Raw genomic sequence first — 56457 nt, forward strand, 5'->3', positions numbered from 1 at the left:
AACACGGGGAGTTTCATCATGTCATAGATATTCATTGATCTGTACAGACCTCCTTTGTCATTTTAGTCATTTTCAACAAAAAACGAGCGAATTTATGACATTTATGCCGATGCTTATTTTTTATGTTACCAGTAAACTTGTATTTATATATAAAGTTGTAAAGAAATATAACAAGAAAAAAGAAAGGAAGTTTCTTTACATGACAATTGGCGAAATGAATATTCCGAAACGAACAATTATGACTCCCGGTCCTGTTGAGGTTCATCCGAGAGTGCTGAGGGCGCTTTCCTCACCTGTACTGGGACAATTCGACCCTGCATTTACAGACATGATGAACGACGTCATGGCGCTGCTCCGGCAGATTTTCCGAACGACAAATAAATGGGCATTTCCGATAGATGGGACATCGCGGGCCGGGCTTGAAGCCGTCCTTGCCAGTCTCATCAAACCGGGGGACCGGGTGCTCATTCCCATTTTCGGACGGTTCGGCTATCTGCTTGCCGAGATTTGCGAACGGTACCGGGCTGATGTTTATACAATGGAATGCCCATGGGGAGACGTTTTTGAACCGAAAGAGATCATCTCCGAAATCAAACGGACGAAACCGGAGATTGTTGCGGTAGTGCACGGTGAGACATCGACGGGATGCATTCAGCCGCTCGAAGAAATCGGCCGGGCCTGCCGGGAGCTTGATGTGCTTTGTGTAGTCGATGCGGTGGCTACAATCGGCGGCACGGATGTCAATACGGATGAATGGTGCCTTGACGCGGTCGTCGGAGGTACGCAAAAGTGTTTATCCGTTCCTTCCGGTATGGCGCCGATCACTTTTAACAGCCGGGTTGAAAAGCGCATCAATGAAAGGAAAAAGGTAGAACGGGGCATTGCCACAAGAGAAGATATCGAGCTTGAAACAGGACGCTTGCCGATTCCCAGCAATTATTTTGACCTCGGCATGCTGATGGATTATTGGAGCCCGAGGCGCCTCAATCATCATACAGAAGCGACTTCGATGCTGTACGGCTTGCGCGAAGGAGCGCGGGTCGTTCTTGAGGAGGGACTCAGTGAGCGATTCTCAAGACACCGGCTCCATGAAGCAGCGCTCATCAAGGGCATCAAAGCGATGGGACTCGAACTGTTTACGGAAGGCCGGAAAAAGCTGCCGACCGTCACTTGTGTGAAAGTGCCTGATCGGGTTGACGCGGATCTTGTCAGGAAGATGATGCTCGACGACTTCGGCGTCGAAATCGCCAGCTCTTTCGGGCCGTTGGCCGGAAAGATATGGAGAATCGGGACGATGGGGTACAGCTGCCGGAAAGAAAATGTTCTTTTTACATTGGCAGCTCTCGAAGCGGTTCTCATACGGACAGGTGCTTCTGTATCGCCGGGAAATGCGCTTCAGGCGGCTCTGGATTTCTATCATGAGTAGGCTAATCTCATGAAAACGTTTGACTTGCTTTTGAAAGGCGCTTCCGTCGTGTGACCGGAAGGCGTAAGGAAAACCGATATCGGCGTCAAAAACGGGATGATTGCTGAGCTAGGCGTGCATGATGCGGTGCGGCCGAAAATGTTTTTCAGGCCGAAGGTCAATACACTTTTCCGGGAACCGTCGAATGAAAGCTTGCCTCCAGATGTAAAAGAAACATACGAAATTGAAATTTTCAAAAGAAATGTTGAAGAAATGAAGAAAGAAATCCTTGAAAATCTCAAACAAGAGCATTAAATCAAGAAAAGCAGGCTGAGAAGCCTGCTTTTCCTTATTTGTGTGTGAAAAGTCTTCGGAGTTTGATAATCGGGCTCTCCTCTGGTGCAATGCGATTCATCTGTTCCTATTCCAACGATCTAAAATAACCCGCCAATACAGCATCGATCCTTTCGGCCGTCAGCCTTTCAGGGTTCATGATCAAATGAAGCGCCAGCCCGTCGACAAGGGCGTACAGGTGCTCGGTTTCCTTTAGAACATCGATCCCCGGCTTTGCACCAGTTTTCACCAGCATTTCAACAGCCGATTTGCAGGCTGAATAAATGCCTTCATTCATCTCCTTTCTCAACGGTTTGAGCTCCGGATCGCTGAGCGATTTGGCTGTAAATGCATACCATGCTTCCATTTCCAGTTTTCGCTCTTCATCAAGAGGCATAAGCTGAAAAAGAAGCTGTTTGACGTTTTCAGCCGGTGGACCGTTAAATGTCATGTTTTCAATACGCGTTTTGACCCGGTTTGCCACAAGCCTCATTGAATAAATGAAAAGCTCAGACTGATGAGGAAAATAATGGCGCATCGACCCGGCCGAAAGTCCGGCTTCCTTAGCGACATTTCTGACGGTGCATTGTTCAAGTCCATCTCTGTGAATCACATTCCACACCGCTTCTGCAATTTTTTCTTTTTGTTTTTCGTGATCAACAATTTTTGGCATACACACATTATAACACGGCTGTATTATTTAATACATCTGTGTTATAATTTTTTAGTACAAATGTGTTAAAAAAGAGAGGCGGAAAAAGGTGATTGGTTTATTGATTATAGCCTGTGAGATCGGTTTTTGGATTTTTATTATGCTTGGACTTATCTTTCGCTATATGGCAGGCTGGAAAAAGGCTGGCTTGATCATGTTTGCATGCACACCGGTTTTGGATTTGCTGCTTTTGGCTGCAACGGCGCTTGATCTGCACAATGGGGCACAAGCGGATGTTTTGCACGGCATCGCCGCCGTTTATATCGGCGTCAGCATCGCGTTCGGGAGCCGCATGATCAAATGGGCGGATGAAAGGTTCGCCTATCGCTTTGCCGGCGGTTCGAAGCCTGACAAAGGCCCGCAGTACGGCAGGGAACATGCCAAAAAAGAGCGTGAAGGCTGGTTGCGACATTTTATCGCATGGCTGATCGGAGCGGCGCTGTTGGCCGGGATGCATCTGTTCATCGGCGACCCGGATAGAACCGGGCCGTTAATCCGCATCGCTTCTTTATGGTCGATCATCCTTGTTATCGATTTTCTGTACAGTTTCAGCTTTACCCTTTTTCCGAAGAAAGCCCGTTAAAAGAAGCCGGATGTCCGGCTTCTTTTTCATGTTCAAGTATCCCGCCGCTGAAAAAGGAAATGCTACAAGCAGACCTGGATCAAGATTTTCGAAAAAAACCTGTGATAAACTAAAAGAAGAGGTGAGCTGCATTGATTTATATTGGATTAACAGGATGGGGGGATCATGACAGCCTGTATCCGCCCAAGACAAGCAGTCAAAACAAGCTGATCCACTATTCGGCGCATTTTCCGATCGTCGAGCTTGATGCGAGTTTTTACGCGATACAGCCCGAGCGGAACAATGAAAAATGGGTAAAGGAGACGCCGGAAACCTTTCAGTTTATCATTAAGGCATATCAGGGAATGACAGGGCATCAGCGCGGGGAAATCCCCTTTGAAACGAAAGACGATATGTTTGCTGCTTTTAAGCTTTCGTTAACGCCATACATAAAAGCGGGTAAGCTGGCGATGGTCCTCTTTCAGTTTCCGCCATGGTTTGATTGCAAAAAAGAAAACGTCAATTATTTAAGATGGGTAAAAGAGAAAATGGGAGATATACCGTGTGCGCTTGAATTCAGGCATCGGTCATGGTTTATGCCCCAGTTTTACGACAAAACGCTTGCTTTTATGGAGGAACAGCAATGGATTCACAGCATTTGCGATGAACCCCAGGCGGGCGAAGGCAGCATACCGACGGTTCTTCATGCGACTGACAGCCGGAAAACGCTCGTCCGTTTTCACGGCCGCAACAAGGAAGGCTGGTTAAGGCCGTCTTCCGGTCAAAATTGGCGTGAGGTCAGATATTTGTATTTATATAATGAACAAGAATTAAAAGACTGGAAGAACAACCTTGAGCTGCTTGAACAGCAGTCGAAAAATGTTTACGTGCTGTTTAATAACAATTCAGGCGGTGATGCGGCTCAAAACGGGAAGCAAATGATGGAGCTGCTCGACATTGAATACAAAGGGCTTACGCCAAGGCAGCTCGATTTATTCAGCTAGAAAAGAGGACTTATTTTATGGAATATCTTATCTTGATCATACTCGGATTTATCGCAGGAACCATCGGCAGTCTTGTCGGGCTCGGCGGAGGGATCGTCATCGTTCCCTCGCTCCTTTTTCTGGCGGGGCTGCCGATGCTGTTTGACCATGTGACACCGCAAATGGCGGTCGGCACATCGCTCGTCGTCATCATATTCACAGGGCTTTCTTCAACGCTTGCGTATATGAAGTATAAAACCGTAGATTATAAAAGCGGCCTTATTTTTTTCATCGGCTCGGGGCCGGGCAGCATCGCAGGTGCCCATGTATCGACATATTTCAGCTCAGACTCGTTTTCTCTATGGTTCGGGATTTTTATGATTCTCATTTCCCTTTCCTTAATGATAAAGAAAAAGGTGAAACCTGCCGAGAAAAAGCATACGGGCGTTATCAGAACGTTCACAGGAGATGAAGGACAGGAATATACGTATTCATATCATCCTTTAGCCGGAATCGCGATCGCCTTTTTCGTCGGCTTCCTCGGCGGGCTTTTCGGCATCGGGGGCGGCTCGCTGATGGTGCCGGCGATGATTCTTCTGTTTTTATTTCCGACAAGGGTCGCTGTTGCGACATCCATGTTTATCATTTTCCTTTCATCTGTCGCGGGCTCTGCCGGCCATGTCATCGCGGGCCATGTCAACTGGCTTTATGCGCTCGCATTGATCCCGGGCGCCTGGTTTGGCGGACAGCTCGGCGCCTACATTAACAAAAAGATGCAGACAAAGACGATCGTATTGATCATGAGGTTCGTATTGATCATCATTGGAATCAGATTAATCTATCAAGGCGTGTTTAGTTAAACGTTAGGGAGAGATTTGCATGACGGAAAAGCTCCATATTTACCATACGAACGATTTGCACAGCCATTTTGAAAACTGGCCGAAAATCGTCGATTATATTCAAACACAAAGACAACAACATGAAGAGCAGGGGGAAGAAGTGCTTTTATTCGACCTCGGCGATCATGTCGACAGATTCCATCCGATATCTGAGGCCACCTTCGGAAAAGCAAATGTGGAGCTGTTGAACCGTCTGCAGTATGATGCTGCAACGATCGGGAATAATGAAGGAATTACACTGCCGCACCAGGAGCTGGATACACTTTATGATAACGCTCAGTTTCCTGTCATTGTTTCCAATTTGTTTGACGGAGAAGGGAAGAGGCCCGGCTGGGCAGCGCCGTATTTGCTCAAAAAGGTGAAGAGCGGTGCAACTCTTGCCATTCTCGGTGTGACAGTCCCGTATTATCCGATCTATCGACAGCTTGGCTGGACGGTTACAGACGCATTTGAAAGCATCAGCGAGATGCTCAGTGAAATCAAAGGAAAAGCCGATACTGTCATCCTTCTTTCACACCTTGGTATTTTGGATGATCAGCGCGTCGCGGAGGCTTTTCCCGAAATCGACTTGATCCTCGGCTCCCACACCCATCATCTGCTTGAAGAAGGGATGATGAAAGACGGCGTTATGCTGGCCTGCGCGGAAAAGTACGGGAACTATGTCGGTCATATTGAACTGACGTATAACGGAACGCTTGAGAACATCACAGCAACCGTGATGAAGACGGCAGAATGGAACGTAGAATCAGAGGAGACGATTCGTTTTCTGAAGGAAAAAGAGAAAGAAGCCGGACAGCTCCTTGAAGAAGAAATTGCGACATTGGACAACACCCTTGAAACCGCCTGGTTCCGCAGAAGCGCCCTTCCGCAAATGCTGGCAGACGCCTTAAAGGAATGGTGTGAGGCAGAGATCGGAATGGTCAACTCAGGCATTGTGCTGGAATCTCTTTCACAAGGTCCGGTGACGAAAGCCGATGTTCACCGCATCTGTCCGCATCCGATTAATCCGGTCAAACTGAAGCTGACGGGACGTGAGCTGAAAGAGGTCATCCTTCATGCATCATCAGAACAAACCGAGAAGCTGCGCATTAAAGGGCTCGGTTTTCGCGGCGAAGTGATGGGGAAAATGCTGTATGCCGGCCTTGATCCGGAAAAGCTCTCCGTCAACGGAGCGGACATTGAAGATGATGTGTTCTACACGATCGCCACGATTGACATGTTTACACTCGGAATGCTGTTTCCGGTTATTCGCGATGCGGAAGATATTGACTACTTTATGCCTGAATTCCTGCGCGATCTGCTCGCCTGGAAGCTTAAAAAAGCAAACCGGTCCTAAACAGATCTCTAAGATTCGGGGCAAACCGGAACATGTCTCTCACTTTATCATACATTAATGGTAAAGGAGGGATAGCGATGGTAAATTTAACTCCGATTATGATAGAAGATCAGCCGTTTACGGCTGTAACGGTCAAACTGCCGAAAACGAACTTTATGGCGGTAACCAATGACCATGGATATATTATGTGCGGAGCGCTTGATGTCGCCCTGCTGAATGATAAATTAAAAGACCGGAAAATTGTCGCCGCCAGAGCCGTCGGTGTGCGGACGATCGATCAGCTTCTCGAAGCCCCGCTCGAATCTGTAACCGATGCGGCCAGAGAGCTCGGCATCCATCCCGGAATGAGCGGAAAAGATGCCCTTTTAAAAATGGTGAAATAAAGTTGTCTGATTGAATCGTATATCCCCTCTTACAAGCATACACTTGTGATGTAAGGGGGGATTTTGCTTGCGAAGACTTCGCGGCCCTCTGTCAAAAAGAGGACCTTTGCCTTTTCGATATGTCATGCTGCTTTCGTTTGTATTTTTTATTTTTTCAACGGCCATCAGCCTGTTGATTATCAACTCATCCATCAAACCGACGCTTCTGAACATCGCTGAAATGGAAACGAACCGGATTGCGACCCACGTCATCCAGGAAGCTGTCGAGGATTATATGAACCAAGATGAAAATGTGCAAAACATGGTCGAAATGAAGACAAATGAAAACGGGAAAGTGACAACGATCAATTTCAATTCCCATGTTGTTCGCGATATGCAAACCAAGATTACGAAACGGCTGCATGAAAACTTGAAAGTAACGGAAACAGAAGAATTTAATTCTTCTGCGAAAACGCCGGAAGACAAGAGTGACGGCGTGATTTATCAAATTCCTCTCGGCCAGACAACGGGAAATTCCCTGCTTGGAAACCTCGGGCCGAAAATCCCGGTGCGCTTTAATGTTGTAGGAGATGTTTTTACAGATTTCAAGAAAAGCGTGGAGCCGTACGGAATTAATAATGCATTAATTAATATCGGGATTCTTGTCGAAGTCAAGGTCCGTGTCGTCATACCGTTTGCGACAAAAACGGCGGTTGTCAAAAATACGATCCCGGCAACGATTCAAGCCGTGCACGGAGAAGTACCCGACTTCTACAGCGGCAGCGGCAGCCAGACGTCGCCATCGATTCAAATCCCTTCAAAGGATGAAAAAACAGAGCAAAAAAAGGAACAAAATGAGTAATGATTTCCAGGCGTTCTGCAAACATCAGGCAGAATGCTTTTTTTCATGGCCTAGAAACGGCATGCGTCTATTTTCTTAAAAAAATACTTTGACTTAGGCAAAAAGACTGTATATACTATTCAATAATAATAATTATTAGAAAATTCGCTGTTTTCAGATGTTTCGAAAAGGTAAAGGAGGAAGCTTATGGATAATCGTCCGCAATGGGGAACAAGAGCGGGTTTTATTTTAGCAGCTGTCGGTTCTGCGATCGGTTTGGGGAATATTTGGAGGTTCCCAGCTGTAGCTTATGAAAACGGAGGAGGCGCGTTCTTTCTGCCATATTTGTTCGCACTCTTGACAGCAGGAATTCCTCTTCTCATCATGGAATTTACAATCGGTCATAAATACAGAGGCTCAGCCCCGCTGTCCTATGCCCGGATGGGGAAAGGGAAGGAGTGGATCGGCTGGTGGCAGGTCGCCATCTCTTTTGTCATCTCGACGTATTATGCCGTTATCGTGGCATGGGCCATTTCTTACACTGTCTTTTCTTTCAATTTAGGATGGGGTAAAAATACAGAAAATTTCCTGATGAATGAATATTTAAACAGAATTGATATTGGAGGAGGAGCCATAGGCCAATTCGGCGGCTTCGTGCCGGGCGTCCTGATTCCGCTCGCGATTGTCTGGATTGTTTCCTTAGGCATTTTATTTGCCGGAGTCAAAAAAGGAATCGAAATTGCGAACCGTATTTTCATTCCGCTGCTCGTGGTCTTATTTTTAATCATCGTCATTTATTCGATTACACTTGATGGAGCTGCCCAAGGGCTGAATGCGTTTTTCACGCCTGATTGGAGCCAGATTACAAACGGAAAAGTTTGGGTTGCGGCATACGGTCAAATTTTCTTCAGTCTGTCGATTGCGTTTGCCATCATGATTACGTATTCCAGCTATTTGCCGAAAAAATCCGATATTACAAACAATGCGTTCATCACCGGCTTCGGGAACTCGTCGTTCGAACTGCTGGCCGGGATTGGGGTATTCAGTGCGCTGGGCTTTATGGCAGCGCAGCAAGGTGTTCCAGTCAAAGAAGTCGTCTCTTCCGGAATCGGTTTGGCGTTCGTCGTCTTTCCGAAGATCATCAATGAGTTTCCAGCGTTTAATGCGCTTTTCGGATTTTTATTCTTTGGCTCGCTTGTTTTGGCTGGTCTGTCGTCTCTCATTTCTATCTCTGAAACATATGTTGCCGCGATTCAGGATAAATTCAATGTTCCGCGGCGGAAAGCCGTCCTGGTCGGCGGAGGGGCTGCTGCATTGTGTTCGCTCGTATTTGCGACGAAAGGCGGGCTGTTCTTTCTCGATGCGGCCGATTACTTTATCAACAATTTCGGAGTGGCTCTTGCCGGATTGATCGAAGTCGTTGCGATTGCATGGTTTGCGAAAGAGCTGAAAGCTCTGCAGGCTCACGCCAATTCGGTTTCCGACATTCAGCTCGGCGCCTGGTGGAGAATCTGCCTGAGCGTCGTCACGCCGATTGTTCTGGGGTATATGATGTTTGATAATATCAAGACGAATATCACAACAGCCTACGGTGATCTGCCGGTAGAATTCCTCCTCAAATGGGGATGGTGCGTCGCTGTTGGAGCGATCGCAGCCGGATTTATCCTTTCGCTTTCAAAATGGAAGAACGGGCTGAAATATACGCCATTTCAACATGACAAGGAGGTTTCCTCATGAACGGCGCATCTATAGCAATGATGGTGATCGGCATCGTCATCATTTGGGGAGGCTTGGCCGCAAGCATCATCAATGCGGTTGTGAAAAGCAAGAAAAGCCAAGCCGGTTAACCTCTGAAAAAAAGACATCCCTATTCTTTTGAAATAGGGATGTCTTTTATTTTTTCTTTCGAAGTTCCTTCCGTTCCCATGCCCTTAAATGAGGATAAGGATCAAAAGACCACTCGGTTCTACCGTTGTCTTTATACATGCCGTAGTGAAGATGGGGCGGGAATTTTCCCGATGTTCCCGGCGGCCCGTATCCCGTCGCTCCGACCGAGCCGATCACCTGGCCGGGCTCGACGATTTCTCCTACTTTCAAGCCTTTTGTGAATCCGTTCAAATGGGCAAAATAATGGTACGTATTGTTGATGTCTCTGATTCCGATCCGCCATCCGCCGAAACGGTTCCAGCCTTTCATTTCAACAATACCGTAGCATGTCGACCGGACGGGGAGGCCGTAATGGGCGAACAAATCCGTCCCTTCATGAATGCGCCTGCCTCCGAATCCGCGGGCATCTCCCCATGTGCTTCTATAGCTGTAATCTGATCTTACGGGAAGAGGAAAGGCGTGCTTGCCCAAATCAATATGGCCGTATTTTTGAAAAAGCCTGATAAATCCTGATATGATGCCGACCGTCTGATCCCTTTCATAAAACTCCCACAGGCCGATGCGGATATTTTCAATGTCCCTTCCGTATGTCAACAAGTATTGTCCAAACGTATAAAGGACGTCTTCATCCTGATCCGATTCCGCCAATCCGTCTCCGTTTCCGTCCATTCCAATTCCGTCAAAAACCTTGATGCTGAGCGGCGATGTATCTTTTGGGTTGGGGTTTTCAGGTCCGCTCCACACGCTTTGTGGAATATATATCCCGATGTGCCCTTTTTGCTTCGGCAAGTCCTTGCGGTTTTTGCGGATATTGATTTCGTATTGGTCGACAGCCGCGAAAACATACCAAGGAATATGGGTTGCAGCTTCGGTTTTATGATAAAGGGCCATTCTCTTTTGCAGATCGGGCTCTTTTTTCTCCTTTGCAAGAGCGCACGGCTGCAATATGAGCAAAAGGAGGATGAGAACGGATAATACAGCTTTCACGGTGTCCTTAGCTCCTTTCAGTTTGAATACGGTTAGTTTATGACATCTGCAGAAATCGATAATAAGAAAATGTTAGAAATTCCATCTTGTCTAATCAAGCTCTTGTTCACAAATCTGTACTATGTTAAAGTGACTTAAGATGAAGATTTAGATTTTTTATTTAAGCGGTTCCAAAGCAGGGGGACACATCCGGCGCTATGTCACAAATTTCGTATTGAACATGACTACAATCCACAATGGAGATGATGGAATTGGCAAAGAAAGACGAGCACCTAAGAAAGCCCGACTGGCTTAAAATCAAGCTGAACACAAATGAAAACTATACGGGCTTAAAAAAATTAATGCGGGAAAACAACCTCCATACGGTCTGCGAAGAGGCGAAATGTCCGAACATCCACGAATGCTGGGCCGTCAGACGTACCGCGACCTTTATGATTCTCGGATCTGTCTGTACGAGAGCCTGCCGCTTCTGTGCGGTGAAGACGGGGCTGCCGACAGAACTTGACTTGAATGAGCCGGAAAGAGTCGCAGATTCTGTGAGCATCATGAACCTGAAACACGCGGTCATTACAGCCGTTGCCCGTGACGATTTAAAAGACGGAGGAGCGGGGGTATTCGCTGAAACCGTACGCGCCGTCCGGAGAAAAAGTCCATTTACAACAATTGAAGTTCTCCCGTCTGACATGGGCGGAGACTATAATAATTTGAAAACGCTGATGGATACGCGTCCGGACATTTTAAACCATAATATTGAAACGGTCCGCCGCCTGACGCCGAGAGTCCGTGCGAGAGCTACATACGAAAGATCATTGGAATTTTTGCGCCGCGCCAAAGAGATGCAGCCGGACATCCCGACGAAATCCAGCATTATGATCGGCCTCGGCGAAACAAAAGAAGAAATCATCGAAACAATGGACGACCTTCTTGCGAACAACGTCGACATCATGGCAATCGGCCAGTATCTGCAGCCGTCCAAAAAACATATTAAAGTACAGAAATATTACCATCCTGACGAGTTTGCCGAGCTGAAAGAAATCGCCATGGAAAAAGGCTTCAGCCACTGTGAAGCAGGGCCGCTCGTCCGCTCTTCATACCATGCCGATGAACAGGTGAATGAAGCGTCTAAAAAACGCCAGGCGCAGGCATAACATTGGATGAAAAAACGCCAGCCATTTGCGCTGGCGTTTTTCTTATTTTCAGGTCAGGATTCGGTCGCTTTTCCTTTTCCGTCAAGGCCGTTTTCATCTGTACCTGTCGTTGTTTTGCCTTGCGGCGATTTTTGCATTTCCTTAATCGTATCGGCCATCAGCTGATCGACGTTTCTTGAATTGGCTCCAAGCCGGCTGAAGTTGGCGACGGATTGCATCATGTTCGGGTCATCGGAAATATAGATGTGGTAATATCTCGGAATGACGGATGCCGCCGTCTTTTTGACTTGATCAGCCGTCTGTTCGCGCTGCCCGGAGTCCGTTTTGTACACGACAAGCGCTTCTTCGTCTGTCACAAGTGCTGACGCATCTTGAATATTGGGAAGCTGAACCGTTAAACTAGATATAATATGTGCCATTTCTTCCCGGTCGATTTGGGGCGCCTGCATTTCTTCCTTGTTTGCGACTGGTGTTGCCTGATGGCGCGCATATCCAAATCTGCCTTTTCGGTTGTCATTTCTGAACTTTTCCTGATATTGAGGGTTCTTGTCCGCAACGTGAACGGTATTTCCGTCTTCGTCATATATATTGTGTTCGGTATCGTTTAAGGCCGTCTGGCATCCTGCTAAAGGCACCGTGAGCAGCCCGGCTAAAAGAATTTTTTTATTCATTTTGCTTTTCCTCCTCATTTATAGCTTTTCCAACGGGGAGGATTTATTCTTAGCAATTGATGGCGGCTCGGGTTTGAATTATCATATAAAAGAGGTGAAAAGAATGATTGTCGTTCAGAACGCTGCATTTGAAGTCGTCAAAGATGTGAAAAACGGTTTTAACGAAGAAGCGTTTAAAGCCAGATACTCCGACATTTTAAATAAATATGACTACATCGTCGGGGATTGGGGATACAGCCAGCTGAGACTGAAAGGCTTTTTTGACGATCAAAATCAAAAGGCCACATTTGATACGAAGATCAGCACGCTTGATGAATATATTTACGAGTACTGCAATTTCGGATGTGCCTACTTTGTTTTAAAACGTATGCGAAAATAAGCGATCATAAAAGGGGATGCTCTGATGATGTATTTTGTCGATCGACACAAAATCGAAAACACGCTGAACTTCCTGGAAGAGGAGCTTCGGCTCTATCAAACGCAGGAGGAATGGACTTCCGACGTCGAAAAAAAAGCGCTCGAACGAATCGGCCACACGCTGATCGAATGTATATTGGATATCGGGAACGATATGATTGACGGCTTTATTATGAGAGATCCTGGAAGCTATGACGACATTATGGATATACTGACCGATGAAAAGGTTGTCAGCCAAGCGGAAGGCGACAGTCTGAAACATTTGATCGCCTATCGGAAGACATTGGTTCAAGACTACCTGAATGTCAACCATGAAGAATTGGACGAGCTGCTCAGCAGGCATGCGGAAACGCTTGAGAAATTTCCGGCGCGAATCCGCGATTATTTAAACCATGAACTCGGTCCGGTATCCGCATTCAAACCGCACTAAACGAACTGGAGTGTACAACATGAAAACATACAAAGGATACTTAATTGATCTGGATGGAACAATGTACAAAGGGACGGAAAAAATCGAAGAAGCATGCGAATTCGTAAGGAAGCTGAAAGACCGGAACATCCCGTACCTGTTCGTCACGAACAACTCCTCGCGTACGCCGAAGCAAGTGGCGGACAAGCTTGTTTCATTCGATATTCCGGCCGAAGAGAGCCAGGTATTCACAACCAGCATGGCGACCGCCAATTTTATCGCCGAACAAAAACCAGATGCTTCAGTATATGTGATCGGTGAAGAAGGCATCCGTCAGGCCATTGAGGAAAAAGGACTGGCGTTCGGCGGAGAAGACGCCGACTTTGTCGTCGTCGGCATCGACCGCGGCATTACATATGAAAAGCTTGCCGTCGGGTGCCTTGCCATCCGCAACGGCGCCACATTCATCTCGACTAACGGCGATATCGCCATTCCTACAGAAAGAGGGCTCTTGCCAGGCAATGGTTCTCTTACATCAGTATTAACCGTTTCCACGCGCACAGAACCTATTTTTATCGGCAAGCCGGAGCCGATCATCATGGAGCAGGCGATGAAGGTGCTCGGCACAGATATCAGTGAAACGCTGATGGTCGGAGACAATTATGATACGGATATTATGGCGGGAATGAATTCCGGGATGGATACGCTTCTCGTTCATACGGGTGTGACCAAAAAAGAACACCTTGAAGCCTATCAGGAAAAGCCGACATATGTCATTGATTCACTGACAGACTGGATGGATCGCATCTAAACGCAAAAAAACACTTGTCTTTTATAGACAAGTGTTTTTTAATGGCTTATTCCGCATCTTTTGCTCGATGCGCCAGTCTGCTGGATGCGGCTGCCGCAATCGCTCCGACGATATCATCCAAAAATGTGTGGCATTCGCCTGTTGATTTATCGTTTAAACGTGCAAGCACCCCCGGTTTGATTTTATCAATATATCCATAATTTGTATAACCAATTGATCCATACAAATTCACAATGGAGAAGGATAAGATTTCATCGACGCCGTACAGGCTTTCATCTGTCTCGATTAAGGTTTGGAGCGGTTCCATGAGCTTTTTTTGCTCACCCAGCATATCCAATTGAATCCCTGTGAGCACGGCGTTTTGAACTTCGCGTTTTTTCATGACCCGGTTGACATTCTCTTCACATTCTTCTTTTGTCAAGTTTGGATGATATTTCTTCTGCAGTACGTAGACAAGATCGGCAATTTCCGAAATCTTGACGCCCCGTTTCTCAAGCCATTCTTTTGCTGCTGTTTCGATTTGATGCATGCTGTTGTTTTCCGGCATCATTTTCACCCAATCTTTTTTTACTTAGTGTATACAAACAACCTTAAAAATGTAACGATTTTAGAACTCTTTTTCCAGATCGATTCATAATCGAATTCCTTCATGATTACGATGTGTAGAAGGAGAAAAATTTTTCAGGAAGTGATGTCCGTGAAGGAACTGATCAAAGAAAAATTCGGCATCTACATTCGCGATCTTACATCGTACTTGTCTTATCAGGCTTTTCATACTCCGAGTTCGATGTTTTTGATCGTCCCTGTTTCCCACTTGAGTCAGGATGAGCTGGCGGAATTGTTTAGTATGAGTCAGTATTTGCAAGAACAGCGCGACCCATACGTTTCATCTTTTATATTGACAAAGGACGGGGAGATGACGTTTGCGGAGAATGGTGTCTCATATGTGCTTCTTCAAGCTGCTCCCCGCATGACAAACAGGTCTGTTTCATTTGGGGCGGAGCTGGCCGAATTTCATCATAAGGGAAGAGGATACCCTTACGAGGTAAAAGAAACCTCGCGGATCGGGCAGTGGAAAGACCTTTGGGGGAAACGGCTCGACCAGCTGGAACAATTCTGGATTCAAAAAACGCAGGCAAGACAGCTTCAGCCTTTTGAAAAACAATTTATCGAATCGTTTCCTTATTATCTCGGTTTAACCGAAAATGCGATTCAATATTTAGCCGATACCGAATTGGATGATCAGCCGCAGGCCGCTGACTCCGGAACGATTTGCCAGCAGCGGCTCACCTGCGAGGCTTTAAGGCGCGAGCCGCTAATTCAAATCCCGATGGAATGGGTGTTTGATCATGCAGCCAGGGATCTTGCGGAATACGCCAGAAGCTTGTTTCACGAAAGGAAAAGCCTCAATGAAATCGCATTGTTTCTTCAGCAATACGAACAAGCCGCACCGCTTTCTTCATTTTCTAAGCGGCTGATGTACAGCAGGCTGCTGTTTCCGCTCCACTATTTTGAGACGGTTGAAGGGTACTATATTTCTCCTGAATCAGAGCACCATTATTTTGAAAGCAGACTCGACCATTTATTGTCTCAGGCGCCGGCATATGAGCAATTCCTGAACGGCTTTCAAGAAATGGCGGGCATGAGATCTCCAGGATTGATGAGCATGCCGCCTGTCAATTGGCTGAAAAGGACACCATAGGCGCCGCGGTGTTCTTTTCTTCATATTAACATTTCCGGATTTTTTCGATATGCTTAGATAGGAAGCTACTCTTAGAAAGGAACGAGGCAGCATGGACAAACCGTTTGTATATGTGACGAGAAAATTACCTGAAGAACAGCTTTCTGCGTTAAAAGAAGAGGCCCATATTGAGATGTGGGAAAAGGAAGAAGAACCGTGCCCGCGCGCCATCCTGACGGAAAAAGCAAAAAAGGCGCACGGACTGTTGACGATGCTTTCCGACACTGTTGATGAGGAGCTTTTAAAAGGCGCGCCACATTTAAAAGTGGTGGCCAACTTGGCGGTAGGCTATGACAACATCGATGTGGAGGCTGCGAAAAAGCATCGCGTCATCTGCTGCAACACGCCCGGCGTGCTGACAGAGTCAACGGCAGATTTGACGTTTGCTCTGCTGATGGCGTCCGCCCGCAGAATCGTCGAAGCAAGCGACTGGATTAGACATGGCAAGTGGACGGGCTGGGGGCCGCTGCTTTTGGCCGGTGCGGATGTCCATCATAAAACGATCGGCATCGTCGGGATGGGGAGTATCGGACAAGCCGTCGCCCGGCGGGCGAAAGGCTTTGACATGAAAATTTTATATCATAACCGCACCCGCAATCCCGAGGCAGAAGCCGAACTGGGCGCATCCTATCTGTCCTTTGGCGAACTGCTTGAACAGGCGGATTTTGTTGTCTGCCTGACACCTCTGACTCATGAAACGAAGCATCTGTTTAACCGCAGCGCTTTTAAAAAGATGAAGTGCTCTGCTATTTTTATCAACGTCTCAAGAGGACAGGTTGTCAATGAAGACGATTTATATGAAGCGCTGGTCGAAAAAGATATTGCCGGCGCAGGACTCGACGTCTTTGCGGAAGAACCTGTGCAAAAGGATCACCCGCTCGCCAGTCTGCCGCAAGTGACTGCACTGCCTCACATCGGCAGCGCCACTGTCGAAACGAGAGAAGCTATGATGAGGCTTTGTGCGGAAAATATTGCGCTTGTCCTGGGAGGGAAGCCGGCAAAGACCGAGATTTGACGTTTCTTCCGGCCGGCCTGAGCGGGTCGGGAGATTTTCTTACAAAAATATTTCTGAATATATAGAATCTTATTGTATCAATAACTAAAGCGTTTTCATGATTTGTTTTTCAACAAATGTCATCTTGTCAAAAAAAGAATCCCCCATTATAATGTTTGTAACTTAAATGTCTGCGTTGTGTTTACAAATGTCCTTTCAGAGAGGACGGACAAGAGAGAGAAAGGTGGAATTTCATTGAAGGCGATACGAGTGGGGCTGCTAGGATTAGGAACAGTCGGGAGCGGTGTGGTTAAGATTATTCAGGATCACCAGGATAAGCTGACACACCAAGTCGGATGCCCTGTTACGATTCAAAAAGTTCTTGTTAAAGATAAAGATAAGAAGAGGGATGTCGAGCTTTCCAAAGACGTTCTGACGACAGAAGCTTATGATGTCATTCAAGATCCAGAAGTGGATGTCATCATCGAGGTCATCGGGGGGATCGAGGAGACGAGACGCTATTTGCTTGACGCGCTTCAGGCGAAAAAACACGTCGTGACAGCGAATAAAGATTTGATCGCCCTCTATGGATCGGAACTGACGGCTGCCGCGAAAGAAAACGGCTGCGACCTTTATTTTGAAGCGAGCGTCGCCGGCGGGATTCCGATTTTGCGAAGCTTGGAAGACGGGCTGGCTTCAGACCGGATTACGAAGATGATGGGCATCGTCAATGGAACGACCAACTTCATTTTAACGAAGATGAACAAAGAAAACGCGCCTTATGCAGAGGTGCTGAAAGAAGCGCAGGAGCTCGGCTTCGCCGAAGCGGACCCGACAGCTGATGTTGAAGGTCTTGATGCGGCGAGAAAGATGGCGATTTTGGCCAGGCTGGGTTTCTCAATGAATGTCGATCTTGACGATGTCAAAGTGAAAGGCATTTCCCAGGTATCTGATGAAGACATTAATTTCAGCAAACGGCTCGGCTATACGATGAAGCTGATCGGCATCGCCCAGCGCGACGGACAAAAAGTCGAAGTGAGCGTCCAGCCGACATTGCTGCCGGAGCATCATCCGCTGTCTTCTGTCCATAATGAATTCAATGCGGTTTACGTATACGGCGAAGCCGTCGGGGAAACGATGTTTTACGGTCCTGGCGCAGGAAGCATGCCGACTGCGACCGCCGTCGTATCAGACTTGGTCTCCGTCATGAAAAACATGCGTCTCGGCGTGAACGGCAGCAGCTTTGTCGATCCGCAGTTTGAAAAGAAGATAAAGGCGCCGTCTGAAATCTTTGCCCAGCAGTTTTTAAGAATTCATGTCAAAGACCAGGTCGGTTCGTTTTCAAAAATCACTTCGATATTTTCAGAAAGAGGCGTCAGCTTTGAAAAAATCCTGCAACTCCCGATTAAAGGCCATGATGACCTGGCTGAGATCGTCATTGTGACACATCATACGTCAGAAGAGGATTTTACGGACATCTTGCAAAAGCTGAACGATCTTGAGGTTGTTCATCAGGTGAAAAGCACTTATCGAGTAGAAGGGAACGGTTGGAGCTAATGTGGAAAGGACTCATCCATCAATATAAGGAATATTTGCCAGTAACGGATAAAACACCGGAATTGACGCTGAACGAAGGAAATACCCCGCTCATTTATCTGCAAAACCTTTCGAAAAAGCTCGGAATTGAGCTTTATGTCAAAACGGAGGGTGTCAACCCTACAGGCTCCTTTAAAGACCGCGGGATGGTCATGGCGGTCGCCAAGGCGAAAGAAGAAGGCAATGACACGATCATGTGCGCTTCAACCGGCAATACGTCGGCTGCGGCTGCGGCTTATGCGGCCCGCGCCAACATGAAGTGCATCGTCATTATTCCAGACGGCAAAATCGCCTTCGGAAAATTGGCCCAAGCCGTCATGTACGGCGCCGAAATCATTGCGATCGACGGAAACTTCGACGATGCCTTGAAAATGGTGCGCAGCATTTGCGAGAAAGAGCCGATTGCGCTCGTCAACTCTGTGAATCCTTACCGGATTGAAGGACAGAAAACCGCTTCCTTTGAAATTTGTGAACAGCTGGGCGAATCGCCTGACATCCTTGCGATTCCTGTCGGGAATGCCGGAAATATTACGGCTTACTGGAAAGGCTTTAAAGAGTATCATGAGAAAAACGGCACAGGCTTGCCGGTCATGAGGGGGTTTCAGGCGGAAGGAGCGGCCCCGATTGTCAAAAACAAAGTAATTGAAAAGCCGGAAACCGTAGCGACAGCGATCAGAATCGGAAATCCGGCAAGCTGGGATAAAGCGGTCAATGCTGCAAAAGAATCGAACGGAAAAATCGATGAAGTGTCAGACGAGGAGATTCTGCACGCTTATCAGCTTCTGGCAAGAGAAGAAGGCGTATTTGCAGAACCTGGATCGTGCGCATCCATTGCCGGCGTGCTGAAACAGCTGCAAACGAAAGAGATTCAGCCGGGTGCGAAAGTTGTTGCCGTCTTAACCGGAAACGGCCTGAAAGATCCGAACACAGCCGTTGATGTGTCGCAGATCAAACCTGTCACACTGCCGACAGATGAAGAAGCCATTCTCGAACACTTAAAAGGAGCCGCTCGTGTATGACTGAGGCTGACATGCTGTTTTCCGTTACGGTTCCCGGAAGCACGGCCAATCTGGGCCCGGGCTTCGATTCAGTCGGCATGGCGCTATCCCGCTATTTAAGACTGTCTGTTTTTCCTTATGATGAGTGGCGTTTTGAAGCTGAAACAGAAGTCGTAGCGGAAATACCTGAAGGAACGGACAATTTAATTTATCAGGTGGCCAAACGGACCGCCGCACACTTCGGAAAAGAACTTCCGCCAAGCCTTGTCAAAGTGTGGAGCGATATTCCACTGGCGCGCGGTCTCGGCAGCAGCGCAGCCGCAATTGCCGCTGCGATTGAGCTGGCGAACGAACTTGCCGATTTGAGGCTCTCAGACCGCGAGAAACTCCATTTTGCGAGCCTTGAAGAAGGCCACCCTGACAATGCCGGAGCATCGCTTTTCGGCGGGCTTGTCATCGGCCTTCATGAAGAAGATGAAACAGAGATGGTTTCTATGAAAGACATCGATTTGGATGTCGTCGTCGTCATTCCTTTTTATGAAGTGCTGACAAAAGATGCGCGGGATGTTCTTCCCGAAAGCCTTTCTTATCCGAAAGCAGTGAAAGCAAGCGCGGTCAGCAATATGCTCGTCGCCGGACTGATGGCAAAAGATTGGAAGCTTGTCGGCCGCATGATGCAAAAAGACCTTTTTCATCAGCCTTACCGAAGGGCGCTCGTCCCTGAGCTTTCGAAAGTGGAGCATGAAGCAGGCCAAAACGGCGCGTTCGGGACGGCTTTAAGCGGAGCGGGCCCGACGATCCTTTCCTTTATTGAAAAAGGAAAAGGAGAGGCGCTGAGAGAGCAGCTTGCTTCCAAGTTTCCTCACTGTGAGGTCGACTGCCTTCATGTCCCGGATACAGGCATTATCGTTGAAAGAAAATCAGTAAACAGTGTTTAACGAAAAAAGAGCTTTTTCGGCTCTTTTTTTGTTTGCCTTCAAAACAAGGATTTTTATTTAGGAAGTCGAAGTAGTATGACAAACGTACATGAGGAGGAGAAACGAACATGAAGCAGCTGATAACCGAAAAAGACCTCATCAAGCTTGTATCCATTACCGATCCCCAGCACTCGCCTGACGGTGCAAAAATCGCCTACGTCCAAACAAAAGTAAACGAAAAACAGGACTCATATGATTCGCATATCATGATTTACGACCGCAAAAAACAAGCGTCAGTGCAATGGACGTTTGAAAAAGGAAGAAACCAGCATCCGCGCTGGTCGCCCGACGGCAAATACCTTGCATTTACGTCCAATCGCGAGGAAACCACACAAATTTACGTGATAAGCGCCGCCGGGGGAGAAGCGAGGAAAGTGACCGATATTCCCTATGATGTATCACAGCCTGAATGGTCGCCTGACGGCAAGTCATTGCTTTGTTCAGTGAGGCTGACGAAAGAGGAAAGCATCGACGATGAGAAGAAAACGGAGGTTGAAGATCACGAACCGCTGGAAGTCGATTCTTTATCATATAAAGCAGACGGCCAAGGGTTTAAAAGGGGAAAATATACGCAGCTTTTCCTCGTACAAGTGGAAACCGGGGAAATGAAACAGCTGACCGATCTTGAACGCGACCATTTCAGCCACGCATTTTCACCGTGCGGAGGCAGGATTGCATTTTGCGCAAATCAGACGGATATGCGTGTGAACGATGTCTACTTGATGAACCTTTCGACAGGTGATGTGAAGCGCCTCACAGGCCAAAATGGCATTTTTTCTTCACTATCGTTTTCTCCCGACGGCAAACACCTTGCATTTATCGGAAACGAAAAGGAATTTCAAAACGCCACGCTTGATAAAGCATGGCTGTATGATATCGAAACAGGAAAACTAACGTGTCTGTCGGAAATGCTTGACATCCATCTCAGCGATGCGGTGGCAGGAGACAGCCTTGTCGGAGGCGTTCTTCCGAAACCGGCCTGGACCAAAGACGGAAACGGCTTTTATGTCATCGGATCTGACCAAGGTTCGACAGGCATTTACTACATATCAATCGAAGGTCTTGCTTATCCGGTCCGGTTGGAAAAAGAGCATCTGAACGGATTCAGCCTCCATCCGGATGAAAAAGGCTTTGCGGCATCCATCGCCCTGCCCGTCCGGCCGAGCGAACTTTACGATCTCCCATTGGGTGAAGAAAAAGCGGAGCGATTAACAGATGCCAACCAAGCGTTTACAGAAGAACATATCATATCGGAACCGGAGGAACTTCAATTTCAGACAGCGGACGGTCTGACAGTTCACGGGTGGCTGATAAAGCCCGCCCAATATGAGAAAGGAAACACGTATCCGCTTATTCTGGAAGTGCACGGCGGTCCTCACGCCATGTATGCGAATGCTTATTTTCACGAATTTCAAGTGCTGGCCGCAAAGGGAAGCGCCGTCGTATATGTCAATCCGCGGGGAAGCCACGGCTACGGACAGGATTTTGTCAACCGGGTGAGAGGCGACTACGGCGGGGGAGATTTTGAGGATGTAATGGCTGCAGTTGACCACGTGCTTGAACAATATGATTTCATCGATCAAGAAAGGCTCGGAATCACAGGAGGAAGCTACGGCGGCTTTATGACAAACTGGGCTGTCGGCCACACGAAGCGCTTTAAGGCCGCGGTGACGCAAAGGTCCATTTCCAACTGGATCAGTTTTTACGGGGTAAGCGACATCGGCTATTTTTTCACAGACTGGCAGATCGGTGCGGATCTTTTTGAAAATCCGGGCAAACTCTGGGAGCATTCGCCGCTCAAATATGCGGACAAGGTAGAGACCCCTCTTCTCATCCTGCATGGCGAACGGGACGACAGGTGTCCGATTGAACAGGCGGAACAGCTGTTTACGGCGCTGAAAAAAATGGGGAAAGAAGTAAAACTCGTCAGATTCCCGAATGCGACACACGATTTATCAAGAAGCGGGCATCCGAAGCAGCGGATCAGGCGGCTTGAGTATATTGCAGGCTGGTTTGAAGCGTATTTATAAAAAAGAAAAGGCTGCCGTTACGGCAGCCTTCTCAAATTAAAATACTTGCTCTACTTCAATGACGCCCGGAACTTCTTCTAAAAGGGCGCGTTCAATTCCAGCTTTAAGAGTGATGGTGGAACTTGGGCAGCTTCCGCATGCGCCGAGCAGGCGAAGCTTAACGATGCCGTCTTCAACATCGACGAGTTCACAGTCACCGCCGTCACGGAGTAAAAATGGACGAAGTTTGTCCAGCACTTCCTGTACTTGTTCTTTCATTTCGACCTCTGTCGTCATTCGTATCGCTCCTTTCAAATCATACAACCATTATATTCAGTCGAACAATAAAAAGCTATTGTTTGGTTTCAATCGTTTTCCCACATATTATATCATATTTGCCGGCAAAGACAAAAAACGATTTTCATTTCAATATGGAGCAGAGGGACAAAATAGAATAAAATAAAAATAAAGAGAAAGGAGCTGCCGCAGATGAAAAAACAAGCCGAACTTTTTGTTTACGGTGCCGACGTTCTTTGTCCAAGCTGTGTGAACCTTCCGTCATCAAAAGAAACGTATGAGTGGCTCGAAGCCGCCCTGAAAAGAAAATATCCAGACCAGCCTTTCTCAATCACGTACATTGATATCCATCAGCCGCCGGAAAATGACCCTAAAAAACAGGAAATCACCGAAAAAATCCTGAACGACGAATATTTTTATCCGCTTGTCATGGTCGGTGATCAAGTGGTCGGCGAAGGAAATCCGAAGCTGAAAGACGTGTATAAAGAAATGGAAAAGCAAGGATATAAGCCTGCATGATAAACAGCAAGGGACACACATGTCCCTTGCTGTTTTATTTTTTATGATTGTACTTTTCTTAAACCGGACAGACTAACTATCAGCCGGATCATCAATTAGGAGGGATAGCACGCATGTCCAGCATTGAAGGACAAATCATGTCAGGCGATTTTGATGACGAAATGAATGTTTTTTCATTAAAGAAAATCAAGCAGTTTCAAACGCAGACCAGTCTGAAAGAAAGCCAGCTCAGGGCTTTGCAGCAATATTTAAGGCAGCATGAGCACGACGAGAGTGGACAGATCATCACCCTTTACGACCAAATGCTTGTGCCTTTATCGCAAGATGATATAAAGGCGCTGCTGCATGACTTAACAAAAGTCCAGTCACTATATCATTAAGAAGAGACTTTTTCCCCTTTTATACTCTTTTTCCGGCCCTGATGTCATCCGTCATTCCAGGATAAGGCGCTTTTGAAATCAGATCCTCATTATCGATTCCGGCATTTTCAATGAATGTGATATCGGCGAATTCCGGTACGACATATTTTGGATACGTTTCATATTTTTCGCGCGATTCCTCCATTAAGTCGATGTGGTCATTTTGATAGCAGACTGTGATATCAGGGCGTTCATGAACCCATTTAGGGAAGAAGATGATGCCGTGCATCCGCTTTTCATTCGGCATGAAGTTCAAGGAAACGTCAGTCCCTGTCGGTTCTGTCCATGAGACTTTATAGACGCCTTCAGTCAGCTTGACGATATCGGCTTTTTGATCGCGAACCCAGCGTCCCCCAACCATTCCGCTGTGAATGCGGTAATCGATGGTATGGTCATTTTTAATGTAGATTTCATATTCCCATCCGTTTTCATACGTATAGATCATATGGCTTCCTACAAACTCTTTGACATCTTGATTCATATGAACCGCTCCTTATTTGTTTATTGTAAATAGAAACATGTTGATGTTTACATATATAATTATAAAATGTCTTCAAAAACGATGTCAAACGAAAATACTTCCTGAGAGATTTGCATAAATACAGAAGATTGTTACGATTAATGTCAGAATTTTGAGTTATCTTAGGAAATTATGCCAATATTTAGAAAAATGATTGTCAAAAAATAAGCGATTCTGTAAAATGAAAAACAACCCATAAAAAGGAAATGAGATGGGAAGAAAGGAAGGATAAACGATTGAAGACAAAAATTGCGTATGAGGAAGTCGCGGGAATGCTTAATCAATGGTATGTCATGATCAAACGTCACGAAGTTGCACAAGCGGTCTCGATTAAATACGACATTGAGCACCGGTTGCCGAATATGGAAGAAAATCAAGATCTGCTTCTTTATTTTAATCTGTTAGACTATCGGCACAAGCTGTTGACAGAGGAGTTTGCCGCTTCCAACAAACTGTTCGAGGATATTCAGGAGCAAAAAGCAGATATGCAAAGCACAGATGACATGATCGAATACTATTATTTCTTTTTCGCAGGCATGTACGAGTTTCATAAGAAGGATTATACAAATGCAATCAATTATTATAAATTAGCCGAGGAAAAGCTCAGGACAATCCCCGATCAAATCGAAATCGCCGAATTCCATTACAAACTGGCTATCGCCTACTACCAAATCAAACAAAATTTCCTCTCCTTAAACCATGCGAAAACAGCTCTAAAAACCTTCAAAGCACATGATGATTACATTCAAAAAGCGATCAGCAACGATATGCTGATCGGAGCAAATAAACTCGATTTATTTCGTTTTGATGAAGCCGAACAGCATTACAAGCAAGCCCTTAAAGACGCGGCACTGATCAAGCATCATGTTCTTCTCGGCATGGCTCACCACAACTTAGGATTGAGCTATGTCAATCGCAATCTCCTCACCTTGGCCGAACATCATTTCAAAGAAGCGCTGCTTATCAAAGAGCATGAAGAATCGGTTTACGGCATTCACTCCATGTTTGAATTGACACATGTGCTGTACAAATCAAATGTTGTCAAAGAAGCCCGCAAATTGTATGAAAAAGGATTTTTCCGTGCGGAAAAAGCAGGAGAAAGGGAATATTTGTCGAAATTTAAACTTATTCATGCTCTGTATGATGAACAAAACCCACTTACGGTTGAACATGCTTTAGAATATCTTAAAACGATCAATCTCTGGACGGATGTAGCGGAATTAACATTTGATATCGCACTTTACTATAAAGAAAATGGAGATGCAGACAAAGCTGCCGAATATTTTGAAGAATCTCATCATGCAAGAGACCAAATTCTTAAAAGAACGGAGGAGTTAAAGTGAAAAAGATGATCGCCGTTGCGTTGACTGCCGTCTTTGCCAGCCTTGTCGTTTTAAGTTTTTCGTCTCAGCCAAAGGGAGATGCCGAGTTTGCCGGTCGCGCCATTTTTCTTGACGATAAGCCGGCCCAGCTGATGGCGGGCAGAGCGATTTTTCTCGACAGCTTTGACGGAAAATCGCCAGCCGCCTGACAAAACACCGCATAACCCTGCTTGTCACCGGACAAGCTCTCAAAAAGCGCCGCTAGCGGCGCTTTTTTTGAACATAAGCTGCAAAATACTCTCGGCGTCCCTGCAAATCGCTTGTGGAATACAATAGTGAAACAAATGACAGGAATGGTGCTCACCGGGGAAGGGTGGGCTTTTTTGGTTGAACTCTTTTGAAAAATCTGCTTGATTTATGGTGCTTGTCATTCTATAAATCCTTATAATAGTCTTAACGCCAATGTGAGGCATGCTTCTCGATAAGATGCAGAGGAAAATTTTTATTTAGGAGGGAGCAACATGGAAGTTTTTAAAGAATATTTAGCCGGAATTGATCATCCAGAACATCGGGCCCGGATGGAAGAAGTGTTGGGGTGGGTAGCGGAGACATTTCCAAATTTAACGCCGAAAATCGCCTGGAATCAGCCTATGTTTACCGATCACGGCACATTTATTATCGGCTTTAGCGTAGCGAAAAATCACCTGGCTGTTGCTCCTGAAAGTGCCGGAATTGATCGGTTTTCTGAAGAAATCGTGCAGGCCGGCTATGATCATACGAAGCAGCTTGTTCGTTTCCGGTGGGATCGTCCGGTTGATTTTTCATTAATTCAGAAAATGATCGAGTTTAATATTGAGGATAAGGCAGACTGTTCAACTTTTTGGCGGAAATAAAAAGCCGAAAATAAGGGGCATTCTCTCCTAAAGGAGCGACGATGGCGAATGCGGTCAGACGGTTCCAGCTGATGCACGGGCTGTCTGCCGACGGCATTTTACGGTCCAAAAACTAAGCAAAAATTGAGACGCTATTAAAATAACAACGAAGGCCCTCTATGAAGAGGGCCTTTCTATTTTTTAAGACATACCAATTAAACCAGGCGAAATGCTTTCAATTCTCGCCCATTCAAACAAACATTCAATTTCCATTTGATTACTGCATTTAATCTTCAATGATCCTTCTTCTTCATCCTCATTTATTTCAAATTGATTAATAATATTACTCGTGCCTAACCCTTTTATGGTTAAATTCCGCACAGCTATAAAGGAGATTTCTATATAAACTACATCCCACTTGTTCCAACGTTTAGGTTTATTCACAACATCCTTTTTTGTCATGAGTCTAACAAATAAACAAGGGCCGTCTCTTCTGAGTTCCACATCCATTAATTCAGAATCGATAAAATTAGGCATATCACCAAATATATTGGCAATGGCTTGAGGATTCATAAATTTTAATTGACTAATCATATTTTAAGTCTCCTTATTTTTATTTTTGGTTTTTTTTATCAAAATAATAATGGTCTTCTTCATTTAGAGGTCATCAGATTTCTCATTGGACAGCTGATTTTGACTACAAATACTTTGTCAAACATTAAATAAAAATTCAAAAAAATTACTTTTTAGCAGGAATTTATTGGTTTTTTGCCTAAGAAGTATAATGCAACAAAAAACCAAAAAGGATGTGTTTTAAAATGAAGTTGAAAAGAATGATTACTGGTTCTGCTCTGTCTTTAGCGATGCTCCTTTCTGCCGCCCCTGCTTTTGCTCAATCACCGTCTGAGTCTGCTTCTGCTGAGCACGCTGTATCATCAAAAGATTTTAGTATTCAAGAAATTAAGCTTGTACAAAGTCCAAACGGGGTTTTTGCTGCTGAATTCACCCAAGATGGAAAAAGGTGGATTTTCAAGCATAGATATTATGATGACAGCAGAGGTATTTGGATCGGCGTTTATGAAAGGGCGAACTAAGAAGAAAAAAGAGAGCTTATGCTTCTATTTTGGCTTGCAGAGAAAAAATTCTCTGCAAGTTTTTTGAATTCAAGACTCATTTTGCTGATCGAAGGAATACTTTCTCAATGAGAAATAACCCAAATAGGAACTCATGAATTGTTACTCTATTTTTGGTCTAGGGAAAGCGCATCCCGCAAAACTGTTAATATAAAAAAGCAGGCATAATGCCTGCTTTTCTGAGAGTAAAAAACCTAACAACTGCCTAACGAAAAAAACGTTACTTTTCGAAATGAGGCAGTTTTTTTAAAACTTAATATGTAAAAAACCTTAATATATCAGGGTTTCATGAACATCGCGAAACCCTGCGAAACCCTACCCGTTATGATGCTTATACATCCAAAGCAAGCCGGATTTCAGCAAGCGAGGCACTCTGCCGATCAACGGCCGTTCGGCAACTAAACCGAACCCGGCTTTTTTGCCGAGTGAACCGAGGACGCCTTTCAGCTTGAATTTTGGCATCGTTTCAGGAAGAGGTTCGCCTTTCCAGCGCAGTTCAAGCACTTGGACGATTTGTTCCGCCTGGGCTTCGGCCAGCTGTGCGCTCGGCGCGTGAGGCAGGCTTGCACAGTCACCGACAACATAAACGTGTTCGTCTCCCGGCAGGTTATGGTGCGGCGTCAGGACGACGCGCCCTTGCGGATCTTTTTCCACATCGAGATCCCGAACGACTTGATTCGGCTGTATCCCCGCTGTCCAGACGATGGCATCGGCTTGAATCGGGTCGTCATGATTGTAGACGATGCCTTCTTCCACCTTTGTAATATTGGCGCAGTTGATAATCTTGACGCCGTGCTCTTCAAACCAGCTTTGAACATATTTGCTCAAACGCTTCGGGAAGCTCGACAAAATTAATTCTCCCCGGTCAAAAAGGATGATGTTCAAATCCTTTCGGCTTTCCCTCAGCTCGCTCGCAAGCTCAACGCCGCTCAGTCCTGCCCCGACGATCGCAACGGTGGCTTCCGCATTTAAGTTGTTAAGCGCCTGGTACGTGCTGCGTGATTGATCAATTGTCTGAATGCTGTAGGTATGTTCAGGCGCCCCGGGAACGTTGTGATATTTATCTTCACAGCCGAGTCCGATGACGGCGTCATCATAAGATATCGGCTCCCTGTCATGAAACAAAACCTTTTTCCCTTCCAAATCAACAGACGAAATCGTCCCGTATTCAATCTTTAACTTCGGGTGATCCGGGAAGGACACTCTGATATGATGATCTGAAATCGTCCCCGCAGCCAGTGCGTAGTACTCCGTTTTCAAACAATGGTAAGGGTTTCTGTCGATTAAAGTGATCATCACATCATCTGGCAGCTGATTAGGCAACAAACGATGAATGATGCGCATATTTCCGTACCCGCCGCCGAGCAAGACTAAATTTCTCATTGGTAATTCCCCTTTTCCCCTCAGATTAAGAAACTCACCTTTTAAACTGCAAAAATAAAAAACTATGTAAATACCCTCTAGAATTATATCTAATTTGATGTAGAATCACAATATTTCTCGGGAAAATAACCTACCTATCTGCCTTGAATCGATAATTAGTAAAACCCTTTAAAGCATTAATATGTTACAAAAGCTTTATTCCCCAGCCTTAAACTTTGACTATTGAAACGTAAATAGGGTACGATAAAAAAGCGATGTGAGGTGAAAAAAAGTGTTTCCAATCGTTGAGTTTTGCGTCAGCAATCTTGCCCAAGGTTCTCAGGAAGCAAAAGAAATATTGGAAAAAGATCCGAATCTGGACGTCGTCGAATACGGCTGCCTGAGTTACTGCGGACAATGTATGCAGACCATGTATGCTCTTGTAAACGGAGAAATGGTGACAGCGAATAATCCGGCTGAATTGGTCGAAAATATATACAAGTTCATTGATGAAAATGAACTTATTTAAAAACGGGGTCATCTTGGTGATCTCGTTTTTTCATGCAAAGCCTTTGTTTGAAAGGGTTTACATAAAAAGAGAAAAAATTCGTAAAAATTTTTGTGGACAGGCCAATCATTAATTGTTATCTTAATAAAAGTTTAAAAAATAATAAGAGGTGTGGTCATGAACATTTTATGGGGACTTCTTGGTATTCTGGCGATTTTCGCGATTGCTTTTCTACTTTCTGAGCACAAGAGCAAAATTAACATAAGAACGATTTTAATCGGTTTGGCGATCCAGCTCCTGTTCGGATTCATCGTTCTCAAATGGGAAACGGGGCGGGAATTGTTTCTTTCGTTTACGAAAGCCGTTCAGCATCTCGTCAATTATGCGAATGAAGGGATCAGCTTTCTCTTCGGGCCTCTCTTGCAAGTAGGCGACAGTGCTGCCTTTGCTTTAAGCGTTCTTCCAGTTATCATCTTCTTTTCATCGCTGATTGCGGTTCTTTACCACTTAGGCATCATGCAAATCATCATCCGTTTTATCGGAGGCGGATTGGCAAAACTGCTCGGAACAAGCAAAACGGAATCCCTTTCTGCAGCTGCCAATATCTTTGTCGGACAAACTGAGGCGCCGCTTGTGATTAAGCCGTTTATCGCAAACTTAACAAAGTCGGAGCTGTTTGCTGTTATGACAGGCGGACTCGCATCAGTGGCCGGTTCTGTTTTGTTCGGTTACGCCCTTCTCGGGGTTCCTCTCGAATATTTGCTGGCAGCGAGCTTTATGGCCGCACCTGCGGGCTTGATTATGGCAAAAATGCTCATTCCCGAAACGGAAAAACCGAAAATTGAAGAAAAAGATATTCAAATGGCTGAAGACGAAGACGCAGCAAATGTTATCGATGCCGCGGCAAAAGGGGCATCAACGGGTCTCTCTCTTGCTTTGAATGTCGGCGCGATGTTGCTTGCATTCGTTGCTTTGATTGCTGTCTTAAACGGAATTCTTGGAGGAATCGGCGGATGGTTCGGCTTTAAAGACCTTTCGCTCGAATTCATTCTCGGCTATGTATTTGCACCGCTCGCCTTTGTCATCGGCGTGCCATGGGATGAGGCGGTCCAGGCCGGAAGCTTTATCGGGCAAAAGCTCGTGTTGAATGAATTTGTCGCTTATTCCAATTTTGCTCCGATGTTTGATCAGCTTTCCGTCAAAACCGCTTCGATTATCAGCTTTGCGCTGTGCGGTTTCGCAAACTTGTCTTCTGTGGCGATTTTACTCGGAGGATTGGGAGGAATGGCGCCGAGCCGCCGTTCCGATATCGCCCGTCTCGGCTTGAAAGCCGTTGCTGCCGGAACACTGGCCAACCTTACAAGCGCGGCGATCGCCGGTATGTTTATCGGATAACATGATAAAAGCTCCCTGCAAATGAACGCAGGGAGCTTTTATGTATGAAAAACGGGGGATAGCCATATTGTATCCATCCTTTTCAGCTTTTATACTAGAAGAAAGAAAAAAATGTGGAGGCGGCTATGAATTCTTTTCGTTTTACTAAAATGCACGGCTTAGGAAACAGCTATATATACGTCAATCAGTTTGAAGAACATCTCCCTGAGGAGCTGTTGTCAGATTTGGCCGTCAAAGTGTCTTCCGTTTACACCGGAATCGGTTCAGACGGAATGATTCTCATCTGTCCTTCAGAGCGGGCGCCGGTTAAAATGAGGATTTTCAACAGTGACGGATCTGAAGGCAAAAACTGCGGAAACGGTTTGCGCTGCGTTGCAAAATACGCGTATGAACATAAACTGGTGAAGGAAACATCCTTTTTAATTGAAACCCTTTCAGGCTTGGTAAAGGCAGAGGTTGAGGTGAAAGAAGGAAAAGTTGTATCGGCTACGGTCGATATGGGCAAACCGCGCCTTCTCAAATCAGATATGCCGATGCAGGGTGAACAGGGTTCGCAGACGATCAATGAAAAGATGATATTCGGCGGCCGTGAAATGAAAGGTACCGCTGTATCCATGGGCAATCCCCACATCGTCTTTTATTTAGACGATATTGAAAAAGCGCCATTGACGACGATGGGACCGCTCATTGAAAAAGATGAAAGGTTTCCGGAAGGGGTTAATGTAGAATTTGTTGAAGTCGAAAACGAGACAGAACTCCATTTCCGTGTATGGGAAAGGGGTTCAGGAATTACCCAGGCTTGCGGAACAGGCGCCTGCGCAGCCGCAGTGAGTTCGATACTCAACGGCTATTCCAAACGGGACACGGACATTACCGTCCATCTCGCTGGAGGCGATTTGATTATTAATTGGAAAAACGATGGACGCGTCATGATGACGGGACCAGCTGAAACGGTATGTGAAGGCGAGTTTTTTATATCATGAGTCGGTCTGTTTGAGAAATCGGACGTACGACTTTATAATAAAGGTACACACGAGCTTTTAGGAGGTGTAATGTTATGAGCGAAAAAACGGTTACGGTCACGGAAGCGGCTGCTCTTCATATCAAGGATATGATGAAAGAGCATGAAGAGGAGAACGCATTTTTGAGAATCGGAGTAAAAGGCGGCGGATGCAGCGGCCTGTCATACGGCATGGGGTTTGAGCACGAAAAAAACGAAGACGACAATGAATTCGTCCAGCATGGAATTACAGTGCTTGTAGACCAAGAAAGCCTGGATATCATGAACGGTACGGTCATTGATTTTAAACAATCGATGATGGGCGGAGGCTTCACCATCGATAATCCAAACGCCATCGCTTCATGCGGCTGCGGATCATCATTCAGAACCGCAGTGAATGCAGGGAAGCCTGAAGAGTGCTGACATACCTGCATCAGGTCAACGATATGGAATGAGAAAAACGCCTTTCATCTCGATGCTTCATCGTGACGAAAAGGCGTTTTATTATGGTCTGGGGGGAAAGAAATGAAACCCGTATCAACGCTCAGCTTGTCAAAAGCGGACGTTACTGCGTTTTTTCAAAAGCATTGGGGAAGTCCGGACATGGTCAATTCACACGGAACATTCCGCTGCGATGAATTGGAAGGATTCGCTGTAACAGATGAAAAAGGCGACATCAAAGGTCTGATTACGTACTTCATCGCTGGAAACGAATGTGAAGTTGTTTCCTTGGACAGTATTGCTGAAAACAAAGGGATCGGCTCACTCCTTTTAAAAGAAGTGGAACGTGTCTCAAAGCGAAAACAGTGTAAATCGATTAAACTAATCACGACGAACGATAATATGCAGGCGCTTATGTTTTATCAAAAGAGGGGCTATATATTGGCCAAGTTGTATGTAAACGCAGTTGAAAAAGCAAGAAAAATAAAGCCTGAAATTCCCTTTGCTGCTGATAACGGCATTCCGATTCGGGATGAGATTCTTTTGGTAAAAGATTTAACATAATCTGTTTTCCGCTTCGCTCGGGAAATGCCGCACGGAAGCAATGCAGCCACCCCGCTCAAGTGTTGAGCAAGGTTTTTGCAACGGGGCTTCAGGAACAACCGTGTTTATTTCTGGTTAAAGATGCGATTGAGATTGCTCGTGTTGTTGGTGATCGAGGTGATATAGCGGCTTCCGCTTTCCATTTCCTGGTTGCACAGAGGGCATAGAGGGCGATCGCTGCTCGTGAAATTTTTTCTCATCCATCCGTTGCAGTCCTCAGCCGTACATTCCCACGTACTGATATCTTCCTTTGGCAGAGGCTCTTGATTGCGATTGTTGTAGTAAGACATATCGTCACTTCCTAACAAGGGTTTTTGGAGTTCATTTAAGAATATTTTGTGAATCTTAAGACATTCTATTCGTCAATTTGTTATTCTATACTGGACAGGTTTATTTAGAGTCCAAGCCCAGTAAAGAAAAGGGGTTCAACCATGGAAAAAATCAACTGCAGAAGCTGCGGCGGGCTTACGCCATACGATTCAAAAGTTTGTGAGGCATGCGGATGCGAAAAACCGCTTCCAAAAGCACAGAAAATCACGGACCGGATTGTCTTAACTGCGGCGGGAGTGGTCGGCATCTTAACGATTGTGCTGATTTTGGGAACGATCTTCTCATATTTGAATATCATATAATGAAAAGGAGCCGGTGTCAGGCTCCTTTTCATTTTTATTTGTTTTCAAACATGCTAGTAGAGTGCAGCGGCTGTACGCGCGCTTTAGGATCCATGTAAGCTTTTGCATTGTTGACAGCGGTCGGCGCTTCTCCAAATCCGCTCGCAATCAGCTTGACTTTCCCTTCGTATGTGCAGATGTCGCCGGCTGCATAGAATCCCTCGATGTTCGTTTCCATTGTGGACTTGACGACGATCGAATTTTTCTCGATTTCAAGCCCCCAGTTTTTGATTGGTCCGAGAGATGAAACAAAGCCGAAGTTGACGATCACATCGTCGACATCGATAATTTCTTTTCTCTCGCCTTTCACTTCCTCGATGACGATCTGTTCAATTCGCTCACCGCCGATCAGCTCGGTCGGAACAAACGGTGTCAATACATTGACTTTAGAATTGTGCAGGTTTTCGACGCTGTGCTCGTGAGCCCGGAATTTATCGCGGCGATGAATAATTGACACCTCTTTTGCGATCGGTTCCAGCATGAGCGCCCAGTCGACAGCGGAGTCACCGCCGCCCAATACCGCAACGCGTTTGCCCGCAAATTGATTCAAATCATCTATAAAGTAATGAAGGTTTGCATTCTCGTATTGAGCCGCAGATTCAAGCTCGAGCTTTCTCGGCTGGAATGCTCCGTTTCCGGCTGTGATAATCACCGTTTTAGAATAGTGGATTTCTTTGTTGGTGATGAGCTTGAAAATACCGTCTGCTTGTTTTTCAACGCTTTCGACGGCTTGTTCCAGACAAACGGTCTGATCAAATTTCGCCATTTGCTCTTTTAAATTGTCGACCAGCTCCTGAGCACGGATTTTAGGGAACCCGGCTACATCGTATATGTATTTTTCGGGATACAAAGCGGACAGCTGACCGCCGAGCTGCGGCAGGCTTTCGATAATTTTGACGCTCGCTTGCCGCATTCCGCCGTAAAATGCGGTAAACAAGCCGACAGGGCCGCCCCCGATAATTGTGATGTCATATACTTTTGAGTCTTCACGCATGAAAATAATGCCCCCTAAATGAAAATTGTTCTTAATTATATCATATCACATAAAATAAATACGAGCGCGTCTGTTTTTTTAGGAGCGGAAAATAATACCGTCCGAGCATATTTAACCTTGAAAAAGCAAATGCAAGCGGCTATGATGTAGTTGTGAACAATTTGTTAACGATTCGTGAATATTTTTCGTCGCACAGCCGAAAAACATTCCGTTGCTCGGCAAACTAAAGTGAAGGGTTTCACAAACTTTTTTTCATAAAAAGCCGGAAGCCGGCAGAAGATAACCCAAAGGCTATTTTAATCCGGCTTAGCAGTAAAATACAGAAAAGGTGGATGTGATTCCGTTGAATAAGCCAAAAGTAGTAGTATTAGGTGCAGGTTATGGTGGATTAATGACCGTTACGAGACTTGTTAAAAAAATCGGCATCAATGAAGCGGAAATTACGCTTGTCAACAAGCACAATTACCATTATGAGACAACCTGGATGCACGAGGCGAGCGCAGGTACGCTTCATCATGACAGATGCCGCTATCAGATTAAAGACGTCATCAATACATCCCGTGTCAATTTCGTTCAGGATACGGTAAAGAAAATCGATAAAGAAGGAAAGAAAGTTGTCCTTGAAACCGGCGAGCTTAGTTACGACTATCTTGTCGTGGCGCTGGGGTCCGTCCCTGAAACTTTCGGAATTTCGGGATTGAAAGAGTATGCTTTCTCTATTGCAAACATCAATTCGTCCCGGCAGCTACGCGAGCACATTGAATATCAGTTTGCGACGTATAACACAGAAGCCGAGAAGCGCCCGGAACGCCTGACGATCGTTGTCGGGGGAGCTGGTTTTACCGGCATTGAATTTTTGGGCGAAATGGGCAACCGCATTCCTGAGCTGTGCCGCGAATACGATATCGACCGCCAGCAGGTTCGTTTAATATGCGTGGAAGCCGCGCCGTCTGTTCTCCCGGGCTTTGAACCGGAGCTTGTCGATTATGCGGTCAACTACCTCGAAGGAAAAGGCGTTGAATTCAAAATCGGCACGGCTGTGAAAGAATGCACGCCTGACGGAATCATCGTCGGAAAAGACGATCAGACCGAAGAAATCAAAGCAGGCACTGTCGTATGGGCCGCAGGCGTCCGCGGCAACCCGATCATTGAAGAATCCGGCTTTGAAAACATGCGCGGCCGTGTGAAGGTAAAACCTGATCTGCGCGTTGAAGGCCATGATGATATATTTGTTATCGGAGACTGCTCACTGATCATAAATGAAGAAACAGAAAGGCCTTATCCGCCGACTGCACAGATTTCCATGCAGCAGGGCGAAACGTGTGCAAACAATCTGGCCGCACTGATTCACGGCAAAGAAACGGAAACGTTCTCATTCGATAATAAGGGCTCTGTCGCTTCTCTCGGCGAACACGATGCAATCGGCGTCGCATTCGGCAGAAAGATGACGGGAACGACGGCGTCCATGATGAAAAAAATCATTGACAACCGCTCGCTGTTCATGATCGGCGGGCCGGGACTTGTTCTGAAAAAAGGCAAGTTTAAATTTTTCTAAATCAGACTTTCACAGGAGGTGATGACGGCGGCGTTCAGGCAGGACGTCTGGGCGGACAGCCGCCGATCCTTCCTCTATTCATGAGTACCGACTTAGCAGGCCTGACAACGAATGCGAGGGTTTGTCGACACGCTGAAGCCTGCAGCGAAAGCCGCGGGCTTTTTATTCGTGCTTAAAACTTCAAAAACGAAAGAAAAAGGAAGAAAGCTTCGCTTTTAAGCGCTTACATCGAATGATCTGTTATATTTTCTGACTTTATTATTGACAATGTTCATGATATATTATCAGAAAATTGAGAAAAAGGTGTGTATCTAATGAAGACGACTTCAACCCATCGCCTTGAATCAACCTGTACTTTCTGTTCGGGAAAAGGCTATTTTCAGCTTCTGCTTGGCGGTTCGGAAACGTGCAGCAACTGCAAGGGAACGGGAAAAGACCGCTGATCGCCGCTTTCCAATGATTGACTCAAGTTCCTTCCCCAATGTACACTAAAAGAGGTGAATTGGGGGTGGAGGCTTTGATTAGTTTACCAGTTGTCATCATTTCAGTTGTCTTATTTTTCGTCCTGTTTTTCGGTATCGGTTTTCTGCTGAATATGCTGCTCAGGATGTCATGGATCATGGCTGTCATTTATCCAATTGTATGCCTTTTCATTGTGAATAAAGAAAAGCTGATTCGCTATGTAGAGGCGCCGGGAGAGGCATTTTCCGGCCTTTTTGACAGAGTGGCTTCATTGGCTGCTGCCGATATCATCATTTTAGCCAGCGGAATGGCCGGAGCCCTGTTGTCGGGCGTTACGATCAAAGCGCTGCGAAAAAGGGGATATCAAATGTTTTAAGCCTTCTTCTTCAAGGGAGAGGGTTTTTTAGGTTTAATTTTTTCACTTTTCTCAAAACTTTTCCGCCATCTGAATATTTCTTTTTCCACTTGGAAACAACTAGATGGTGAGAGGAGTGGAAGAATTGAGAAAAGTGATGACAATGTTTCGGCGTTTCTTGATGACAGTTTTGTTTGTCCTTGCCTTTATGACGACCTTCTTTGCCGTTTCAGGCGTGGAAGCACAGGATATATCAAGCTGGGCGAAAGAACGCGATCTGTCCTTGAAACAGCTGATGCTCACCTTTAAATCACTTCCGGAAGAAAAAGCGGAAAAGACGTCTCTGTCTGCCGCAGAACAGATTAAAAACAAACCGAAATCGCTTGAAGACGCATTTGACTGGAGCAAGTATCCGAAGCAAAAAGTCACCGCGACCGGATATACAGCAGGAGCTGAATCGACGGGAAAACAGCCGCATCATCCCGATTACGGGATTACATATTCGGGAGTCAAAGTAAAAAGAGATTTATATTCAACCGTTGCAGCCGATCCGTCAGTCTTTCCGATCGGCACGATATTGTTCATACCGGACTACGGCTATGGCGTTGTTGCGGATACCGGATCGGCCATTAAAGGGAACCGGCTCGATTTGTACTATGAGACGGTTGAAGATGTTTATAAAGAATGGGGCAAAAAAACACTTGATGTTTATGTCATTAAAAAAGGAAACGGCACCATTACCGAAGAGGATCTCTTGAAGCTGAACGAAAATAAATCGATGCAAGTATTCAGACAAAAATATAAAATGGCGAAAGAATAAGAAAAAACGTTTAAGACCTGTGTGTCTTAAACGTTTTTTGCTTTACATCACTAAATAATCGAGAAGCAGCGTCAGGACAATGCCGGTCAAACCGCCGAAAAACACTTCGATCGGCTGATGGCCGAGCAGTTCCTTCAGCTTCTTCTGTTTTTCTTCCTGATGGCTTTTAGGGAAATCCTTCGCTTCGTTGACAAAGCGGTTAAAATCGCGGACAAGCCGGTTGATCACTGTTGCTTGTTCTCCGGCATGTCTTCTCACTCCGGTTGCATCAAACATCGTAATAACGGCAAATATTGCGGAAACGGCGAACAAAGAAGAATTCATCCCATGATCAAGAGCTACACCGGTTGAGAGCGCCGTAACGGCTGCTGAGTGTGAACTCGGCATTCCGCCCGTGCTTGTGATGAGCCGCCAATCCCATTTTTTCGAGACGACAAAGTAAATGGGAACCTTGATAAACTGAGCGAAAAAGATCGCGGCAAAGCTCGCCAGCAAGGGAAAGTTTGTGAGGATTTCCATTTTGCAGAACATCCTTTCTATAAAGAAAATAGAGATGAATTCAGAAAAGCACGCAGTTATTTGCTAAAATATATAATATGAAACCCCATCGGGAAAAAATGTTTTTCCTATTATAACATTGTTGTTTTAATTTTACTCACTTTGTTGATAAGGAGCTGTGAACGCATGTTTTATGCCTTTAAAGATTTCGAAAAAAAAGAAACGCTTTTAATCGGTCTGTTTAAAAAAAGCCGGCTGTACGGGAAGGCGGAAGAAATCGACCGCCTTTTGGACGGCCAGCTTTCTCAGCTGCTGAAAGACGGGGATGTATCTTCCAAAAAAGCGAAAGTGTCTAAAATATTTACCCCATCCCTTCAGGGAGTCAAACGCATTTATATCGTCGGGTTGGGCCGTGAAGCGGAATTTACCTTCGAGGATGCGAAGCAGTGCTTTGCCGAAGCTGTTCAGCTGATTCACAAAGATCGAAAGCAGGAGTTAACCGTCATGCTCGACAGCTTTGTGTCTGAAGAGGTCCCCGCCGCTGACGCCGCACATGCATTGGCTGAATCGTGCATGCTGTCATGTTATGAAGTGCAGGATTACAAGCACAGATCAAATGTGCCTGATCAATGTCTGCAAAGCGTCTATGTTTTGACAGACCATGACCTGAAGGAAATTCAGGCGAGTCTGCACGTCGGGCAGGTGTTCGGAAATGCGACGAATTCGGCGAGAACCCTCGTGAACATGCCGGGGAACATGCTGACAGCGGCGGATCTCGCGTCATACGCCGCTGAATTGGCAGCAAAATACGAATTTGAGTGTGAAATTCTCGAAAAGGCTGAAATGGAAGAGCTCGGGATGGGCGGCCTCCTCGCGGTCAACCAAGGATCAGAAGAGCCGCCGAAAATGATCGTCTTAAAATATCAGGGAAAGGAAGCATGGGATGATGTCATCGGTTTAGTCGGCAAAGGGATCACGTTTGATACCGGCGGCTATTCGATTAAGACGAAGAGCGGGATTGTCGGCATGAAGTCCGATATGGGCGGAGCCGCCAGCGTTTTGGGAGCGATGGAAGCGATCGGCGAATTGAGGCCGGAACAAAACGTGCTTGCCGTGATCCCGTCGACTGATAACATGATTTCGGGAAGCGCAATGAAGCCGGACGATGTCATCGTTTCCTTGAGCGGCAAGACGATTGAGATCTTGAATACGGACGCCGAAGGAAGGCTGGCGCTCGCTGACGGACTGACATATGCGAAGCACCACGGAGCCTCCGTGTTGATCGATGTCGCGACACTGACCGGAGGTGTCGTCGTAGCTCTGGGAACGGAAACGACGGGCGCGATGACAAATCATGATCCGCTTTATCAGCAGGTGAGACAGGCGGCTGAAGAAGCGGGAGAAGCGATTTGGCAGCTTCCGATCACAGAAAAAGACAAAAAAAGAGTGAAAAACAGCCAAATGGCCGATCTTAACAATTCACCGGGCAGGGAAGGCCATGCGATTATGGCCGGAACGTTCCTCGGCGAATTCGCCGAACAGACGCCATGGGTTCACCTTGACATCGCCGGAACGGCAACGACAGCTCAAAGCTCATGCTTTGGACCGAAAGGCGGAACAGGCGTGATGGTGAGGACGCTTGTTACGTTTGTCGAGCGGTTTTCGGATCATTTGTAGGCTTTCATCCCCTTTGATAGAAGGGGATTTTTTTATGGAAAATACAGAGGAGCCTCATTGACGCATTCATAAAATATGTGGTAATATACGTTCATTACTTTAATTATCTACTACATTAGCAAACTAAAGTGTTTGTTCGGAGGTTTCAAATATGAATGCAGTTGTGATTGCTGTTATTGTCATGCTTATATTAAGCCTGCTGCGGGTCAATGTCGTTCTTGCCTTGATTGTGGGCGCTCTTGCCGGCGGTCTGACGGGCGGTCTCGGTCTCGGCCAGACGGTCAGCGTATTCACGGAAGGACTCGGAGGCAACGCAACCGTTGCCGTCAGCTACGCGCTCCTTGGCGCATTTGCGGTCGCTTTAACGAAAACGGGTCTTCCGGATGCCATGGTTGAAGCTGCTGTCAAGCTGATCGGCAAAGAAGGCGATACAAGGCGCAAAACCCTTTCAAAAGCGCTGATCGTCTTCGTGATTTTAATCATTTCTTGTATGTCTCAAAATGTCGTTCCGGTTCATATCGCATTTATTCCTGTTTTAATTCCGCCGTTATTGAAAATTTTAAATGAGCTGCAAGTGGATCGCCGCCTGATTGCGTGTGCGATGACATTTGGATTGACAGCTCCGTATGTTTTGCTTCCCGTCGGCTTCGGCCAGATTTTCCAGGGGATTTTGAAAGATAATATGAAAGACGCCGGCCTTTCAGTCACATTGGCTGATATTCCAATCGCCATGATCATTCCGATCGCGGGGATGATTGCCGGTTTGGCTGTTGCTGCTTTTGTGTACCGCAAACCGCGCACGTACGAAATGAAGGAAATCGCTGGTCAAAAATCGGCGGCCTATACGAAGAAAAGCCTTTCGATTGCCGTTTTGGCCATCGCTGTCTCATTAAGCGTACAGCTTTATTTGTCTCAGAGTTTAGATGTCGACGGAATGATCTTCGGCGCGCTCAGCGGTTTGGCGGTCTTGTTTTTAAGCGGAGCGATGAAGCGCGGCGAAGCGGACGAATTGATCACAAATGGCATGAACATGATGGCGTTTATCGGATTTGTGATGCTGGCCGCCGCCGGTTTTGCCAATGTGCTTGAAAAAACGGGCGATGTCAAGGCGCTTGTTGAAGCGTCAACAGGTTTCATCAGCAATAATCAGGTGATCGGCGCATTGCTGATGCTGATTGTCGGCTTATTGATCACAATGGGGATCGGTTCATCATTTGCGACGATTCCGATTATCGCAACGATATTTGTTCCGCTTTGTATGCAGCTTGGCTTCAGCCCGATGGCGACAATCGCCATTATCGGGACAGCGGCGGCTCTCGGAGACGCCGGTTCACCTGCGAGCGACAGCACGCTTGGCCCGACATCCGGCTTAAATGCAGACGGACAGCACCACCACATTTGGGACACCTGTGTTCCGACATTCATCTTTTATAATATTCCGTTGATTTTGTTTGGCTGGATCGCGGCAATTGTTCTTTAAAAAAATTCCCCTCGTTTTGAGGGGAATTTTTTTCTATGTTTGTTAAAATAAAAAGAGAACCGCACCACCTGCTCTCTTTATTAAAAAGTCGGGTTTCTTCTGAAGCCTGCGCCTTTTTGAACCGCCCGGAAAACCTTTGAAGCGAGCGCGGCGAGCAGAACGGAGAATGCCAAGTCTTTCACGAAGAACCAGGTCATCATCTTCCAAACGGCTGAATAAGACAACGGTGTATTGAGCCAAGTTGAATACGCGATATACGTATAGTTGACGCCAATCAGATAAATGATCAGTGTACCGATCAATGAAGCTGTGAAAAAGTGGCCTGTTTTCGGTTCAGATATTTTGTCTGTGATCCAGCCCGCGGCATATGCGGCAGGAATGTAGGATAGAATAAATCCGGCGCTTCCTTTGAAAAGAACGGAAATACCGCCTGAAAAAGAAGCGAATACAGGAGCGCCTACAAAGCCGACTAACGCATAAACGATCATGGACAGCGCACCTAATTTGCGGCCGAGCAGAAGCCCGGCAAGCAGACAGAAGAAAGGCTGCATTGTAAGCGGAATACCGCCGATTTGCAGAAACGGGGCAAACGAAGTGATATTAGCGCCGATCCCCATCAGGGCGGCAAACATTCCGACAAGCGCCATATCAGCGGCGCGAAGTTTCTTTTTATTCATGAGCTTTGTTCCTCCTCAGTGATTCAACACAACTTTATCGTAAGAGATCACAAAATAGTTTGTCAACCACTTTTTAATCAAAGTTAACAAAGGAGGTTCTTTCGTGTTTTTTGGAAAAACAAAAGCGCACAAGTCCGACAGGGTGCCTCCAAACCAAAATGTCACGACATCTTTTCCTGTTCTTCATGCAGGCGATGTTCCGGAATACGAAGACCTGTCAAAATGGAATTTGCAAATTTACGGACTTGTCGAACAGCCGCTCCTGCTGACCTTGAATGACCTGCATGAAATGCCGCAAAGCGAAGTGTCCAATGACATTCATTGTGTAACAGGCTGGTCCAGGCTCGATAATGTCTGGGAAGGGATCAAGACAAGGGAAATCGCTGAAAGAGTAAAGCCGCTTTCGGAAGCCAAATTTGTCATTTTGCATGCAGAGGAAGGCTGGACGACGAATGTTCCGCTCGAAGACTTTTTGAAGGATTCGTCTCTTTTGGCCCATTCCCACAACGGCGCCCCGCTCACGCCGGAGCACGGCTTTCCGCTCAGAGCGGTGATGCCTCATCTGTATTTTTGGAAAAGCGCCAAATGGCTGAGGGGTATTCAGTTTACAAAGGAAAACCATCCGGGCTTTTGGGAGAAAAACGGCTACCATATGAGAGGAAATCCTTGGAAAGAAGAAAGGTACAGCTTTGATTAGCGGGGGAGGGTGGAATGTTTTTCGTACAGCTGTTCATATTTTTCATGCTGACCATCTGTTTTTGGCTTCTCATTGCATCGTTCAAGAAAAAGGCTTTTGCTGTTTTATTATTGCTGACGGCTGCGGCGGTTCTGTCGCTGTTTGCCTCAGCCGGCGATGTCTCAGACCGGGCGCTGTGGAGAATTGTCCTGTTTGCGGCGATCTCTGTTTCTGCAATCGCGGCAAAGTTGTTTCAGGATCGGCGGAAAACGGAATAATAGGAAAAGACAGAGTCTCGGAGATATTTTCCGAGGCTCTATCTTTTTGATGCTATGCGCCGGCGGCTGACGACGAATTTTCGATCGCAAGCTCTGCCGGAACGTAATCATAGTTTAAGTCCCTTGCTACGGCTTCATAAGTGATATGGCCGTTTGCTGTGTTTACGCCGGCTTTTAACGAATGGTTTTCAAGAATCGCTTTTTCCGCGCCCTTGTTTGCGATTTCAAGCGCATACGGAACCGTTACATTTGTCAGCGCAACTGTAGATGTCCGCGGAACGGCGCCCGGCATGTTGGCGACGGCGTAATGGACGATTCCGTGTTTGACATATGTCGGATTGTCGTGGGTTGTGATGTGATCCACCGTCTCGACGATGCCGCCTTGATCGATTGCGACGTCAACGATCACAGAGCCCGGTTTCATCTGTTTGACCATCTCTTCCGTCACTAAAGTCGGCGCTTTGGCACCCGGGATCAGAACCGCGCAGATGAGGAGATCAGCTTCAGCTACGGCATCGGTGATGTTGACCGGATTGGACATCAATGTTTTGATTTGGTTGCCGAATTGATCATCAAGCTGGCGCAGACGTTCTGCGCTTAAATCGATCATCGTCACATCGGCTCCGAGTCCCACCGCGATTTTTGCCGCATTTGTGCCGACAACGCCTCCGCCGATGATCGTCACTTTCCCGCGCGCGACTCCGGGTACACCGGCCAATAGTATGCCTTTTCCGCCTTTCGGCTTCTCAAGGAACTGCGCGCCGATTTGGGCGGCCATCCGCCCGGCTACCTCTGACATCGGCGTCAGCAAAGGAAGGGAACGGCCGTCGCTGACCGTTTCATAGGCGATGGCTGTCACGCCTTTTTGCTTTAATGCTTCAGCTAAGGAAGGCTCTGCGGCCAGGTGCAGATAGGTGAACAAAATGAGACCTTCTCTAAAATACGGATATTCTTCAGGGAGCGGCTCTTTGACTTTCATCACCATATCAGCCGCTTCCCAGACGGCTTTCGCCTGTTCTGAGATCTCCGCTCCCACTGAGACGTAATCTTCGTTTTCAAACCCGCTTCCAGTCCCCGCGTCTTTTTCAACGATGACGCGGTGTCCGGCCGCAATCAATTGAGAAGCCGCACCGGGAGTCAATGCAACACGGTTTTCATTGTTTTTGATTTCTTTCGGTACGCCGATAATCATCCCGTCATTCCTCCTTTTTCTGTAAAAACGCTGTTGTTTTAGTTTATACTGACTTTTTAGAATTTTCTTTGTTTGAATCAGAAAATAAAAAAACATGCATTTGTGGAATTTCACAAATGCATGTTGCGAAGCTTAATTTCAAGATAAATCGTAAATTTTTCATTGATGTTTTTTAAATCGATTTCGGCGATTTTACTGATGCGCTTCAGCCTGTAGTTCAGCGTGTTGACGTGAATGTTCAGCTTTTTGGCGGCGGTGTTGACGTTGCTGTCGCATTCGATGAACTGTTCAAGCGTCTCGACAAGATTGGAGTGGTGCTCTTTATCATATGCTTCAAGCTGCATTAAAGAATAGTTTGGATAGCTGGCGTGTTTCCGTTTTTCGCTGAGCACGTCGAGATACTGATAGATGCCGAGCTCTGAAAAGCTGACGAGATGCCTTGTTTCATCGGGAAAACGCTCCTTGACCTTCAGCGCCGAGAGCGCTTCTTGATAAGACTGGTGTACAAGGGTGATCAAGCTGTACATTCCACCGATCGCAATCGTGCAGTTATTCAGTTTATAGCGCTCTTCAAGCTGCTTTTGTATATTCGCGGCAAATTGCTTTAAATCATTGAATGGCTGCCCCTTTTGCCCCGTTTTCGGCGAAGCGAGGACAATCAGTTCATTATAGTCGATTGTAGCCAGAAGGATTTGCACCTGCTGTGTCGTCTCCAGCAAGTAATGGAGCTGTTTTTCGGTTTTTTCCTCGATTTCGTCTTTCAGCCGGATGATGATGACCGAATAAGTTGACGGAACTCCGATACCAAGCTGATGAAAGCCGTCAGAGATCTCCTGATCTTCCGAAATATGTCCGGTCAAAAGCTTCCAGAAAAATTCCTGGCTGCGCTGTTCATTTTTTCTTTTTCGGACTTGATAGGGCAACAGCTTGTTTTTGACGGAATCCGCGGCCAGCTTCAAAAGATGAAGCTCGTCTTCCGACAGCGTTTTTTGGCTTTCCAGCGCCCAGATAAAACCGATGACCTCGCTGTTTTTCCAGATTGAAATCGCCACGCGGCTCGACAGGCCGACCTCATCGATTTGCTCGACCCTGATCGGTTCGTCGGTTTTCATCAAGGCGGGAATCGTTCCATCCTTCCACAGTTTGTTGATGACCTTCTCCGGCACGCGCCTTCCGATGATCGTTGACGTTCTTGCCGGGTCCGTGTAGTCGCTGTGGGTGCTGTAAGCTAGGAGGCGGTGGTTGATGTCTTCTATCGTAATCGGACAGTCCAGCACCTCGCTGATATGATCTGCCACATCTTCTAAACGGTCATATTGATATTTAAAAGGATTGTTTCGATTGTTCATAAAAAAACCCCTACTTTTATGTTTGCATGAAAAAATTTTGACATATACCCATCTTACTTTTATTATGAATATAGTTGTTTGTTAAAATCAACAAAAAAGTCGCTGGTGATTTATTATTTTTCATAAACACGGCGATCTATTACACCTAATTTAATTATTCTGAAATAAGAGGAGTAGGAAACATTGGCGATTCTAGAGAAAATCAACGGCTTTTTATGGGGAGTCCCGGGCATCATTCTGCTTGTGGGAACCGGTTTATTTCTGACGTTCATCCTCCGGGGGCTTCAATTTAAAAGATTGATATATGCATTCAAACTTGCATTCGGGAAAGAAAAAGAATCAGCCGGAGCAGACGGCGATGTCAGCAATTTTAAGGCGCTGATGACGACGCTTGCCGGAACGATCGGAAACGGGAATATTGCCGGTGTAGCCACGGCGATTACGGTTGGAGGTCCGGGGGCTTTGTTTTGGATGTGGCTCGTCGGTCTTTTAGGGATGGCTACGAAATACAGCGAAGCATTGCTCGCCACGAAATACCGCGTCAAAAATGAGCGGGGCGAATATTCGGGCGGGCCGATGTACTATGTCGAAAAAGGGCTCGGGAAGAAGTGGAAGCCGCTTGCCGTTTTATTTGCATTGTCAGGTGTGCTTGCCTCTTTTGGAATCGGGGATTCCGTCCAGTCTAACACGATTTCGGAAGTCGTCACACACAGCTTCGGGATTCCCGGCTGGATCATCGGCCTTGTGCTCGCGGTATTGACGGCTGCGATCATCTTTGGCGGTTTTCAGCGTGTCAGCACGGTTGCGAGCATTTTTGTGCCGGTCATGGCAATTCTTTATATCAGCGGATCACTAATCATTATTTTCCTTCATTATGATCAAATCATTCCGGCGTTCCAGCTGATTTTTTATCACGCCTTCAACCCGGTGTCAGCCGCTGGGGGCTTTACCGGTGTGGTCGTGTCTGAGGCGATCAGAAATGGAATGTCGAAAGGAATCTTTTCAAATGAAGCGGGTCTTGGTACCGCTGCTTTGATCGCAGGAAACGCGAAATCCGATCACCCCGTCAAGGCCGCTTTGGTTGCGATGACGGGAACTTTCATCGTCACATTGATCGTTTGTACAATGACGGGGCTCGTCCTCATTATCACGGGATTCTGGGATCCTTCAGGCGGTCTGCTTTCTGGTGTTGCCCACGATACATCGCTTGACGCCGGCGCGCTGACAAACGCAGCGTTTGCTTCTTCACTGGGAGCCACGGGCAAATACATCGTGACCTTTTCGGTGATTTTCTTTGGCTACTCCACTATTGTTGGTTGGTATGTATATGGAGAAAAATGTCTGGAATATTTAGTTGGTTTAAAATGGGTGCCGGTTTACCGGGTCGTTTATGTCATTGCTGCATATTACGGTGCAGTCGCAAGTCTGAATACTGTATGGGCTTTTGCCGACATGGCGAACGCATTAATGATGATCCCGAACTTGATCGCCCTTGTGCTCTTATGGAAAGTCATTCGGGCGGAAACTGACGATTTCTTTTTGCACCACTATAATAAGGAAAAACAAAAGTCAGCCGGCTTGAAAGCGGGCTGATCGAGACAAGTCTGCCTCTCTTAGAGGCGGGCTTTTTTGCGCTTATGCAATCCTTCCTTTATCCTATGGAAACGCTTCAGGTTCAAATAGGTATATGTAACCATGTCATTTGATTCAAATGTTCCGAAAGAAGAAAATTGAGATATTTTTACTAGATTTCTATAATTTTTGCCGGGTGGAAATAGAGGAATGATAAACCTTTAGACTCATTTTGTAAAATAACAACAGATTTGTTTGACTGTGCCTCAATCTTGTTTTTATAATAAAAGCGTTCAAAAAAATAAGTTATTTAGCCCATATCTAGGGCGAATAGCGCAGGAGGTATAAGGAATATGTCAGGAATCATTCGTGTTACGCCGGCTGAACTGCGGCAAATGGCTGACAGATATCAAAAAGAAAGCGGAGATGTGACTGAGCAGGTCAATCAGCGCCTTGATCAAATGATCAACCAGCTTCAAGATATGTGGGAAGGTGAATCAAGCCGTGCGTTCTCAGAGCAATACCAAGAGCTAAGACCTTCTTTTATTAAAATGGCTGAACTTCTAAGCGACGTTTCTAAACAGCTTCATCAGACTGCTAACACTCTTGAAAGCACTGACCAAGACATCGCTAGCCAAATCCGCGGCTAATTTACAGATTAGAAGAATGAGAGAAGCGCCTAATTCAAAAGAAGATGACGGCGCTTTTTCTATTGAGAGGTGATGAACTGGTGTATGTTGACATTACCATCGATTTAAAACATTACGACGGCAGCGCCTTTGACCTCAGGCTGTCGGATTACCATTCTGTTAAAAAGGTAATCGACATCGCGTGGCAAGCCAAAAGCATACCGGTACCTCCCCGGGAAGGCTACTGGGTAAGGGTGACAAATAAAGATGCCGTTTTTTCAGGCGAATATACATTATCGCAATGCGGAATTACGACAGGTGACCGCCTGGAAATATTATGAAAGGATCTGGATGAATGGCAGAGAAAAAGAAAACGTATCTCGAAGACCAATTAGAGGCCGTCATGACGAAAGAAGACGGTGCATATATCTTTCGTTTTCAAAGAGAAAAGATCAATCTTGTGAACGGCTTGGAAGCAAACGTCATTAAAGAAGTCGATCCTTCCTTTAATAAAGAAACCGTCATGACCGATGATGAAGTCCAAATTTTGATTCAGCCTCCTTCCGAATATAAAGAATTTCGTTATATAAAAGGAAAAAATAAAAAAAGCAAATGGCTTTTTGCGTACCAGCTCGTGAAAGCCGTTGAAGAACATTCAATTAAAAGGCTGCACCTGATCGCTGCGCCTGAAAACATCGTTTTTGATAAAGGATTAACACCCAAATTTTTACATTATGGAGTGAAAGAAAGCATTCCGCCATATGAACACGACGAAGAAAGACTTTTCAATGAAGTGAAAGCCGCAGCTGCGCTTGCTGTCGACGGACAATTTACTTTTGAAGAGTATTTAAAATACAGCGAAACCATCAAGTTTTCAGATCAGGTAAAAGACATCATCACAAGCGGGACGTACGGCGACTTGAAAGCCGTCATTCAAAGAAGGATCGATGAACTGGATGCCGAAGAAAAAACGCTTGTTCATCTTCCGAAGAAGAAATGGAAGATTCAAAGGTACATAGGGTTAGGACTTATTTTATGCTTAATACCGGCTGTTTTATTTTCCTTCTACTCATTATTCTTCGCACAGCCGAAACAGCAGGCGTTTATCGAAAGCAACCGCTACTTCTTAAATAAACAGTACAGCAAAGTCATCAGTACGCTTGATAAATATGATGCCGGCGAGATGCCTGATTCTGTTCAATATCAGCTGGCTTATTCGTATATCATCGTTGACAATGTACTGAAGGAAGCGGATTTACAGGAAGATGCTATGAAGAGCCTGACGCTTCAAGTCGATCCGAATAACTTCCTTTACTGGATTCAAATCGGACGCGGCGACAATAAAGAAGCGCTTGAGACGGCTCGCAAGCTGGAAAACAATGCACAGATCATGTTGGCACTTATGAAATATACAGATGACATTAAAGCCGATGATAAATTGTCCAGTGATGAGAGGCAGAAACAGCTGGAACCGCTTGAAAAAGAACTTGAAGAATTGAAGCGGACAGCAGATGAACAGAAGGCTAAAGCTGAAGAAAACCAGCAGGCAAACACCGAGCAAAACCAGGCGGACGTAGAGGCTGCAAAGGCTGAAAAGGAGAAGGCAGAGCAAGAGCAGGCGAAAAAAGAAAATAAAGAAAAGGAAGACAAAAAGAAAAAAGATGATAAATAAAAGCGAAAACACCTGTTGTTGGCAGGAGGCGGAGAAATGAGTCTGTTATGGATTTTTTATCATAAAAACTATCAAAAAATAAAACTGGATGATCAGAACAGCCGCACGCTCACAATCGGGCCGGATTTGAAACATTCTGTCACGATCAAGCATTTTTCGTTTGAAAAAGGCCCGGTAGTACTGGAAAAGCAGAAGGACTCAGACGCTTTCAACGTGCAGCTGGGAGGGGAGGCTGTCTCTTCTTTAAAGCTTGGCGGAAAGGCGTCCGTTCAAAGCGGTGCTGAACAGCTGACGCTCTTTTTAGCCGAAGAATCCGACAGCGTTCCCGCCTACTATTTGGGAGAGAGGCAGGAAGTCGTCATTTCTTCCCTCGAGCAAGAAGCGGATGTTTATTTCAATGAAACGGATTCATTCTTTGGAGAAAAAGGTACGTTTTCCTTCATCCGCCTCGACGGGCAATGGAATGTCCTGCCGAATGGCGCCAAAATTTATTTGAACGGAGAAGAAGTGTCCGCTTCGGTATCCGTGCAAAATGGAGACGAAATCGCATTTGGACTGAATATTCTTCGCATCGTTGAAGATGACCTCTTGGAAATCGAGGGGTTCGGGCAGTATGATACGTCTTTGGAGAACATTCTCAAGCCGAGCTCCGAGACAAAAAATAAATATCCGCAATACCGCAGGCCGCCGAGAATGATTTACGATCTGCCGGACGAAAAAGTATCCTTCAGCTTCCCGGCACAGGAAAGCGACGGAGACAACAGAGGCTTATGGCTGATGATTCTGCCTCCGCTCGTCATGCTGCTCGTCATGGGGATCGTGGCGCTCATTCAGCCGCGGGGGATCTTTATCATCGTCTCCCTTGCGATGTTTATGATGACGCTGATTACGTCAACCGTGCAGTACTTCCGCGACAAAAATCAGCGTAAAAAAAGAGAAGAAAAAAGAGAGCGGGTCTACACCCTTTACCTTGAAAACAAAAAGAAAGAGCTGCATGAACTAGCAGAAAGACAAAAGTTCGTCCTTGATTTCCATTTTCCTACATTTGAAAGGATGAAATATTTAACAAAGGAGATCAGCGGACGAATTTGGGAAAAATCGATTGAAAGCGCCGATTTTCTGCAAATCCGCCTTGGAACGGGAAACGTTGCTTCTTCGTACCAAATCAATTTGAACGGCGGAGATTTGGCCAATCGTGATACAGACCATCTCCTTGAACAAACACAAAAAATGGAAGAGGTCTACAGAGAGCTGAAAAATGCGCCGATCACCGTGAATCTCGCCGAAGGCCCGATGGGCGTCGTCGGAAAATTGTCCGTCGTCAAAAATGAAATTCATCAGCTTGTCGGCCAGCTCGCATTTTTCCACAGCTATCATGATTTGCGCTTTGTCTTCATTTTTGACGAAGCCGAGTATCAAGAATGGGAATGGATGAAGTGGCTTCCGCATTTTCAGATGCCTCATATTTATGCGAAAGGGTTTATTTACAACGAACAGACGAGAGATCAGCTCCTTTCAAGCATATATGAGATTTTGAGAGAACGGGATTTAGATGAAAACAAAAAGAAAACTTTGTACAAGCCGCACTTTGTGTTTATCATCACAAATCAGCAGCTCATCGCAGAACACGTCATTTTGGAATATTTGGAAGACAAGCAGAAAAACCTCGGAGTGTCGACAATCGTTGCGGCAGAGACGAAAGAAAGCCTGTCCGAAAACATTCATACCCTTGTTCGTTATATTACTGAACAAGAAGGCGACATTCTGATCAAACAAAAGAAAGCCGTTCAGATCCCGTTTCAGCTGGATCACCACAACAGGGAAGACAACGAACTGTTTTCCCGGACGCTGAGAACGCTTGATCACCAGACTGGCATGACGAATTCGATTCCTGATACCGTATCGTTTCTCGAACTGTTCCAAGTGAAGGAAGTCGATGACATCGGAATCGGTCAAAAATGGATGACAAGCGAATCAGCCAAATCTTTGGCCGTGCCGATCGGCTATAAAGGAAAAGACGATATAGTTTATTTAAATCTTCACGAAAAAGCGCACGGCCCCCACGGGCTGCTTGCCGGAACGACCGGTTCGGGTAAAAGTGAATTTTTACAGACTTATATTTTGTCTTTGGCAGTTCACTTCCACCCGCATGAAGTCGCATTTTTGTTAATCGACTACAAAGGGGGCGGAATGGCGCAGCCGTTCCGGAACATTCCGCATTTGCTCGGAACGATTACTAACATTGAAGGCAGCAAGAACTTCAGCAACCGGGCGCTTGCGTCCATTAAGAGCGAGCTGAAGAAAAGGCAGCGGCTCTTTGATCAGTACAAAGTCAACCATATCAATGACTATACAAAGCTTTACAAACAGAAAAAAGCGAAAACGGCGATGCCGCACCTTTTCTTAATTTCAGACGAATTTGCCGAGCTGAAAAGCGAAGAGCCGGAATTTATCCGCGAGCTTGTCAGCGCGGCAAGGATCGGCCGAAGCCTCGGGGTGCACTTAATCTTGGCGACGCAAAAGCCGGGCGGCATCATCGATGACCAGATTTGGAGCAACTCCAGATTCAAGGTTGCCTTGAAGGTGCAGGATGCGAATGACAGTAAAGAAATCCTTAAAAACGGGGATGCGGCTACCATCACGGTAACGGGCCGCGGTTATTTGCAAGTCGGCAATAATGAGGTGTATGAACTGTTCCAGTCTGCATGGAGCGGGGCCCCTTACATGGAGGATGGCTACGGCACAGAGGATGAAGTGGCGATCGTTACAGACACCGGATTAATTCCTTTGTCAGACGTTGATGCCGATCATACTGCGAAAAAAGAGGCCGTGACGGAAATTTCCGCCGTCGTCGAACAAATTGAACGGATTCAAGATGAAATGGGAATCGAGAAGCTTCCGAGTCCTTGGCTGCCGCCGCTTGAAGAACGCATACCTAAAACGCGCTACCCGTCGGAGGAAGCGGATGCCTTTAACTTTGCCTATATCGACGAACCTGAAAAGCAAAGCCAGGAGCCGATCAGCTATCGCATGATGGAAGACGGCAATATCGGCATCGTCGGCTCGTCAGGCTACGGAAAATCCCTGACTGCCACGACGTTCATGATGAGCTTTGCCGAGCAGTATACGCCGGAAGAATTGCATTACTACATTTTCGACTTTGGCAACGGAACGCTGCTTCCGCTTGCAAGGCTTCCGCATACCGCGGATTATTTCCTGATGGACCAAACGAGAAAAATCGAGAAATTTATGGTTCGGATCAAGGCGGAAATTGAGCACCGCAAAAATCTCTTCCGTGCAAAAGAAATCAGCCATATCAAGATGTACAATGCGCTGAATGAGGAAAAGCTGCCGTTTATTTTCATAACGGTCGACAACTTTGACATCATTAAAGACGAAATGCATGAACTCGAAAGTGAATTTATCCAGTTTTCACGCGACGGCCAGTCGCTTGGAATTTATTTAATCCTGACCGCGACAAGGGTCAATGCGATCAGACAGTCGCTCTTGAACAACCTGAAAACGAGGGTTGTCCACTATCTGATGGATCAGTCTGAAGCATATTCGATTATCGGAAGGCCGGAATTCAGCCTTGAACCGATCCCTGGACGCGTCATTATCAATAAAGAAAACCAATACTTCGCACAAATGTTTATGCCTGTGGAAGCAGACAACGATATCGAGCTGTTTGAAGGGATCAAAGCCGACATTCAGGCGATCGCAGAACGCTCGGAAGGCATGAGAAAGCCGGCGCCTGTGCCGATGCTGCCGCTCGAGCTTTCCGTCACGCAGTTTGTGAGAGATTATCCGCTTCAGCCTGAAAGAGGCCTTATTCCAATGGGGCTCGATGAAGAATCAGTCGAACCCGTATACTTTAACCTTGAGAAAAATAAGCACTGTCTCATCATGGGTCAGACACAGCGCGGAAAAACAAACGTCATCAAGATCATGCTCGAGCACCTGCTTGATCATGACACGAAAAAAATTGCCGTGTTTGATTCGATAGACAGAGGGCTTTCTCAATATGCGACAGAGGATCAAATCAGCTATCTTGAAACAAAAGACGACATTATGCTCTGGCTGGCTGAGACGGAAGAAATTTGCCGGACAAGAGAAGCGATGTATTTGGAAGCTGTTAAACAAGGCGAAATCGCCAACCTTGATTTTTCACCGATGGTCTTTATTGTCGACGGAATTTCACGATTCCAGCAGACAATCGACGCATCGATTCAGGACAAAATGGCGATGTTCATGAAATCTTACGCCCATTTAGGTTTCCATTTTATACCTGCCGGAAATCACAGCGAGTTCACAAAAGGCTATGATTCCCTGACAAGCGAAGTCAAGCAGGTCAGACACGCGATGCTATTGATGAAAAAATCCGAGCAGAACTTGATTCAGCTCCCATATGAACGCCAGGAGCCGGAAATTCTGCCGGGCTTTGGCTATATCGTTGAAAACGGCAAAGAGAGGAAAATTCAAATTCCTTTATGTGCTGTAGAAAGGAAGAAAGCGAAATGACGGAACAACAAAAAAGCACGCTGAAAATTATCAGCGCCATTGTCACGATCATCTTGCTGCCCGTCTTGTTCTTTCATTTCATCGGTGAGAACCCGACGAAAAAGGTATCGAACGCGACAAGGGAAATCGCAGTCGTCAATGAGGATACCGGCATTTTGAAAGATGACGGGACCGTTGATCAAGATGCGCTCCTGGGGAACGAAATCTCGGCTTCCCTGGTTGACCGTCCGGACTATAAATGGACGGTCGTCAACCGGAGCGCAGCAGAAAGCGGACTTGCGGAGAAGCAATACGATGCGATTGTCTACATTCCGTCGGACTTTTCGCAAAACATTTTAAGCTACAACCATGAGCGTCCGCAAAAAGCAGAGCTGGAATTCAAAATTCAGGACCAGCTCGACGCCGTCAACAAGGAAAAAGTCCAGCGCGAGCTTCAGGACGCGCAAAAAACGGTGAGCAAAAAAATGTCTTCCCTGTACTGGCGCTTTGTCAAACAGGGAGTCAAAAAGGTCAGAAAAGAGTTTGACAGCATCGTAAACAAAGAATCAGAGTTCCAAAACGCGATGTACAATTTTTACAAGCCGAGCTCCAACAATTTAGCGGGCGAAGTAGAAAGACAAAAAGAGATGATCGACAGACTGAAAGAGTCGATCAATGAAACAGAAGGCACATCAAAAGAGCGCCACGCAAGCGTCGAAGAATCCAAAAAACAACTGGACAGCTTCGTCGACAACGTCAATCAGTACAAACAATATCAAGAAAAGCAGTCGGAACTGCTTCAGGCTGCACAAGCGGACAGTGAAAAGCAAATTCAAGACGGCCTGACATCTATCAAAGATAAACAAGCCAGCGCCCAAAGCCGCTTCAGCGAACAAATGAACGGCATGGCAACATCGCTCAATGGTTTACAAAACCAGTTTAGCTTGACTTCTACCTCTCTTGAAAACCTGCAAAAAACGAGGGAGGATCAGATTTCAATCCAACTGAATGGGATTAATTCTATCCAAAATAAGTTGATAGATAATTATCAGGCTGAAACAAGAAAAGCGAATTTGAGTAAGCTTGATCCTGACTTAATTGCATTACGCTCTGATCTATCGAAAGGCTCTGAAGATGATTCGCAAAACGGCACGGACCCGGGTGATGAGGATAAAAATGATCAGGATAATAATCAAGATGATGAAGAACAGCCGAACAATCTAGAAATCAATCTTCAAGAACAGCAAGATGAATTGAAGAGCATTGCGGCTGAACTGAAAGAATTATCGGACGGGTTAAAAGATTCTTCTGATAACGATGGTGGAGCTAAGGAACCAACTCCGGACCCGGGCGAAGATCCGACTTCCGAAGAACCGGCTCCTGATCAGAATGAAAATTCCGCTGCTGAAAATACGACACCGGATCAGAATCAAGAACCGTCAGCCGATACTGGAGAAAACGGACAGCAAGACGCATCAAATCCTGAAGATCCGACAAATGATCAAGCAACAGGTGAAGATGGAGATACCCAGAACCCTGGAAATGATCAGCCTTCGCCTTCAGAAGGATCGGATGACGAGGTTGCCAAATTAAAAGAGCAGCTAAATGAAGCTGCTGCCCGGCTTGAAAAGGTGGAAGAAGATCTTCGTGCAAAACAGGACACTCATAATGAAGAGTTGAAAAAACAGCTTGAAAACCTGAGTGGAGAAATTACAAAACTAAATAAAAACATTGAGGATTTAAAGATAGAAATAAAAGATCTAAACGATGATATTACAGAACTTAAAAATAAACGAACAGATGATTTTGATGCTATCTATAACAAAATTCAAAATATAGAAGCGAGAGTATCAAAATATCTTCCAGAAGATAGCAACTTAAAAAAAGCTTTTGAATCTAACATTCGTACGAGAGATGTCGATCAACTGCTCAATTACTATAAGTTACTATCAAATTATGAAACAACGTTTTTCGGTTCGGTCAATTATTCAACTAAGGAAAGCGTCATTTCCGGGACACAAGCCGGCCTCAATACAGTCCTTAAAGTCGGTGAAACCGAAGCGGAAAAATGGGAAAACCTTAAAAACAACATGCTTTTATCAAATGAGGATATTCAAGATTACACAAAAGGCATGTCCGATTTTGTAACAACCTACGGAGAATTCATTGATGAAAAGCAAACAGAAACGCTAAATGAGCTCAGCAACATCTCAGACAGAGCAAATGCCGTATCTGAACAGCTGCGCAATCCGGAAGGCGCCGGAACAGCGGTCATGCAGGGAGACGCGACAGATGGAACGATGGTTATCAGCATGCAGGATACGCTTGGAAATGACATTTTACAGCTGTCTAACATGCTCGGTTCCTTGTCGGAAACGCAATCAGGCGTCATCGAGTACACGGGCAATATTCAGGAAAGTGTAAACGATGTTCAGAAAAAAGCGGATACCCTGAATTCAAACTGGGGGCAAAATGTCGCGACGACAAAGCTTATTCGAGGAGACGTGTACGGCATTCTCGGCAATGCGTTCGGAGGAAACGACGGATATGTATACGATCACTTGGCAAGTCCGGTGAAAATCAGCGGAGATGTTCCAGAGTCAAAAGCGCAAAACGTACCGCCGGTCGTCATTCTCGTGATTGTGATGCTTTCCAGCTTGCTGATCGGATATTTCAGCCACCATTATCAAAATGCTCCGCTCTTAGTCAGAGGTGCACTGTTCGGCATCTTGAATATCATTGTCGGACTGATGATCAGCCTGTTCGGTTTGAACATTTACTCACTCGCAGATGATCAGGCCGTCATGTGGTCGGTCTTTACGATCTTGCTGCTGGTCGCAAGTTCAGCCATTATCCGGACGGCGTTTATGCTGGGGTCGATCGCAGGCGGAATCGCAACAGCCGCCATGGTGCTGTTCTATGTAGCGCCGC

General features: G+C 46.0%; 60 protein-coding genes and 2 pseudogenes (2 of these 62 only partly in view). 47 read left to right on the forward strand and 15 right to left on the reverse strand.

The window, feature by feature from the left end; translation table 11 throughout:
• A protein-coding gene (locus H2R00_RS19380) for a PucR family transcriptional regulator (protein WP_182070112.1) crosses the window boundary here: on the reverse strand, positions 1–35 show its 5' portion. 1564 nt of this gene lie to the left of the window's left edge; only the first 35 of its 1599 coding nucleotides appear in the window; the start codon lies at positions 33–35; its stop codon lies beyond the left edge, outside the window.
• A 164-nt stretch (positions 36–199) separates the two neighbouring features.
• Here H2R00_RS19380 and H2R00_RS19385 point away from each other — a divergent pair, with 164 nt between their 5' ends.
• The gene (locus H2R00_RS19385; RefSeq protein ID WP_182070113.1) at positions 200–1426 is read left to right on the forward strand and encodes a pyridoxal-phosphate-dependent aminotransferase family protein; all 1227 of its coding nucleotides are present in this window, start codon (positions 200–202) and stop codon (positions 1424–1426) included.
• A 96-nt stretch (positions 1427–1522) separates the two neighbouring features.
• Entirely contained in the window at positions 1523–1720 is a 198-nt protein-coding gene (locus H2R00_RS19390) for a hypothetical protein (protein WP_182070114.1), read from the forward strand.
• Between the two features lie 106 nt (positions 1721–1826).
• Here H2R00_RS19390 and H2R00_RS19395 read toward each other — a convergent pair whose 3' ends face one another.
• On the reverse strand, positions 1827–2411 hold the full coding sequence (locus tag H2R00_RS19395) for a TetR/AcrR family transcriptional regulator (protein WP_182070115.1): 585 nt from the start codon (positions 2409–2411) through the stop codon (positions 1827–1829).
• 88 nt (positions 2412–2499) lie between these two features.
• On the opposite strand from H2R00_RS19395, the gene H2R00_RS19400 reads away from it, so the two are divergent.
• From H2R00_RS19400 to H2R00_RS19435, 8 genes are all read left to right on the forward strand, one after another.
• The gene (locus H2R00_RS19400) at positions 2500–3033 is read left to right on the forward strand and encodes a hypothetical protein (protein WP_182070116.1); all 534 of its coding nucleotides are present in this window, start codon (positions 2500–2502) and stop codon (positions 3031–3033) included.
• Between the two features lie 131 nt (positions 3034–3164).
• A complete protein-coding gene (locus H2R00_RS19405) occupies positions 3165–4016 on the forward strand; it encodes a DUF72 domain-containing protein (protein WP_182070117.1) in 852 nt (283 codons plus the stop codon).
• A 17-nt stretch (positions 4017–4033) separates the two neighbouring features.
• On the forward strand, positions 4034–4855 hold the full coding sequence (locus tag H2R00_RS19410; RefSeq protein WP_154999135.1) for a sulfite exporter TauE/SafE family protein: 822 nt from the start codon (positions 4034–4036) through the stop codon (positions 4853–4855).
• 19 nt (positions 4856–4874) lie between these two features.
• On the forward strand, positions 4875–6230 hold the full coding sequence (locus H2R00_RS19415) for a bifunctional metallophosphatase/5'-nucleotidase (protein ID WP_182070118.1): 1356 nt from the start codon (positions 4875–4877) through the stop codon (positions 6228–6230).
• A gap of 77 nt (positions 6231–6307) precedes the next feature.
• Complete coding sequence (locus tag H2R00_RS19420) at positions 6308–6613, forward strand: YunC family protein (protein ID WP_154999137.1); 306 nt, start codon at positions 6308–6310, stop codon at positions 6611–6613.
• Between the two features lie 67 nt (positions 6614–6680).
• Complete coding sequence (gene yunB, locus H2R00_RS19425; protein WP_154999138.1) at positions 6681–7454, forward strand: sporulation protein YunB; 774 nt, start codon at positions 6681–6683, stop codon at positions 7452–7454.
• Between the two features lie 186 nt (positions 7455–7640).
• Positions 7641–9170 carry a sodium-dependent transporter gene (locus H2R00_RS19430; protein WP_182070119.1) on the forward strand — a complete coding sequence of 510 codons (1530 nt, stop codon included), beginning with the start codon at positions 7641–7643 and terminating at the stop codon, positions 9168–9170.
• The gene (locus H2R00_RS19435) at positions 9167–9280 is read left to right on the forward strand and encodes a methionine/alanine import family NSS transporter small subunit (protein WP_003184985.1); all 114 of its coding nucleotides are present in this window, start codon (positions 9167–9169) and stop codon (positions 9278–9280) included. Before H2R00_RS19430 ends, H2R00_RS19435 begins: the two co-directional genes overlap by 4 nt.
• A 46-nt stretch (positions 9281–9326) precedes the next feature.
• Here H2R00_RS19435 and H2R00_RS19440 read toward each other — a convergent pair whose 3' ends face one another.
• Positions 9327–10307 (reverse strand): M23 family metallopeptidase, encoded by a 981-nt coding sequence (locus H2R00_RS19440; protein ID WP_154999140.1) that lies wholly within the window; start codon positions 10305–10307, stop codon positions 9327–9329.
• Between the two features lie 251 nt (positions 10308–10558).
• On the opposite strand from H2R00_RS19440, the gene lipA reads away from it, so the two are divergent.
• A complete protein-coding gene (gene lipA / locus H2R00_RS19445; protein ID WP_076788921.1) occupies positions 10559–11455 on the forward strand; it encodes a lipoyl synthase in 897 nt (298 codons plus the stop codon).
• Between the two features lie 53 nt (positions 11456–11508).
• Here the strand turns inward: lipA and H2R00_RS19450 are convergent, their stop codons facing one another.
• Positions 11509–12126 (reverse strand): YhcN/YlaJ family sporulation lipoprotein, encoded by a 618-nt coding sequence (locus H2R00_RS19450; protein WP_182070120.1) that lies wholly within the window; start codon positions 12124–12126, stop codon positions 11509–11511.
• A 103-nt stretch (positions 12127–12229) separates the two neighbouring features.
• On the opposite strand from H2R00_RS19450, the gene H2R00_RS19455 reads away from it, so the two are divergent.
• The 3 genes from H2R00_RS19455 to H2R00_RS19465 are packed head-to-tail and all read left to right on the forward strand — an operon-like array spanning position 12230 to position 13763.
• Entirely contained in the window at positions 12230–12505 is a 276-nt protein-coding gene (locus tag H2R00_RS19455) for a YutD family protein (RefSeq protein ID WP_026588639.1), read from the forward strand.
• A gap of 27 nt (positions 12506–12532) precedes the next feature.
• Positions 12533–12973 (forward strand): DUF86 domain-containing protein, encoded by a 441-nt coding sequence (locus H2R00_RS19460; RefSeq protein ID WP_035339277.1) that lies wholly within the window; start codon positions 12533–12535, stop codon positions 12971–12973.
• 19 nt (positions 12974–12992) lie between these two features.
• A complete protein-coding gene (locus H2R00_RS19465; protein ID WP_154999142.1) occupies positions 12993–13763 on the forward strand; it encodes a TIGR01457 family HAD-type hydrolase in 771 nt (256 codons plus the stop codon).
• A gap of 46 nt (positions 13764–13809) precedes the next feature.
• Here the strand turns inward: H2R00_RS19465 and H2R00_RS19470 are convergent, their stop codons facing one another.
• Positions 13810–14310: a phosphatidylglycerophosphatase A family protein gene (locus H2R00_RS19470; protein WP_154999211.1), complete on the reverse strand. Its 501-nt coding sequence runs from the start codon at positions 14308–14310 to the stop codon at positions 13810–13812.
• 144 nt (positions 14311–14454) lie between these two features.
• Here H2R00_RS19470 and yutH point away from each other — a divergent pair, with 144 nt between their 5' ends.
• The 6 genes from yutH (at position 14455) to H2R00_RS19500 (ending at position 22099) form a co-directional block, all read left to right on the forward strand.
• On the forward strand, positions 14455–15465 hold the full coding sequence (gene yutH, locus H2R00_RS19475) for a spore coat putative kinase YutH (RefSeq protein ID WP_182070121.1): 1011 nt from the start codon (positions 14455–14457) through the stop codon (positions 15463–15465).
• Positions 15466–15556: 91 nt separating this feature from the next.
• A complete protein-coding gene (locus H2R00_RS19480; RefSeq protein WP_182070122.1) occupies positions 15557–16519 on the forward strand; it encodes a 2-hydroxyacid dehydrogenase in 963 nt (320 codons plus the stop codon).
• Between the two features lie 234 nt (positions 16520–16753).
• Positions 16754–18055, forward strand: coding sequence for a homoserine dehydrogenase (locus H2R00_RS19485; RefSeq protein WP_154999145.1), 1302 nt, complete (start codon positions 16754–16756; stop codon positions 18053–18055).
• On the forward strand, positions 18055–19113 hold the full coding sequence (gene thrC, locus H2R00_RS19490; protein ID WP_154999212.1) for a threonine synthase: 1059 nt from the start codon (positions 18055–18057) through the stop codon (positions 19111–19113). The genes H2R00_RS19485 and thrC overlap by 1 nt, the downstream gene beginning before the upstream one ends.
• Positions 19110–20030: a homoserine kinase gene (thrB, locus tag H2R00_RS19495; protein ID WP_154999146.1), complete on the forward strand. Its 921-nt coding sequence runs from the start codon at positions 19110–19112 to the stop codon at positions 20028–20030. Before thrC ends, thrB begins: the two co-directional genes overlap by 4 nt.
• A 107-nt stretch (positions 20031–20137) precedes the next feature.
• Positions 20138–22099: a S9 family peptidase gene (locus H2R00_RS19500; RefSeq protein WP_182070123.1), complete on the forward strand. Its 1962-nt coding sequence runs from the start codon at positions 20138–20140 to the stop codon at positions 22097–22099.
• Positions 22100–22135: 36 nt separating this feature from the next.
• Here H2R00_RS19500 and H2R00_RS19505 read toward each other — a convergent pair.
• Positions 22136–22434 (reverse strand): annotated as a pseudogene (locus H2R00_RS19505) (NifU family protein).
• Positions 22435–22567: 133 nt separating this feature from the next.
• Between H2R00_RS19505 and H2R00_RS19510 the strand changes: the two are divergent.
• Together H2R00_RS19510 and H2R00_RS19515 are read left to right on the forward strand one after the other, a co-directional pair.
• Positions 22568–22894 (forward strand): YuzD family protein, encoded by a 327-nt coding sequence (locus H2R00_RS19510; protein ID WP_154999148.1) that lies wholly within the window; start codon positions 22568–22570, stop codon positions 22892–22894.
• Positions 22895–23007: 113 nt separating this feature from the next.
• Positions 23008–23274: a hypothetical protein gene (locus H2R00_RS19515; protein ID WP_154999149.1), complete on the forward strand. Its 267-nt coding sequence runs from the start codon at positions 23008–23010 to the stop codon at positions 23272–23274.
• A gap of 19 nt (positions 23275–23293) precedes the next feature.
• On the opposite strand, the gene H2R00_RS19520 is transcribed toward H2R00_RS19515, so the two are convergent.
• Positions 23294–23794, reverse strand: coding sequence for a phenolic acid decarboxylase (locus H2R00_RS19520; RefSeq protein WP_009329528.1), 501 nt, complete (start codon positions 23792–23794; stop codon positions 23294–23296).
• Between the two features lie 275 nt (positions 23795–24069).
• Here H2R00_RS19520 and H2R00_RS19525 point away from each other — a divergent pair, with 275 nt between their 5' ends.
• The 4 genes and pseudogenes from H2R00_RS19525 to H2R00_RS19540 all read left to right on the forward strand — a co-directional run.
• Positions 24070–25176: a Rap family tetratricopeptide repeat protein gene (locus H2R00_RS19525; protein ID WP_176276382.1), complete on the forward strand. Its 1107-nt coding sequence runs from the start codon at positions 24070–24072 to the stop codon at positions 25174–25176.
• 5 nt (positions 25177–25181) lie between these two features.
• Entirely contained in the window at positions 25182–25364 is a 183-nt protein-coding gene (locus H2R00_RS19530; protein WP_234113263.1) for a hypothetical protein, read from the forward strand.
• A 312-nt stretch (positions 25365–25676) separates the two neighbouring features.
• Positions 25677–26048: an iron chaperone gene (locus H2R00_RS19535; protein ID WP_154999152.1), complete on the forward strand. Its 372-nt coding sequence runs from the start codon at positions 25677–25679 to the stop codon at positions 26046–26048.
• Positions 26049–26089: 41 nt separating this feature from the next.
• Positions 26090–26186 (forward strand): annotated as a pseudogene (locus H2R00_RS19540) (peptidoglycan-binding domain-containing protein); the annotation flags it as partial.
• A gap of 42 nt (positions 26187–26228) precedes the next feature.
• Here H2R00_RS19540 and H2R00_RS19545 read toward each other — a convergent pair.
• Positions 26229–26621 carry an immunity 50 family protein gene (locus tag H2R00_RS19545; protein ID WP_154999153.1) on the reverse strand — a complete coding sequence of 131 codons (393 nt, stop codon included), beginning with the start codon at positions 26619–26621 and terminating at the stop codon, positions 26229–26231.
• 224 nt (positions 26622–26845) lie between these two features.
• On the opposite strand from H2R00_RS19545, the gene H2R00_RS19550 reads away from it, so the two are divergent.
• A complete protein-coding gene (locus tag H2R00_RS19550; RefSeq protein WP_154999154.1) occupies positions 26846–27121 on the forward strand; it encodes an LCI fold-containing protein in 276 nt (91 codons plus the stop codon).
• A 354-nt stretch (positions 27122–27475) separates the two neighbouring features.
• Here the strand turns inward: H2R00_RS19550 and H2R00_RS19555 are convergent, their stop codons facing one another.
• Positions 27476–28543 (reverse strand): NAD(P)/FAD-dependent oxidoreductase, encoded by a 1068-nt coding sequence (locus tag H2R00_RS19555; RefSeq protein ID WP_154999155.1) that lies wholly within the window; start codon positions 28541–28543, stop codon positions 27476–27478.
• Positions 28544–28814: 271 nt separating this feature from the next.
• Between H2R00_RS19555 and H2R00_RS19560 the strand changes: the two genes are divergently transcribed.
• The 5 genes from H2R00_RS19560 (at position 28815) to H2R00_RS19580 (ending at position 32430) form a co-directional block, all read left to right on the forward strand.
• A complete protein-coding gene (locus H2R00_RS19560) occupies positions 28815–29051 on the forward strand; it encodes a YuzB family protein (RefSeq protein WP_003184941.1) in 237 nt (78 codons plus the stop codon).
• Between the two features lie 156 nt (positions 29052–29207).
• A complete protein-coding gene (locus H2R00_RS19565; RefSeq protein WP_154999156.1) occupies positions 29208–30425 on the forward strand; it encodes a NupC/NupG family nucleoside CNT transporter in 1218 nt (405 codons plus the stop codon).
• A 125-nt stretch (positions 30426–30550) separates the two neighbouring features.
• On the forward strand, positions 30551–31408 hold the full coding sequence (gene dapF, locus H2R00_RS19570) for a diaminopimelate epimerase (protein ID WP_182070124.1): 858 nt from the start codon (positions 30551–30553) through the stop codon (positions 31406–31408).
• A gap of 74 nt (positions 31409–31482) precedes the next feature.
• Positions 31483–31848, forward strand: a complete 366-nt coding sequence (locus H2R00_RS19575) for a HesB/IscA family protein (RefSeq protein ID WP_020452825.1) — start codon at positions 31483–31485, stop codon at positions 31846–31848.
• 102 nt (positions 31849–31950) lie between these two features.
• Positions 31951–32430: a GNAT family N-acetyltransferase gene (locus H2R00_RS19580; RefSeq protein WP_182070125.1), complete on the forward strand. Its 480-nt coding sequence runs from the start codon at positions 31951–31953 to the stop codon at positions 32428–32430.
• A gap of 104 nt (positions 32431–32534) precedes the next feature.
• On the opposite strand, the gene H2R00_RS19585 is transcribed toward H2R00_RS19580, so the two are convergent.
• Positions 32535–32759: a cold-shock protein gene (locus H2R00_RS19585; RefSeq protein ID WP_043927713.1), complete on the reverse strand. Its 225-nt coding sequence runs from the start codon at positions 32757–32759 to the stop codon at positions 32535–32537.
• A 141-nt stretch (positions 32760–32900) separates the two neighbouring features.
• On the opposite strand from H2R00_RS19585, the gene H2R00_RS19590 reads away from it, so the two are divergent.
• Positions 32901–33101: a hypothetical protein gene (locus H2R00_RS19590; protein ID WP_020452822.1), complete on the forward strand. Its 201-nt coding sequence runs from the start codon at positions 32901–32903 to the stop codon at positions 33099–33101.
• A 34-nt stretch (positions 33102–33135) separates the two neighbouring features.
• Here the strand turns inward: H2R00_RS19590 and yumC are convergent, their stop codons facing one another.
• Positions 33136–34134: a ferredoxin--NADP reductase 2 gene (yumC, locus tag H2R00_RS19595; protein WP_182070126.1), complete on the reverse strand. Its 999-nt coding sequence runs from the start codon at positions 34132–34134 to the stop codon at positions 33136–33138.
• Positions 34135–34471: 337 nt separating this feature from the next.
• Between yumC and H2R00_RS19600 the strand changes: the two genes are divergently transcribed.
• From H2R00_RS19600 to H2R00_RS19615, 4 genes are all read left to right on the forward strand, one after another.
• Entirely contained in the window at positions 34472–35689 is a 1218-nt protein-coding gene (locus H2R00_RS19600; RefSeq protein WP_176277037.1) for an NAD(P)/FAD-dependent oxidoreductase, read from the forward strand.
• Between the two features lie 314 nt (positions 35690–36003).
• Positions 36004–36132, forward strand: coding sequence for a YuiA family protein (locus H2R00_RS19605; protein WP_003184925.1), 129 nt, complete (start codon positions 36004–36006; stop codon positions 36130–36132).
• Between the two features lie 74 nt (positions 36133–36206).
• Positions 36207–36527, forward strand: coding sequence for a YuiB family protein (locus H2R00_RS19610; protein ID WP_011198260.1), 321 nt, complete (start codon positions 36207–36209; stop codon positions 36525–36527).
• A gap of 133 nt (positions 36528–36660) precedes the next feature.
• Positions 36661–37326, forward strand: a complete 666-nt coding sequence (locus H2R00_RS19615; protein ID WP_025804898.1) for a stationary phase survival protein SpsC — start codon at positions 36661–36663, stop codon at positions 37324–37326.
• 42 nt (positions 37327–37368) lie between these two features.
• Here H2R00_RS19615 and H2R00_RS19620 read toward each other — a convergent pair whose 3' ends face one another.
• Positions 37369–37845 carry a divergent PAP2 family protein gene (locus H2R00_RS19620; protein ID WP_182070127.1) on the reverse strand — a complete coding sequence of 159 codons (477 nt, stop codon included), beginning with the start codon at positions 37843–37845 and terminating at the stop codon, positions 37369–37371.
• Positions 37846–38010: 165 nt separating this feature from the next.
• Between H2R00_RS19620 and H2R00_RS19625 the strand changes: the two genes are divergently transcribed.
• Together H2R00_RS19625 and H2R00_RS19630 are read left to right on the forward strand one after the other, a co-directional pair.
• Positions 38011–39501, forward strand: coding sequence for a leucyl aminopeptidase (locus H2R00_RS19625; RefSeq protein ID WP_182070128.1), 1491 nt, complete (start codon positions 38011–38013; stop codon positions 39499–39501).
• Positions 39502–39652: 151 nt separating this feature from the next.
• The gene (locus tag H2R00_RS19630) at positions 39653–40981 is read left to right on the forward strand and encodes a Na+/H+ antiporter family protein (protein WP_154999163.1); all 1329 of its coding nucleotides are present in this window, start codon (positions 39653–39655) and stop codon (positions 40979–40981) included.
• Between the two features lie 80 nt (positions 40982–41061).
• Here the strand turns inward: H2R00_RS19630 and H2R00_RS19635 are convergent, their stop codons facing one another.
• The gene (locus H2R00_RS19635; RefSeq protein WP_154999164.1) at positions 41062–41658 is read right to left on the reverse strand and encodes a biotin transporter BioY; all 597 of its coding nucleotides are present in this window, start codon (positions 41656–41658) and stop codon (positions 41062–41064) included.
• Between the two features lie 103 nt (positions 41659–41761).
• On the opposite strand from H2R00_RS19635, the gene H2R00_RS19640 reads away from it, so the two are divergent.
• Positions 41762–42355 (forward strand): sulfite oxidase-like oxidoreductase, encoded by a 594-nt coding sequence (locus tag H2R00_RS19640; RefSeq protein WP_154999165.1) that lies wholly within the window; start codon positions 41762–41764, stop codon positions 42353–42355.
• A 14-nt stretch (positions 42356–42369) separates the two neighbouring features.
• Positions 42370–42612 (forward strand): hypothetical protein, encoded by a 243-nt coding sequence (locus H2R00_RS19645; protein ID WP_182070129.1) that lies wholly within the window; start codon positions 42370–42372, stop codon positions 42610–42612.
• A gap of 52 nt (positions 42613–42664) precedes the next feature.
• Here the strand turns inward: H2R00_RS19645 and ald are convergent, their stop codons facing one another.
• Positions 42665–43804 carry an alanine dehydrogenase gene (gene ald / locus H2R00_RS19650; protein WP_182070130.1) on the reverse strand — a complete coding sequence of 380 codons (1140 nt, stop codon included), beginning with the start codon at positions 43802–43804 and terminating at the stop codon, positions 42665–42667.
• 110 nt (positions 43805–43914) lie between these two features.
• The gene (locus H2R00_RS19655) at positions 43915–45153 is read right to left on the reverse strand and encodes a sporulation transcriptional activator AdeR (RefSeq protein ID WP_154999168.1); all 1239 of its coding nucleotides are present in this window, start codon (positions 45151–45153) and stop codon (positions 43915–43917) included.
• A 183-nt stretch (positions 45154–45336) separates the two neighbouring features.
• Here H2R00_RS19655 and H2R00_RS19660 point away from each other — a divergent pair, with 183 nt between their 5' ends.
• The 6 genes from H2R00_RS19660 to esaA form a co-directional block, all read left to right on the forward strand.
• Positions 45337–46746, forward strand: a complete 1410-nt coding sequence (locus H2R00_RS19660; RefSeq protein WP_154999169.1) for an alanine/glycine:cation symporter family protein — start codon at positions 45337–45339, stop codon at positions 46744–46746.
• A gap of 332 nt (positions 46747–47078) precedes the next feature.
• Positions 47079–47375: a WXG100 family type VII secretion target gene (locus tag H2R00_RS19665; RefSeq protein ID WP_003184900.1), complete on the forward strand. Its 297-nt coding sequence runs from the start codon at positions 47079–47081 to the stop codon at positions 47373–47375.
• A gap of 80 nt (positions 47376–47455) precedes the next feature.
• Positions 47456–47695 (forward strand): ESX secretion system protein YukD, encoded by a 240-nt coding sequence (yukD, locus tag H2R00_RS19670; RefSeq protein WP_020452810.1) that lies wholly within the window; start codon positions 47456–47458, stop codon positions 47693–47695.
• Positions 47696–47709: 14 nt separating this feature from the next.
• A complete protein-coding gene (gene essB, locus H2R00_RS19675) occupies positions 47710–49026 on the forward strand; it encodes a type VII secretion protein EssB (protein ID WP_154999170.1) in 1317 nt (438 codons plus the stop codon).
• Between the two features lie 36 nt (positions 49027–49062).
• Entirely contained in the window at positions 49063–53547 is a 4485-nt protein-coding gene (gene essC / locus H2R00_RS19680) for a type VII secretion protein EssC (protein ID WP_182070131.1), read from the forward strand.
• Positions 53544–56457 carry the 5' portion of a type VII secretion protein EsaA gene (gene esaA, locus H2R00_RS19685; protein WP_182070132.1) on the forward strand. 203 nt of this gene lie beyond the right edge of the window, so the window shows 2914 of its 3117 coding nt (coding positions 1–2914); the start codon lies at positions 53544–53546; its stop codon lies beyond the right edge, outside the window. The genes essC and esaA overlap by 4 nt, the downstream gene beginning before the upstream one ends.

It is taken from the genome of Bacillus haynesii, from assembly GCF_014042035.1.
Classification (GTDB): domain Bacteria; phylum Bacillota; class Bacilli; order Bacillales; family Bacillaceae; genus Bacillus; species Bacillus haynesii.

Excerpts from the sequence above, each read along its gene's own strand:
- H2R00_RS19575 (WP_020452825.1), top strand. The coding sequence starts at position 31,483 with ATGAGCGAAAAAACGGTTACGGTCACGGAAGCGGCTGCTCTTCATATC.
- H2R00_RS19430 (WP_182070119.1), top strand. The coding sequence starts at position 7,641 with ATGGATAATCGTCCGCAATGGGGAACAAGAGCGGGTTTTATTTTAGCA.
- H2R00_RS19545 (WP_154999153.1), bottom strand. The coding sequence starts at position 26,621 with ATGATTAGTCAATTAAAATTTATGAATCCTCAAGCCATTGCCAATATA.
- H2R00_RS19415 (WP_182070118.1), top strand. The coding sequence starts at position 4,875 with ATGACGGAAAAGCTCCATATTTACCATACGAACGATTTGCACAGCCAT.
- H2R00_RS19395 (WP_182070115.1), bottom strand. The coding sequence starts at position 2,411 with ATGCCAAAAATTGTTGATCACGAAAAACAAAAAGAAAAAATTGCAGAA.
- H2R00_RS19655 (WP_154999168.1), bottom strand. The coding sequence starts at position 45,153 with ATGAACAATCGAAACAATCCTTTTAAATATCAATATGACCGTTTAGAA.
- H2R00_RS19590 (WP_020452822.1), top strand. The coding sequence starts at position 32,901 with ATGGAAAAAATCAACTGCAGAAGCTGCGGCGGGCTTACGCCATACGAT.
- H2R00_RS19420 (WP_154999137.1), top strand. The coding sequence starts at position 6,308 with ATGGTAAATTTAACTCCGATTATGATAGAAGATCAGCCGTTTACGGCT.
- H2R00_RS19470 (WP_154999211.1), bottom strand. The coding sequence starts at position 14,310 with ATGCCGGAAAACAACAGCATGCATCAAATCGAAACAGCAGCAAAAGAA.
- H2R00_RS19645 (WP_182070129.1), top strand. The coding sequence starts at position 42,370 with ATGTTTTTCGTACAGCTGTTCATATTTTTCATGCTGACCATCTGTTTT.
- H2R00_RS19435 (WP_003184985.1), top strand. The coding sequence starts at position 9,167 with ATGAACGGCGCATCTATAGCAATGATGGTGATCGGCATCGTCATCATT.
- yumC (WP_182070126.1), bottom strand. The coding sequence starts at position 34,134 with ATGCGTGAAGACTCAAAAGTATATGACATCACAATTATCGGGGGCGGC.
- H2R00_RS19585 (WP_043927713.1), bottom strand. The coding sequence starts at position 32,759 with ATGTCTTACTACAACAATCGCAATCAAGAGCCTCTGCCAAAGGAAGAT.
- H2R00_RS19480 (WP_182070122.1), top strand. The coding sequence starts at position 15,557 with ATGGACAAACCGTTTGTATATGTGACGAGAAAATTACCTGAAGAACAG.
- H2R00_RS19460 (WP_035339277.1), top strand. The coding sequence starts at position 12,533 with ATGTATTTTGTCGATCGACACAAAATCGAAAACACGCTGAACTTCCTG.
- H2R00_RS19465 (WP_154999142.1), top strand. The coding sequence starts at position 12,993 with ATGAAAACATACAAAGGATACTTAATTGATCTGGATGGAACAATGTAC.
- essB (WP_154999170.1), top strand. The coding sequence starts at position 47,710 with ATGGCAGAGAAAAAGAAAACGTATCTCGAAGACCAATTAGAGGCCGTC.
- H2R00_RS19410 (WP_154999135.1), top strand. The coding sequence starts at position 4,034 with ATGGAATATCTTATCTTGATCATACTCGGATTTATCGCAGGAACCATC.
- H2R00_RS19390 (WP_182070114.1), top strand. The coding sequence starts at position 1,523 with ATGATTGCTGAGCTAGGCGTGCATGATGCGGTGCGGCCGAAAATGTTT.
- dapF (WP_182070124.1), top strand. The coding sequence starts at position 30,551 with ATGAATTCTTTTCGTTTTACTAAAATGCACGGCTTAGGAAACAGCTAT.
- H2R00_RS19455 (WP_026588639.1), top strand. The coding sequence starts at position 12,230 with ATGATTGTCGTTCAGAACGCTGCATTTGAAGTCGTCAAAGATGTGAAA.
- H2R00_RS19665 (WP_003184900.1), top strand. The coding sequence starts at position 47,079 with ATGTCAGGAATCATTCGTGTTACGCCGGCTGAACTGCGGCAAATGGCT.
- H2R00_RS19535 (WP_154999152.1), top strand. The coding sequence starts at position 25,677 with ATGGAAGTTTTTAAAGAATATTTAGCCGGAATTGATCATCCAGAACAT.
- H2R00_RS19625 (WP_182070128.1), top strand. The coding sequence starts at position 38,011 with ATGTTTTATGCCTTTAAAGATTTCGAAAAAAAAGAAACGCTTTTAATC.
- H2R00_RS19510 (WP_154999148.1), top strand. The coding sequence starts at position 22,568 with ATGAAAAAACAAGCCGAACTTTTTGTTTACGGTGCCGACGTTCTTTGT.
- H2R00_RS19620 (WP_182070127.1), bottom strand. The coding sequence starts at position 37,845 with ATGGAAATCCTCACAAACTTTCCCTTGCTGGCGAGCTTTGCCGCGATC.
- H2R00_RS19555 (WP_154999155.1), bottom strand. The coding sequence starts at position 28,543 with ATGAGAAATTTAGTCTTGCTCGGCGGCGGGTACGGAAATATGCGCATC.
- ald (WP_182070130.1), bottom strand. The coding sequence starts at position 43,804 with ATGATTATCGGCGTACCGAAAGAAATCAAAAACAATGAAAACCGTGTT.
- H2R00_RS19515 (WP_154999149.1), top strand. The coding sequence starts at position 23,008 with ATGTCCAGCATTGAAGGACAAATCATGTCAGGCGATTTTGATGACGAA.
- H2R00_RS19520 (WP_009329528.1), bottom strand. The coding sequence starts at position 23,794 with ATGAATCAAGATGTCAAAGAGTTTGTAGGAAGCCATATGATCTATACG.
- yutH (WP_182070121.1), top strand. The coding sequence starts at position 14,455 with ATGTCCGTGAAGGAACTGATCAAAGAAAAATTCGGCATCTACATTCGC.
- thrC (WP_154999212.1), top strand. The coding sequence starts at position 18,055 with ATGTGGAAAGGACTCATCCATCAATATAAGGAATATTTGCCAGTAACG.
- H2R00_RS19385 (WP_182070113.1), top strand. The coding sequence starts at position 200 with ATGACAATTGGCGAAATGAATATTCCGAAACGAACAATTATGACTCCC.
- H2R00_RS19550 (WP_154999154.1), top strand. The coding sequence starts at position 26,846 with ATGAAGTTGAAAAGAATGATTACTGGTTCTGCTCTGTCTTTAGCGATG.
- thrB (WP_154999146.1), top strand. The coding sequence starts at position 19,110 with ATGACTGAGGCTGACATGCTGTTTTCCGTTACGGTTCCCGGAAGCACG.
- H2R00_RS19500 (WP_182070123.1), top strand. The coding sequence starts at position 20,138 with ATGAAGCAGCTGATAACCGAAAAAGACCTCATCAAGCTTGTATCCATT.
- H2R00_RS19565 (WP_154999156.1), top strand. The coding sequence starts at position 29,208 with ATGAACATTTTATGGGGACTTCTTGGTATTCTGGCGATTTTCGCGATT.
- H2R00_RS19630 (WP_154999163.1), top strand. The coding sequence starts at position 39,653 with ATGAATGCAGTTGTGATTGCTGTTATTGTCATGCTTATATTAAGCCTG.
- H2R00_RS19635 (WP_154999164.1), bottom strand. The coding sequence starts at position 41,658 with ATGAATAAAAAGAAACTTCGCGCCGCTGATATGGCGCTTGTCGGAATG.
- H2R00_RS19530 (WP_234113263.1), top strand. The coding sequence starts at position 25,182 with ATGATCGCCGTTGCGTTGACTGCCGTCTTTGCCAGCCTTGTCGTTTTA.
- H2R00_RS19450 (WP_182070120.1), bottom strand. The coding sequence starts at position 12,126 with ATGAATAAAAAAATTCTTTTAGCCGGGCTGCTCACGGTGCCTTTAGCA.
- H2R00_RS19605 (WP_003184925.1), top strand. The coding sequence starts at position 36,004 with ATGAAGACGACTTCAACCCATCGCCTTGAATCAACCTGTACTTTCTGT.
- essC (WP_182070131.1), top strand. The coding sequence starts at position 49,063 with ATGAGTCTGTTATGGATTTTTTATCATAAAAACTATCAAAAAATAAAA.
- H2R00_RS19580 (WP_182070125.1), top strand. The coding sequence starts at position 31,951 with ATGAAACCCGTATCAACGCTCAGCTTGTCAAAAGCGGACGTTACTGCG.